Below are 57,671 nucleotides of genomic sequence, written 5' to 3' on the forward strand. Positions count from 1 at the left end.
GAATCAATCAGGAGGTTTGTGTTAGCTTAGTCATATATGAGCTACAATTTGTTTATAACTTTCTTCAACTTGCTGATAAACAACAGAAACATGTGGCGATAATGCGAAGCGCACACTAGACATAGACTAGGATACTGTTTATCTTTCGTTACAGTTAAAACCAGATGGGTCATTTTGAATGAGAGACTACAACTCGCTCCAAGTTTTTCTCGTGTTAATGCAGACACATTCCACCCAATCGGCGGCGCGTAAACTTGGGCGCTCTCAATCGTATGTGTCGAAAGTGTTGGCGCAGCTGCGTGAAGACCTCGATGACCCTCTGTTTATTCGCAGTGCAGAAGGCCTCACCCCCACTTCCTATGCAATGAGCATTGAACCCAAATTGCGCAACGCCTTTGCGCAAGTTAAGCAGGCACTCAACCCAGAAGAGTTTGACCCCAAAAACGTGCAGAAAGTGGTCATCCACATGGTGGAGCCTTATGTGGTGCAAGCGGGCAAAGAGATCATTATGGCGATTCGAGAACAAACCGACGCCATCATCGAATTACGCGTTTGGAATAAACTCAGCGAATCCATGATCGAAGAGGGTGAAGTCGATATTGGTCTGCACATGCTCAATGACAAACCCCAAGTGTTCTATCAAAAGCGTATTCAGAGTGTGACGGGCGAATTTTCAGGCAATGTCGCTGGCGAATACGTCAAGTTTTTGGTCTCTGGCATCAACGACTACCACAACTACTTTCAGCGCCTTGACCCAAGCATCGAAGCGAGCATTTTTGTCGACAACTATGATTTAATGAATCAATTGATGGATCGTTGCTACACGGTTCGCTATCGACCTGTAAGACCTGATGACGGCCACGCCAAAGTGACGTTGGAAGCGGCGTTGATCACCAAATCATCACGTCGCAATTCGGCTAAAACCAAATGGTTGATGAACATCATTGAGCCCATCATTCTTAATCAAGCGTTGAACTGGCAGCAGTAACGTGTCAATCAAATAGAAAGCAATAAAAAAAGCGCGCTGTGATTCACAGCGCGCTTTTTTACGTCAAGAAATCATTACAAAGCAGAGAGGTAAGCTTTGTATGCTTTCAAACGTACGGTTGCACCACCAATGATGTCCATGAAACCGAGCATCTGGTGCGGCTTTTTCGCCGATACCCAACCTGAACCGGTTGCACCGATTGGGATGTTGTAACCTTCTGGTTCTACAAATTCGATGACAATGGTACGGCCGTGTGAGCCCATATTGTTACCGACGTGCTGACGAACATGTTGGGAACCGTTGAAGACAGACACTTGCGCTTCACCGGTACCGGTTGTGATGCTGTGTACGCGGCCACGGAAGATTTCACCTGGGTAAGCATCGACGTAAAACTCAGCAAACTGACCAATTTCGATGCCGCTGTATGTTTGATCGGCGATACGCATTTCAACAAACTTTTTGCTGGTATCGTACAGGTGCATGTTACCAATGCGTGTACCTTGAACGATGTTGGTGATGCCTAGCTGACCATCAAACGGCGCGCGGATTTCACGGCGATCGTTTTGCCAATCAGCGGTGGCGATCTGTGCTTCAATATTAAGGATTTGCGCATTCACCGAGGCGATCTTCGCTTCCGTGGTCTCAATGCGAGTACGGGTGTCGTCGCGCTGGGCTTCGTTAGCAAAATCTTTCAGTTTATTGAGACGGTCGAGCGTTTTACGATCGTTGTCCATCTGGCGCACCAGTGCGAGAATTTCCGCTTCCGCCGCTGATTTTTGCGCGTTTAGGCTTTTCATTTGAGACACGGTATCTTCGGTTCTCAGCGTGTAAATCAAGTCGCCTTTTTTCACGTGTTGGTTGTGCGTGACATACACTTGATCGATCTCTTGACCAAGCAGTGGGCTAAGTACCGCGTGCGGCGCTTTAACTGTGGTACTGTCAGTCAGGTCCGCAGGCGACCAAAAGCGGTGAGCGGTAAACAGCGCTATCGCGATGAAAAAGCCTGTCCCGATCATGATAGCCGCGTTGCGTAGTGTCCATTGCACCACACCCGCCTTCACCAAGATCCAACAGATCAGAACGTAAGGTAGCATAATTTCTTTCATGGATTAGTCCTCGACGCGTGCTTGGCTTTCAGGCTTGCGGCCATTGCGAATAATGTTAGAGATTTCGTTGGCTAACACGTCCCAACGAGCGAATGCGATGATGATGGCAAGAACCCACCATGTTTTGTCGATGAACAGGCCACAAAGAGACAATGCAAAAACGATTTGAGTGTGCGCGCTCGACATCTCCGCCGCTTTGTGAACCGCGACTTCGTGAAGTTGCCAAAGTAGGTAGGCGACATAGACGATCAACGCGACGGTAACAAAGAAAACGAAGCCCATGAAGATTTCAGAATCGAGTAGGCGCAAAATGGTGGGATAACCGCCAGAAAAGTACTCTTCAGGGAGTGATTTACCGTGAATGCGACCCAGCTTTGAGAGAGCAAGCGAGGAGCCAACAAGGACGGAAATGGCGACCACAGCTTTGATAATGAACAAAGCTATGTACTTGACGATCCTAATGAATTTTGCACCCGCTCCTTGATTGGATGCTTCGCTTTTTGATGGATTCATGAGCTATATTGCCTTGGTAATTATTCCATCAGCGATAATACAAGAATCTTATGTGCGATTCGGAATAACGGATATTCTGAATCTATATCACAGAATAACACATTGTTTTCACCTCACATACACAGCGATATTTATGAAATACATCTCTATTGGTTATGTTTTAGCGCACAGCAGTATGGTCAAAATGGTCATGGCGAATGAAATGATCGATTTGCTGGGTCACAAAGCGGCTGAATATTAAACTGGTGTGACTGTAATCTTTGGCAATGTGATCAGTCATACCATCGATTTTGGTCTCTTCGAGCGTCACCGTACCATCGGAGGCGACGCTATTGTCCATCATCAACAAGGGGCGTGCGCCGACGGGCAAGGTACCGGCGATGCTGCCTAGTTTTTGTGGTACTCGCCAGACACTCTCCTCATGTTGAGTGAGCCCAAATTCAGGTGCGTTGCCTAAAATGGCGCCGATACCGAGCTTCTGTATTCGCGTTGCGATAGAGGCGCCTTGAAGCGGCGAGCCAATGGCGACAACGTGTGAGATCTCATCTGTGCTCGGTTGGGTCGATTCTAGGTAGTGTTTGACAATCAATCCTCCTAAGCTGTGACCGACCAACACATTGGGTTGATGGCGGCTAAGCGCTGAACTAATGTCAGAAAACACAACTTGCTCATTGATTGCCACACTGTTGTAGCTGACCGTCTTTGTGTCATAGCCAAGGTCTCGTAACCGCTGACTGAGTGGCAGCATTGCCAGGCCATGCATATAGAGTCCATGTAATATCACGATGTTCACAACTGCCTCCCAAGAGAAATCCGCGAAATAAAATGAAGAGTAAAAAGTGGGCGGAAAACAAAATGATGGCCAAGGACTATGATGACGCGCCCGGCCGCCAGAGACAAGAGGGGCTGGCAATGAATGTGTTGCGTGATTAACTAGCGGATGGTTTGCTTGATGGTCATATCGTTACGCTTACTTGATCCAATCAAAAAGCCCCTTGCGAAGCAAGGGGCGGAAGCGGTTATTTGGCGGCTTTTTTAGCTTGCTCAACCCAAGAGTCAAACAGCGAGCGGTTGGCTTTTATCCAACCTTCAACGTGGGCCTCTATGTCCGCTGAGCTGTTTTTACCTTTGCTCATCATCATATTTTGTGCACTGATATGATTGATATCGAGTTTCATGATTTCAAACAGCTTGGCCGCAGCAGGATTTTGATTGGCGAACGTCTTGTTGGCGACGATTTTCATCGAGTTCATCTCGAACCCGTAGTTTTTGCCATTCGGCAGTGAGGTGTCGACGTCTTTGCGCTCGCCGGGTAAGGCAGAGAAAGGGACTTCCAGCCAAACGACATCTTTGCCTGGGACCAGAACGCCACTTACCCAATACGGTGTCCAAGTGTAATATAGGATTGGCTCACCTTTGTTATAGCGTGAGATGGTGTCGGCAATAATGGCAGCGTAGTTACCTTGGTTGTGCGTCACCGTATCACGGAGTTTATAGGCGTCGAGTTGCGCTTCGACCACCATTTCACAGCCCCAACCTGGGTTACAGCCAGTAAGATCAGCCTTGCCGTCACCATTAGCATCAAACAGCTTAGCAATTTTCGGGTCTTGCAGCTGGCCGATGTTGGAGATATTGAACTGTTCCGCGGTCTTTTTATCAATCAAATAACCTTGAGCCGCACCACTGACGTATTCGCCTTGGCGGTAGAATACGTCATCGCCGCCCGCCATGGTGTATTTATCGGCATGCAGAGGGAACCAACCGACGGCAAGAAATGTGGCATCGCCTTTCGCTACTGAGGTGTAAGCGACGTTGTAATCCACCTCTTTTGGCTCAGCCACGTCGTAGCCAAGTTCTTCGAGTGCACGACTGACGACCAGTGTTTGGAAGGTCTCTTCGGCGACGGTAGATTGCACCGGTTGTACCGCGATCCCTTCGCCCGGTAGCGATGCAGCAAAAGCAGCACCTGATAATACCAAGGCCGAGGCCGATGTCAGTTTGAATGTCTGTTTCCATAGATTATTCATTGTTGTTTCTCCCTAAGTGAAGTTCCTTGTTTTTGACTGCGTGGGCTGAGTGACTGCCTCGTGCAAGCTTGATCACTGCGCCAACAGGACCAGTGTGATACCAACGGCGCTTGGTATTGCCTGCGTTTTCGCCCAGTGCTTGGGTAATGCGATCAAGCAGTATGGCAAGAATGACGATGCCCAATCCGCCTACGGCGGCTAAGCCCATATCTAAGCGACCTATGCCGCGCAGTACCATTTGACCCAGACCACCGACCGCGATCATCGATGCAATCACCACCATAGAGAGTGACAGCATTAAGGTTTGGTTTACGCCGGCCATAATCGTAGGCAGCGCTAGCGGCAGTTGGATGCGATACAGCATTTGCTTCTTGTTGGCACCAAAGGCGTGCCCTGCTTCAATCAAGTCTTTGGGCACTTGAACGATGCCGAGTATGGTGAGCCTGACCACAGGTGGCAGCGCGAATATGATCGTCACCACAACGCCGGGCACATTACCTATACCAAAGAGCATGACAATCGGCACCAAGTAGACAAAGGCTGGGGTGGTTTGCATCGCGTCGAGCAGTGGCCTGACGACTTTCGCGGCAGTTGGGTTACGAGCCAATGCGATGCCTAAAGGTAACCCTATGAGCAAACAGAAAAAGACTGAAGTGAGTACCAAGGCCAAGGTGGTCATCGCTTGGCTCCACGCACCAATCAGACCGATAGTGAGCAGCGAAACCAAGGTCGCTACGCCCAGACGCCAATTTGAAAACTGCCATGCCAAAAGAAACAAGGCGAGTATCATGAATGGGGCAGGAGTGGAGACAAGCGCCAGTTCGAATGAGCTCAGGATCAAGTCGATGGGAACGCGGATCGCTTGGAAAAGCGGGCGACCGTGTTCGACCAGCCAGTTTAGGCCCGTCTCAACCCACGCATCGACGGGCAAGAGCGCCTCGTTGAAGGGGTGCATTAAATCGAGCGCTTGAGTTTGCGTCACTTCGGATGTAAGCCAGTCTGCGCCCTCGTCGGATGTCGCCGTTGCCCAAGGATCCGATGGTGTTGTGTTGTCTGCCGTGGTTTGCGACCACGGGTCCGTTTGAGAAGTTTCTTCTGACACCGCGTTACTCCTTATCTAGCGTCTGTAATAGGCGAGATTTGGTGATGACTCCATAGTAGTGGCCGTCTTCTCCAATGACCGGTACGGCATATGGTGAATCGGCAACGATACCAAGAATGTCATTGATGGATTGCTCGGGTGACAATGTCACCTCGTCATCTATTTGAGCACTGGTTAAAGATCGCTTCTCTTTGTGCGCTTGGCGCAGCGAGTCGAGAGAGACGATGCCGGAGTAGCGGCTAGCACGATCGACCACAATGCCAAATTCGCGGTCGTGATTCATCAGCATTTGCAGCGCTGAGCCGGGACCATCGTGCTCAGATTTTTTAAACACGGCGGTCGGCTGTTTTCGGGCGATGTCTTTCGCTGTGAGGACGCTGGCCACATTGACGCCTTTGAAGAAGGCTTCAACGTAATCATTGGCAGGGTTGTTGAGAATATCATCTGGTGTGCCGACTTGGACCACTTGTCCGTCTTGCATGATGGCAATGCGATCTCCAATTCGCATCGCTTCATCAAGATCGTGCGATATAAATACGATGGTGCGTTTATCATCGTTTTGAAGACGAATCAGTTCGTCTTGCATTTCGCTACGGATCAGCGGGTCAAGGGCGGAGAAGGCTTCGTCCATCAACAGAATATCAGGGTCACAGGCTAGCGCCCGAGCCAGTCCGACACGCTGCTGCATACCGCCAGAGAGCTCATCGGGGAAGGAATCCGCATAGCTTTCTAAGCCGACGCGCTCTAGTGCCGATAGAGCACAGCGATTTCGCTCTTCCAAACTAATACCAGCGAGTTCTAGGCCAAAAGCGGCGTTCTCAACCACAGTCATGTGAGGCATTAGGGCGAAGTTTTGAAACACCATGGAGATGTTGTGGCGACGGACTTCTCGCAGTGCCTGCTCTGAAATCGAAGCAATGTCATTGCCTTTAAACAGAACACTGCCACGTGTTGGCTCAATCAATCGATTGAGCAGTCGCACTAAGGTGGACTTGCCAGAGCCCGATAGACCCATGATGACGAAGATCTCGCCTTCATTGATCGAGAGTGAGACATCATTGACCCCGACAGTGAGGCCAGTTTTGTCGAAGATAGTGTCTTTATCCAACCCTTTTTCCAACAGGTCGAATGCGTGATTGGGTTCATCACCAAACACTTTGTACAGTCCCTTTACTTCCAGTATGGGATCCATCAAAGATTTCCTTTTTTGCTCAAAAACGTTAGTACACTAAACAATATTTAATGGAATTTCAAATCGGAGGTGATAAAAATCACATAACCAAATCGGTCTGTTAATGAGTTTTTTGTCACTATATGTCGGTTTCTTTGCTTTTTTTGTGATGATTGATAGGTTGTGAATAGGGCCGTACGCTAGTGTTGAATAGCGATGTACAACCCTTGAGAAGCGGTTTTTATTTGAGGTGTAATCAATCTTCTTGGGCAGCGTAAAACGCAGCAACATCGCGCAAGTCTTGTTCGTTGAGTTTGGAAAGTTGCGCTTTCATCATCTGCGCGAGTGGGCCAGTTCGCTCATCTCGTTGATAGGCACGCATCGCGTTGAACAGGTAAGTGGCATCTTGACCGTTGAGATTAGGGTAATTGGGATTGGCGCTTTGGCCGGTGCTGCCGTGACAAAAAACGCAACTGGGTGATTTGACTTGTCCAAGCTGCGCGTCGCCGAAAGGTTTCGCATGTGCCCCGCTAGCGAGTGTTAACGCGGTGCTAGTGGCCAGCAGGCATACGTGGCGTATCCATCGATTCATTTGTACTCTCAATGTCGGTGTGTGTGGACTGAGAATAACGCTTCCCCTAGGGGGAAGCTCAATGGGCGAGATCAAAGCACACGTTGAATGTGCGCGCAGAGTGTGGAAATGTCGTCTTGGGTCACATCTTTGTGAGTAACAAAGCGGATGGGATTGGATGGTGTGATGAGAATATTCTCTTTGGCCAACGCTTCTGCGATGGCCTCTATATCAAGGTGTTTCTCTAGTTTGGCAAAGACGATATTGGTTTGCACGAATTCTGGATTGACTGAAAAACCGGGCAATGTATTTAGGGTATGCGCGAGCTGTTTGGCGTTGGCGTGGTCAATAGAAAGCTGAGCTACCTGCTCAGTCAGCGCTAATTTACCTGCAGCGGCCAATATGCCGGCTTGACGCATGCCGCCACCGAGCATTTTTCGGATGCGTCGTGCTTTGGCAATGTAGGCGTGACTGCCGAGCAGCAATGAGCCCACAGGCGCTGCAAGACCTTTAGAAAGACATACGGTCATGGAGTCGAAGTGACGTGCGATCTCAGTGACATCAACATCCAACGCGACGGCGGCGTTGTATACGCGAGCCCCGTCTAAATGCAGGCTTAAGCCGTGTCGGTCGACAAATTCTCGCGCTTGTGCCAGGTAATCGAGTGGCAGAACTTTACCATTAATGGTGTTTTCCAAGCTCAGTAAACGGGTTTTAGCAAAGTGACAATCATCGGGCTTGATGGCGGCTCGAAGTTTGTCGAAATCGAGAGTGCCATCCGGGTTGTTTTCAATCGGCTGGGGCTGAATTGAGCCAAGCACCGCAGCGCCACCTGCCTCATAGCGATAGTTGTGCGCTTGTTGTCCACATAAGTACTCGTCGCCACGTTCACAGTGTGCCATCAACGCTAGTAGGTTGGCTTGCGTGCCAGATGTGGTAAAAAGTGCCGCCTCAAACCCATGACGCTTGGCCGCGAAGGACTCAAGTTCGTTGACGGTCGGGTCATCGCCGTATACATCATCACCAACAGCGGCGTGGGCCATCGCTTCGCGCATGGCTGGAGTGGGTTGAGTCACGGTGTCAGAGCGAAAATCCATAACCTATCCTTATTAATGAGGGAAAACGAAATTCAAGAGAGATAGCCGCACAGTTTCGCTTTGCTGATGCATGCGATGGTTTTGGCGTCGGTGATCTCACCAGAAATGATGCGTTGTTCGATGTCGCGCAGCGATAAAGTCAGTACCTCAATCACTTCATCATCATCGCACGTTAAGTGTTTAGAAGCTGTGAGACCTTTGGCCACAAAAAGGTATTGAATCTCATCACAAAAACCTGCGAGCGGTGTGACTTGCCCTAAAGAAATCCACTCTGAGGCGCGATAGCCCGTTTCTTCTTCCAATTCACGTGAAGCGCAGTCGACAATGGCTTCGTTCGCTTCTAGTGTGCCTGCTGGGAGTTCAAGTAGCCACTTTTTAAGCGACGGCCGATATTGGTTCAGCATGACGATATCACCATTGTCATCGATAGGCAGCATAACCGCCGCGCCCGGGTGAGATATCGTGGTATGGGTAATCTGTTGACCATTGGGTAAGGTCACGGGTTCTTCAATAAGAGCAATCCGTTTCCAGGTGTGAATCGTGGTTTGTTTGTCCATTGGGTATGTGGTGTCCCTAGCATGTTGACCCTACCTTACCCATTTCGGCACCCGATGAAAAGTAATGAAGAGCGATGCGTTGGAATGGATTAATAACTCGGTGTGATGAATCGCGCAAATATGCAAACATTGATTACAGAAAATTAAGTAAAAAGCGAATCTGATATAACAAAGGGCTGATTATAATAAACTATACTTGTAACAAAGTAATAACAAATGTATAAAGCACGTTATACATTACGCTCGCTTAGCGCCCCGAGGATCGCCCAATAATGTTCAGTCAAAATAGAGTCCCCCACTCGCAGAAAGCGTTACTGTCGGAACGAATCAATAAGTTGGCTCACGCCCTATCTGACGGTGTCTACGAACGTGAAGATACCATCAAAATGTGTTTACTTGCGGCCCTGGCCGGTGAAAGCGTTTTTCTACTGGGCCCTCCAGGCATAGCAAAAAGTTTGATTGCTAAGCGCTTGATTCAAGCGTTTGATAACTCGTCCTATTTTGAATATTTGATGACACGTTTTTCTACACCAGAAGAGGTGTTTGGCCCGCTAAGCATACAAGAGCTGAAAGACAATGGCCGCTACGTGCGTCTGACCAATGGATATTTACCTACCGCGCAAGTCGTCTTTCTCGATGAGATATGGAAAGCCGGCCCCGCCATTCTCAATACACTCTTGACCGTGGTGAACGAGAAAACATTTAAAAATGGCAGTGATATTGAGAAAGTGCCCATGCGTCTTTTAGTGTCGGCATCAAACGAATTGCCCGATGAGGACAGTGGTCTAGAGGCACTCTATGATCGCATGCTGGTGCGTTTGTTTGTTAATCGAATTCAAAATAAGCAAAACTTCAAATCCATGCTCACCGTTGGCACGAAGCAAGAAGCCAAAATTCCAGAAGGCTTGGCGATTACCGATGAAGAATACCACCTCTGGCAGCAAGAGCTTGATACGCTTGAGCTGAGCGATGATGTGTTTGAAAAGCTGTTTGAACTCAAAAGCTTACTTGAGAAAGAGACTGGCGAAGTGCCCGGTTCGAGCGTGGATAAGGACATGTATGTGTCTGATAGACGCTGGAAAAAAGCCGTTAAGCTGTTGAAAGCCAGCGCCTACTTTAATGGCCGCGATGCGATCAACGCATTGGATCTGTTGCTGCTACAAGATTGCTTATGGAACAGCCCTGAATCTCGTGATGTTGTGCGCCGCGTCATTCGTCAGTTTGCGCTCAATTACGCGTTTGATCAGCAAAAGGTAGAGCAGCAAATTACCCTCTGCCGTGAAACGCTGCAAGACGTTCAAGAAGAACTCGAAGAGACGTTTGCTATTCAACTCTCTCTTGAATCTTCAACGGGATTACTGAAGAAGCAGGTTCAGTCGTACGATTTCTCCGATGCACGTTTATATAAAGTGGGTGTGACTCCGGGGCTTATCAAGTTGGTCCTTCTTCAGGCCAATATGTCGGTGTCTGAATCCGAAAAAGGCGACAGTCGTTGTGTGTTCGTCAGTAAACCTGATCTCGAGAAACTGGTTCGTGATGGCCACGGCGAAGTGAGCGGTTATGTCAATCAATCTACCGCGATTTGTCGTCTCCGTTTTGATGTGGATGCAGCCAATAACTTAGTCATTAAAGACATTGCGAATCGCGCAGTATTGTTGACCCCTGTCACGAGTGAAGGGCTAGACCAAGACCGCTTCCAAACTTGGTTAACGCGTTCAGAGGAGGCGTTGAAATCGTTAGAAGAAGCAGAGCATCGCTTGCGTAAAGCGCGCTCCAGTTTCCACGCTGCACTGCCACACAACTTTATCGACGAGGCGATCCCTCGTGAGATGGAAGCTGGGCTACAAGGTTTAACCCAAGCATTGGAAGCGGCCAAATCAGAGAGCGAAAAAGCGCTTTATCGATTGCAAACTTTGCCACCGGTTTTTGAGTAAGGGGAAACGTTGTGCTGGGTGCAGATGGACTTAATTTAGCATTAATGATCGCCGATTCGGGCATCGTTGAAAGCGCGATGAACGATATTGTTGCGCGCTCACAAGTGATGATCATGGCTGAGAACCGAGGAATGAAATCCTCGGTGAAAAATCATCTGTTGAAATGGCGCGGCAGTGTCAAAAAGCGCATCACTAAGGTGTGTGAAACGGAACGTTTTCAACAAGAGCTCGCGCTGTATCAAGAAGTCATTTATTGGGACGAAGCGAGGTTTCACGCTCAATTGCCTGAGGTCATTAAAAAGTTGGAATGGCACTCAGCGTTTTACATGCAGGCGAGGCGTCTTGTAGAGAAGAATAAAGGGGTTAAGAACCCGATGTTCGCCCACTATTTCTGCGATCAATGGTACAAAAGCTTGGTAGATGCGATAAAAGCTGCCCAGTTGAGTGAGCTAGAAGCGAGCAAAGAAAAAGCCCTCAAAGATCTCTATCAACGCATGGAAACCATGAAAAACATGGATAACGTTGCGAAAGAGGGAGACGAAGCGAGTATTGGGCGTCTGTGGGATATGGCTGCGGCGAAGCTGAGTAAAACTGATCTCGGCACCATGAAAAAACACGCGGAGTTTTTGAAAAAGAACAGCGGACTACAAAAAATTGCAGAGCAACTCGGCCGCATGGCGGGGCAAGTCAATGATCCTGATTTAAACCAAGCACCAGTGGAAGCGATTGAGGTCGTGGAAGAGAAAACCGACGAAGCGACAGATGACATTGTCGGTATCCACGAAAGTGATGATCTCAACAAGCTACTGCCCAACGAGACGATGTTTTTGGCATACCCAGAGCTTGAGGTGGTTTTTTACAAGCACCTAGCGGATAAGCGTTTGATGAATTATCGCGTGCAAGGGAAAAATCGCACGTTGCGAAAAGTGACGGCTCAACAGCCTGACAGTAAAAGTATTGAGATTGAAAAAGGACCTTTTATCGTCTGTGTGGATGCCTCTGGCTCTATGAAAGGGGCGCCAGAGCAATGTGCCAAAGCGATGGCCTACGCCTTAATGCAAATCGCACTGGCGGATGATCGCGATTGCTTTGTTATTCTGTTTTCTACGGAGCAGATTACCTACGAACTGACACGTCAAGATGGTTTGCGTGAAGCGAGTGATTTCTTGTCGTACAGCTTTCACGGCGGCACGGATCTCGAGCCTGTGATTCTTAAATCGATTGATTTGATGAGCAGTGAAAAGTACAAAAACGCCGATATGGTGGTGATTTCGGACTTTATTGCCCCGAAACAGTCACAAGAGGTACTGGATAAGGTCGCGGGCTTAAAAGAGAACAAAAACCGCTTCCACGCCTTGAGCGTGTCAAAGTATGGAAACCCAGAGCTGATGAGCATGTTTGATCATTGTTGGTCTTACCATCCAAATCTAGTCGGTAGATTGATGAAGAAATGGTAACGCCATAGTCTGCCCCAGATCATTATCCAAGTTGATTGAACAATGCCTCGCTTTCGCGGGGCATTGTCGTTTTATGACTTGCTAATTTATATGTGTATGGAAAATTCCGCGCGGCGATCCATTTGTGATATAAATCAATTTATGTGCAATTTAGCGGACTACTTCTCGCCAACGCAATGATAAGTTTGTATATTTATCAGATAATTATTCGCTGAATGTCACATTTTTTTGCCTTTTTATGCTACCAAGGGGAAATGAGACCACTCAGTACGTTTGACGTATTTTCCTTGCGTGGTTTTTCACATGGACAGTAAAGAAAAAAAAGTAGTTAGACATTACCTGTTCTTCTTTTTAGCCAGTTTATCGTTTGCGCTTGTGACTTTTGCCATCATTCGCTCACCGCTAAATCAAGCCTCTTTCCAGGTACTAGGCCACGCAAATATTGCGCCGCTTACCGCAGGAAACAATGACGCGGGTGCTAAGTTACTCAATGTCTCTGAACGAGGTGTGTCGATACGTTGTAGTGATGCACCTCAAGCAGAGCTTGACATGTGCGGCATCGTATTCCCATTACCTCATGACGTACAAAATGGCCATTTTTTGTCCCTCAGTACAAAAGCAACACTGAATGTGGAGGTTGAGTCGCTTTGGTCGGGTAGCACAGAGCAGCCGGGGGTCACGATCTTTGCTAAATCCTTATTAACTAAGGAGAAGTCCGAGCATTACGCTGTCAAAGATACCAAATATCAAGCTGTACGGTTTGAACCTAAAAGCACCCAGTCTATCCCTTTGAGTCGATTTCGGGTCGAAACGTGGTGGGAGGAGCTGTTTGATATCCCTTATGAGCAAGCCGATTTAGATTTTAGCCGACTCGTTGCACTTGAGTTCTACACTGGAGGTGTTCCTGTAAAAGCGGACGGAGAGTGGGGGATGACGATTAAAAGCCTCTCGTTTAGTTGGCAAATCCACAATGAATCAACGTTTGTTAAAGTGATGTTTTTTTATTGGCCGCTTCTTCTCGTGGGCTGTTTGGCACATTACCTTTTTTATACTAAGTCACTCCTGATCCTTGCCAAGGATAATGTTTATAGAGACAAGAAAACAGGCTTTTACACGGTAGAGCACTTTGTCAAAAATTATTCAGCTCTAGCCCAATACAATGAACCCGTGAGACTGTACTTGGTCAAGATCAGCAACTATCACGCCTTAAACCACCATTTTGGTAATCCTGCGGTCATCAAAGTTATGGAACGAATGTGGCAAAAAATGGTGCGAGAATTATCTAATCATAAGCTGACGATTTATCGGGTGACAGAAGATGAATTGTTGATCGAGTGTGTGGGTGAGAATTTAACTTCTCAGCAGTCTCAGTATTTACTTGATTTGAATGATTTAGGTGTCAATCTTGATGGGATTGGTCATCTAATGCTGGAAATCGTCATTGGCTACCTATCCAGTGACTTTTTACCTGAAACGGGCGTGAAAGCATTAGAGCGAGCGCGATTTGCTGTCAATATTGCCAAGCGAAATGAGCAGCGATCCGCCGAATTCAACTTCGATACTATGATGGCTCATGAAGAAGAGTATCAAATTGCAGACAGTGTGCGTATGGCGCTACAGAGTGAGCAGTTCTACTTGCTGTTTATGCCGATATACGATGCCGAGAGAGAGCAAATTGTTGGCGCGGAAGCACTGTTGAGGTGCCATTCGGAGAGTTTACGTCAACTCTCACCTGAGGTGTATATTACGGTCGCAGAACAATATGGATTGATTCGTGACATTGATCTTTGGGTTGTCGAAGCGTGCTTTAAAACATATCAAACCTATCGTGATAAATTGCCGGATGATTTTCGGTTGTCTATCAACATTTCATCACGAGAACTTCTTGATAAACAATTTATCAACGATTTTAAACGCCTACTTCGCCAGTATCGTGTACCAGAGCGTTTAGTTTGTTTAGAAATCACGGAAACCTTCTTTGTTCAGATGAAAGATTTCCATCTCAAAAGTATTGAGATTCTGCGTGAAATTGGCTGCCATGTTTCTCTGGATGATTTTGGTACCGGTTACACCTCTTACAACCATCTGGTTAATATCCCAGTTGATGAAATTAAAATTGATCGTAGTTTTGTCAATCAAATGGACACTGTCCAAGGTAAGGCCATTATCGAATCCATGATAAAGATAGCAGACTCGTTCAAATATGATGCTGTTGCGGAAGGTATTGAAACACAGAAACAATTTACTGAACTTCGAGCCATGGGATGTCGTTACTATCAAGGTTACTGGTTCTCGAAGCCGATCTCGATTGACGCGCTATGTTGTTTTGTAGATAAACCGGTTCACCTCACTTCTTAAATGGCCTGTACCCATAATTTTTAGATGGTTAATAGATATGTAATTCATTGAATTAACGAATGAAAAAACTACTATGCATTTAGTTTTATAGTCTAAACTAAAGCATGAGTTGGCTATGGAAGCAAAGCAATGAGAATTACAGATAAATCCTTGGTTGAGCAACAACAGATCTCAGAATCTGAGCTCAAACAACGGCTTCAGTTATTTCGCCTAACGTCGAGTGAGCTAGTGGAGCTACGTTCACTGAAAGGCGTGATAGTTCGCCAGTTAGATTCAATCGTTGCGGGCTTTTATGAGCACCAGACGAACACCCCTGATGTAGAGACTTTAATTGGTGATGCTGGTACTTTGCAACGCTTGATGAGCGCTCTGCGTCAGTATGTGATTGATTTGTTTTCTAAAGAGGTCGATCTCGACTACGTTGAGCATAGATTGAGAATCGGGTTGGTACACAAACGAATTGGCGTTGATCCAAAACTCTACTTGTCTGCCGTCAGTTACCTCAAAGAAGTGCTTTCATCGACGATCCGCTCGAATATTTCTGATATCACCATAGCCAATTATCAATGCGAAATTTTAAGCCGTTTGATGGATTTTGATGTCTCTTATATCTTTGATACTTATATAAAAAGCATGATGAATGAAATCGAGATGGAGCGGAATAAATCCTACCAATACGTCAATGAATTGGAGGAGATGGTCAGGGAAAGGACCAAGCACATTGAACTGATGGCAAGCCAAGATCCTCTCACCAATTTATACAATAAACGCGCATTTGAAGAAGTGGCAGAAAAGCTCTTCACAGAGTGTCATGAGCACGGAGATGGTATCACCGTGCTCTATATGGATATCGATAATTTTAAGGCGTTTAACGATAACTTTGGTCATGAGGAGGGGGATAGCGTTTTGATTGCGGTGGCGGATGCCATTCGAGGGATTTCTAGGGGCATTGACAAAAGCTTTCGCTTTGGCGGCGATGAGTTCGTTGTGTTGATGCCAAGCTGTAAAAAGCAAGATGCGCAGAAGACCTATGTGCCACGTCTGATTGAACGTCTGGCGGAAATCCGCGATGACGTCTCGATCAGTATTGGTGTCTCTGAATCAACGGCGAACCACCCATTGTCGATGCGAGACGCGGTCAGACTCGCCGATCAACAGATGTATCGTGATAAAAAAAGCACAGTGAGGCAGCCAAATCGCAGGTCATCACCAGTATTGTCAGTAAGCAAAAGTCGACATAACAGCGGCGTTCACTGAATGGCGAGTCCCGCTATTTCACAAACGACATATCAAACTCGGTTGATCGGTTTCGTCCGGATTCTTTGGAATAGTAGAGCGCTTTGTCTGCATGTTGTAACCAGGTTAGGTGGTTGGGTTGTTGTTCGGTCAACTCGCACACCCCGAGGCTGATGGTGTAGCGAACAGAGTACCCTTCGCACTCGACAATCGACTGTTCGATACGTTTTCTAAGGCGCTCGGTAAAATAGAGCGCTTGCTCAGAGCACGTACCTGGTAAGATAACCGTAAACTCTTCACCGCCGTAGCGGCCACAAATATCACTGCCACGAGAGGCTTTGATGAGCTCTTTTGCCGTGTGGCGGATCACCATGTCCCCGACAGTATGACCATAGTTATCATTAACTCGCTTGAAGTGATCAATATCGAAAATAACCAGTGACGCTGGTTTCCCGGTCACTTTAGCGTGATCAAACTCTTGCTGAAGACAATTTTCCCAGTAGGCACGATTGTAGAGTTGAGTTAAGCCGTCTGTGCGACTGAGATCCGACAGTTTTTGATTGGAATCGATGAGGTGGGTTTTGTTTTTCGCTACGTCCGTGACGTCATTGATGATAAGACTGACGTGAGAGACTTCGCCGTTCACTGACGTTAAAGGGGAGAAGGTGATGTTTTGGCGCATCTCAGGTAAGCCGTTGGAGATTGGGCTGAAGTTTTTGAATTTGAACAGGTAAGGGCGGTCTTCCCAGCAAGAGAATCCGCGGCTGTTCAAACGAAACGAGGTGTCGACTTTATTACGCAGCCAAGTTTCAGGTAAGTCTTGCATAACGTCAAACAACACTTTGCCAATGATTGCTTCGGCGCGAATGCCACTGTACGACTGCATAAACGAATTCCACGCCAAGACTCGGTAGTGCTTATCCAAGACGATAAGCCCTGCATCCAGTTCGCCGATGATCTGCATCGCCCAGTGAAAATCCCCCATATCATGCTTGATCACATTACACACTCCAATACGGATTCGATGGACTTCATTGAGTCATTGTCCATAAGGAAAATCACGTCACAGGCGACATCGAGATTTTCGGCGTGATAAACAAACTCAATGGTAAAAATCTCTTGCTCGTAGCCGTTTAAAAACTGAGAGCAGCTTAGCGCTCGTTGTAGCGGCTCTTTTTCCAGCACGATGGGCTGGCGCAAAGAGATAGCAATGTCGAGCTGCTTACTAAATGACACCAAAAACGAGGAGACTAATAAGTTAGCAATATCCAGGATCGCTTCGTTGGTTTCGGCATGAAAGTTGTCAACCGTGACAGCCGAAAATTGATCAATGCCTTGTCCATGTAAGCAGACGAGCGCCTCACCATTGATGCCATTGCCAACAAAGCGCTGTGAGACGGCGCGATATTCTGCATTGTTGACGATGTCTTGAATCGTCATTTTGAGTTCTGATTGATGCAAGGAGGCAACGTTGGGCAAAGGCATTTCAATAAATCGCCCGGTTTGTTCTGCAATGAGCGAGGCACTGGCACCGAGAGCGATATTGCTGATCTCTTTGATGTTATTGAGTAGCTCGTGAGCGGAGAGCTGCCGTGTGGGCTGTGTGTGTACCGAAGGGCACACTGGGATCCCATAGCGTTCAAATACCGCGTGAAGATCCATCGCGCTGAACGGCTTCTCAATGAAGTCGTGGGCGCCGAGTTCCCGGCAGCGCTGTTTTGCCTGATTTTGAATATCCCCTGATACCACGATAATCTGGGTCGGGTGCGCATGGACAGGTAGCGAGGCAAGCACTTCGAAACCATCCATGACAGGCATGGTCAAATCGAGGAACAGGACGTCGATAGGCTCAGATGCAAGGCGCTCTAAAGCGCTCTTTCCATTTTCTGCTTGGTAAAGAGTGATTGCCTGTGTATCAATGTTCGATAAAATCGCTTTGCGCGCGATTTTAGAGTCATCACAAACCAGAATCTTCATAAGATGATGGTTGACCCAGTCGTCGTTGCCATAAAATCAAACCCTCTCGGCTTGCATTGGTATCAATAATGAGACATTGCTTCAAAATTGCTGCGGGTTAGTAAACTCTTTTGCTATTGATTTTTCGAGTTATTTTTTTCTATCAGTAAAAGAAATTAGACTTTACGCACATATTACACTTGTATAAGTGTTTGGTTGGTTATGGTTTTTGTGTGTTTGATGTGCCACATGAATCGTGTCTACATTGAAATACTGAGTGATTGGTTCATCTTCTCCTTTTGCCATCGAGGACGATCCCGTAGACTTGGCCCTTTATGACATAAGGAGCTTAACCAAATGGAACTCACCAACTTCATCCACACCCTTGAACACTCTCCGGAGACGATAGAGTTTGATCAGACCATGGCAATCATTGAGCGTTACTACACGTTTACGCCTACCGCGTTCACCAATGGTGACACCTTTAATGAGGTGAATCAGAACAATGGGTCTTGCAAGATTTTTGCGTTTGGCCAAAAGAATCAACTGTCAGAGTCACAAACCCTCGCTTGCTTTGGGCGTTATTATCGTGAAGATGTCCTCAATCATCCGGCAGGGGATGATCACGCGAACATCCGCAATTTTATGCAAACCGGTTGGCAAGGTGTGAATTTTGAAGGTCAAGCATTAGCAGATAAGGGGTAAGCGTCGTCAAAGACAGGCGAGAGGTGGACGACTATATTGGATGACCATTTCGAACAATGTCTGCTCCAATTGGCGCATTTGTCAGCGAACACGCCTAAAATAGGGATTTTTGTTTGACTCCTCGTGCTGAATACGTAAAGTAAGCGCCGAACACAGCACTGAGACTCAGTGCTGTTCTAAAAAGGCGCGTTGGCAGAGTGGCTATGCAGCGGATTGCAAATCCGTGGACCTCGGTTCGACTCCGGGACGCGCCTCCATTCTTTCTCTATCTTGTTATTCCATCAACTCAGACAATAGCTGATAAGAACGCAGTTTTTCGCTCTGATCATACACCATTGCGTTGACCATAATCTCATCGGCACCAGTCCGTTCAACCAGTGATTCAATAGCGTGTTTAACATGAGCTTTGTCACCATGAATCGACTCTCGCAACTGGGTTTCAACGTGCAGTTTTTCTTGCGCCGACCAAAGCGGTGCCATGCTGTGTACCGGAGCGGGCAGCTTTTCACGACGGCCGCGTACCATTTTCAAAAACTTCTGTTTTTCTGTCGTCGCCAAATACTCTGCGTGCGATTGGCTCTCTGCAACAATGACGTTAGCACCAATCATCACGTAAGGTTTTGCTAAGTGCTGCGACGGAACAAACTCATCACGATAATAAGCTAACGCTCGAGACATCGCGTCTGGTGCGAAGTGTGCGGCGAACGCAAAGGGCAGTCCTTTCTGCGCGGCCAAACGAGCGCTGTACGTACTCGATCCCAGCAACCAAATCGGTATTGACGTGTTGTTACCAGGATAAGCCGCAACGGGTTGGTTTTGGGATACGGGACCGAGAAAAAATGTCAACTCTTCTAGCAGCTCAGCGAAGTCGGGATCCATACGCTCTGGATCGCGCCTTAGCGCATGCATTGTCGGATAGTCGGTGCCAGGCGCTCGTCCCAGCCCAAGATCGATCCGCCCTGGGTAGAGCGCGTCCAATGTGCCAAATTGCTCTGCAATAACAAGGGGCGCATGGTTGGGCAACATAACGCCACCGGAGCCTAAACGGATCGAGTGAGTGTGAGCGCCGATATGGCTGAGCAACACACTGGTGGCGGCACTGGCAATATCAGGCATATTATGGTGTTCCGCCATCCAAAAACGGTGATAGCCCCAAGATTCGACGGCTTGCGCCAATTCAACTGAACGTTGAAAAGTCTGAGAGAAGTCTGTGCCGTCAGAAACGGGCGCCAAATCAAGAACGGATAAGCGTGGGAAAGACATAGATGAGTATGGCCTGTTGATGAATGTTATCTAACACATGGTGTCGAGTACGTAGGTTTAAAAGGGCAAATTTGCCCTTTCACTGTGGACAAATTTGTCCTTAATCTCCGCTTAGATGAGACGCGTGATCGCTGCTGCGGCAATACCTGCTGCGATTGCTGGCAACGGTTTTTTGGTGGTAAAGCTCACGATGGCAGTCACCAAAAGTGCAACGCGAGCCCCTATGTCACCTTCCACCGCTAAGGGGGCCAACAGCGCGATTAACACCGACCCCGACATAGCGGTGATAAATTGCTGCACTCGGTAGCTAATTGGTACAAACGACATGACGAACACGCCACCCCAGCGTGTGAGCAGGGTGATCAGTGCCATGGCGATAATAATGATTAACGTGCCTTGCCAATCGGTTGAGATCATCATGCTTGTTTCTCCGTCCAAAAGGCGCCGAGCAACCCTCCTGCGAGCGCGCCAACCACAACATGGCTATTGTCGGGCAAATAATAATAGGCCAGCAAGGATGCGCATGCGGCCACGCCCCAAATAACGAACATACGCAGGCTCTTAGGTCCAATTGCTACCATAGAGAGTAAAAAGCAGCCCATGACCATATCGAGGCCTAAACTGATTGGGTCACTGATCAAGTTGCCAAACGCATAGCCAAGCCAGGTGCCTAGCATCCAAAAAGACCACAACGCCACACCGCCACCGAGCAGAAGGCCGAGTCCTCTCTGATGGCGGCCAAACGCATTCATCGACATAGCCCAGTTGGCGTCTGAGGCAAATAACATAACGCCATAGCGTTTGCTGGCCGGAAGGTGGCGTAGCCAAGGGTAAAGGGTCGCCCCCATTAACAAATGACGCGCATTAATGGCAAAGACGGTCACTAAAACGGGAATCAACGCGACCTCTTGTCCCCACATCTCTAACGTCGCGAACTGTGACGCCCCTGCGAAGACTAATCCACTCATCAGCATAATGGATAACGGTTCCAAGCCGACTTGGACCGCAGCGACACCAAACGCAATACCGAAGATAATCACAAAGAATGACAGCGGAACCAGCTCTCGAAAACCGTTCCAAACATCATGACGAGTAAAATGGTGCAGCTCAGTGCTGTCCACTTGTTGAGTTTGAGTAATCATGACTTTTCCTAGCCCAGTGTGCAGTGAAGTGATTTGCCACTGATTTATTATAAGAGCGTCTATCAGTACCATGAATATGTGCTAGACGCAAAAGGGTTGTGACGATGAATATTTGCACGGATTGATGGCTTTTTATCTAAACGGTTCAGCGAGTTACAGTTTTTTGTTGACCGCTTCTCTCAATTCGTTAAAGTACACCTCGTTCTCACGGCAATCGCCGAAGAGAAATGGTGTAACCTTCGCATCTATTGCGTTGCCCTGGTGGTGGAATTGGTAGACACAAGGGATTTAAAATCCCTCGGCGTTCGCGCTGTGCCGGTTCAAGTCCGGCCCGGGGCACCATTAACTCAAGTAGAGCAGGCTTATCAAGTTGTAGATACAAAGGCGCGTTGGCAGAGTGGCTATGCAGCGGATTGCAAATCCGTGGACCTCGGTTCGACTCCGGGACGCGCCTCCATTCTTTCTCTATCAGAAACTCTCTTCTAAAGTTGGCGCAAAAATCGGCTTGTTGCGACTCTATTTTCCAATATTTTTCTTTGTGATTGATTTTTGAGTGACATACTCTTATCGAGCGACGTGTTAATCGTAACGTTCTCTCAAACAGATAAATGGAAAAAGCGCCGAGAGTATCGGCGCTTTTGTCTTATTCTCAGTAATCTAAAGGCTGCTGATGCGCACCTTATACTAGTGAGGTCAGCATCTCTTCACTGTACGGAGTGAGCGCTTGGCCCGATTTCACTTTTTCAACGTAATCTGGGTTGGCAATCAGAGGACGGCCAATCGCAAGTAAATCAAACTTGCCTGCTTCAATCGCCTCATTGCCGGTTTGAGCATCAAAACCACCCACGCCGATCAAGGTTTTCGAGTATTGAGCGCGCATGTATTGCGAGGCGGTACCGCCTAGGTGCTCAAATGCCATAGCGTCATCGAAAATGCCCACATGTAAGTAGGCCAAATCACGTACTTCGAGTTGCTTTAGCAAGTAATCGAATACGTCACGATCACGTGGGTCGGCCTCGACGTTAAAGTAAGCGCCAGGGGAGAGACGCAGACCAACGCGATCCGCGCCGATCGCTTCCACGACAGCGTCCATCACTTCTAGCGCAAAACGAGACATATTTTCCGCTGTTTGGCCATACTCATCATCACGTTGGTTGCTGCTGTAGTGAAGGAATTGGTCGATGAGATAGCCGTTTGCACCGTGGATCTCGACACCATCAAAGCCTGCTTCGATGGCGTTTTGAGAGGCCTTGGCAAAATCGGCGACTAAGCGCTGAATCTCTTCTTTGCTGGCTGGGGTTGGCGTTAGATAGGTGAGGTGGCGCATGCGTGGCACGGTGCCTTCGACACCAATCGCAGAAGGGGCAATCACTTTATCGCCACCAAAAAACGACGGGTGCGCAACGCGGCCGGTGTGCCATAGCTGAGCGAAGATCTTTCCGCCATTTTGATGCACACGCTGAGTGACTTTTTTCCAGCCCTCAATCTGCTTATCAGTAAAGAGCCCAGGGGTGTTAGGGTAGCCTTGACCGTCAGCACTGATCAAGGTCGCTTCGGTAATGATTAAGCCTGTGTCGGCGCGGCGGCCATAGTATTCCACCATTGCATCCGTTGGCACCAGATCCTCGTCAGACATGCAGCGAGTTAGGGGAGCCATCACAATGCGGTTGTTGAGCGTTAGCGTCTCATTGAGCTTGAACGGTTGAAATAGGGTATTCATCGACGTGTCCTTCGAGAGTATTTGAATGCCTATTCAAGTTAGAATATTTTGAATGCTCATTCAAGTATTTTTTGAATGCACATTCAACATCAGTTACTATGTGGGTATTCCAACCTTAAGAGTGATGTTATGCGCAGCGCAGAATTTGACCGTCAAGTGGTATTAAGGCAAGCAATGGCGAAGTTTGTCGAGAAAGGCTATGGCAAAACCAGTATGCAAGATCTTAAGTTGGCAACCGGGCTACATCCCGGGTCGATTTATTGTGCGTTTGACAACAAGCGTGGTCTACTGATCGCCGCATTGGAGCAGTATCAACTCGATAGACACCAAGCGATGGAAGCGCTGTTTGCGTCTTACCCAACGGTGTTTGAAGGGATTGAAGCCTACATGGAGTCGGTGCTCGAAGAGTGCGAGCAAGAGCAGATTAAAGATTGCTTGCTGCAAAAAGCGCTGAGCGAGCTGGCTCATCAAGATGAACAAGTTGAGGCTTTGATCAGCGACATGTTGCGCCGTTGGCAGCAATGGCTGGTGGATAAGATAGCCGTTATGATGGAGCTTGGGGAAATTGCCAATCATCGCTCGCCTGAGCTGGTGGCACAGTTTTTAGTGATGGGGATTTATGGCATGCGTACCTTGTCTCACACTCAGCCCGATTCTGGTGTACTTCGCGCACTGAACGACGAGCTATTGCGCTACATCAAGGGCTAGTTGCTAAACAAACCCGCACAACATTAATACGCGCGGCGTCTCGGCCGCGCAATGGTTAAATGTCGAAGACGTCAGTCAGTTTACTCAAACAGACTCTTTTCAATCTTGATCACGACTTTACGCACCGGCGCTGGCTGGTTGTTGACAGCAACCAATGGACGGTGAGGTTGGCCCGGGTAGAACACCACAAATTCACCGGCTTTAATGGTGACAAATTGCTCTTGTTGTAGCTGTTCACTGAACGCCAAATCTTTATCCGCTAGGTAATCTTCATCCAACCCAGTATACGGCAGTAGGCTGTAGCCAAACGTCTCTTCACCTTCGAGCAGCAATTGCACGTCAAGGTAGCGTTGGTGGCACTCTGACTTACGCTGTTCAAGTGGTTGAGTGTTGTCATCCATCACCAAGAAAAAGGCGCTGTCACCTTCCAGATCATGACGGCCATTTTCGATAGGTTGAGCAGTTTGTTCCATTACGCGTTCAATCAGCTCGATGAGTTTAGGCTGTAAGAAGCGGGCAAAGGAGAGCTCTGCAGTGCTAGCAGTAAACATAGTGAACCCTTAATATTTGTATGACAATAACACCTGAAATATAAAATAGCTTTTCAAAAACAACAATCACTATTTATGAGAGTGTGATTGAGTGCGCGTTCGTCAACCGTTCAGTGAGCGAAGTAGAGACGCGCACTGTGAGGATCCTGCTCCGCACATAATTGGTGCAATTTAGGGTGTTGAAAATATTTAATCGTCTGATTTTATTAATTTTTCTATTTGGCATCTTCATTGCTTTACCCTAAGTGACCTAAGTAAATTCGTGCTCAGTCACACAATACAATAACAACGTCAACGGCAAAGGAGCCTCTTCCCAACAGGAAGAGGCTTTGTTGTTTTTAGAGGAAGGAATCATGGCAAAGGAATGTATCAAATCGGCCTGTCCGTACTGCGGCGTCGGCTGCGGAGTCGAAATTGGCCCACTCGGTATTGTTGGAGACAAAGCCCACCCAGCCAACCAAGGCGCACTGTGCGTTAAAGGCGCCGCGCTTGCAGAGAGCATGAAAATGCCGTCGCGCCTGCTCTACCCCAAATTTCAGGGCAAGGAAGTGAGCTGGGATGAAGCGGCAGAGCGCATTGCCGGTGCGATGGCGGAGGCGATCCACACGCAAGGCGCGGATTCGGTCGCCATGTACGTTTCAGGGCAACTGTTGACAGAAGATTATTACGTTGCCAATAAGCTGATGAAAGGCTTTGTTGGCAGTGCCAACATCGATACTAATTCACGTTTGTGCATGTCTTCGGCGGTGGTGGCACACAATCGCGCGTTTGGAGAAGATGTAGTGCCGGTCAATTATGATGACCTTAATCATGCCAATCTGATTGTCATTTGTGGAGCGAATACGGCGTGGACACACCCTGTGCTGTTTCGTCGAATCCAACAAGCACGCGATAAGAATCCAGAGATGAAATTGGTCGTGATTGATCCACGCGAAACCGTCACCGCGAGCCAAGCAGACTTGCATATTCCTATTGCCAATGACGGCGATGTGGCGCTGTTTCACGGACTGATTCGCTATCTACATCAACATGACGCGTTGGACCATGACTTTATTACCAACCACACAGAAGGCTTTGAGGCATTGTTGACTGAAGTGAACGCTAGCCAATATCAGTTGGATGCGATTGCGGAACGTATCAACGTCGAGTCGGCGAAAATTGCGACCTTCTATGGCTGGTTTGCGCAAGAGCGCAAGGCGATCACGCTGTTTTGCCAAGGCGTTAACCAATCGCAAAGTGGTGCAGACAAAGGTAATGCCATCATCAACGCGCATTTAGCTAAAGGGGCGATCGGTTATCAGGGCGCAGGGCCGTTTTCTATCACCGGGCAACCGAATGCGATGGGCGGACGCGAAGTCGGCGGGCTCGCCAATCAGTTGGCTGTGCATCGCGGCTTCGATGATGACTCCATCGCACTGGTCGAAGACTTTTGGCAAGCGCCTAATATCGCCAGAAAGCCTGGTTTAAAAGCGATCGAGATGTTTGAAGCGGTTGAGCGCAACGAGATCAAAGTGATTTGGATCATGGCAACCAATCCGGTGGTCTCGATGCCAGATAACCACTATGTGCGCCGCGCACTTGAAGCCTGTCCTTTGGTTATCGTGTCAGACATCACCGCCGATTCAGACATCGCTCAATACGCAGATCTGCTGTTACCCGCCGCAGGTTGGGGAGAAAAGCAGGGCATGGTGACCAACTCAGAGCGCACCATGTCGCGCCAAAGACAGTTCACGCCACCACCGGGGCAGGCTTTACCCGATTGGCGTGCGATTAGCGTTGTTGGCGCGCTTTTGTGTGAAAAACTCGGTGTGAGCAACGGATTTGATTTTCAAAGCGAAGCGGACGTGTTTCGTGAGTATGCAGCCATGACGGGCATCAATGCAACGTCTCCACGTTTACTGGATATCAGCCAATATGCTGAGCTAACGGATGAGAAGTATCGTCAATGGCAACCTAAACAATGGGGCGGGGAGAGACCTTACGCCGAGCTGCGTTTTAGTTTCGCCGACGGTAAAGCGCGTTTCATTGCCGCGAAAGAGGGCGCATTGCAACGAGGCTGGTGGCTCAATACCGGCCGTCAGCGCGATCAATGGCACACCATGACGCGCACAGGGCATGTGGTTCATCTTGCCGCCTCAGAAACGGAGCCGACGGTGTACATGAACGCGCTATCGGCAAGCCATTTGGGTATTGAGGCCGGCCAACTTATACGTATCTCACCTGTCAAACTTGCATCGGCGCAAGGGCCGCACACCACTATTGTGGCGAAAGTGGGCTTGGATGAGACCTTGAGTTACAAACAGCTCTTTATGTCGATGCACTGGGCGGCGGCGTATGGCGGAAAGTCACAAGTGAACGCCGTCGTGAGTCGAGATGCCGACCCACACTCTGGTCAGCCCGCGTTTAAGTCAAGCGAGGTCGAACTTCTGCCAGTATCGGTTAAGACCTATGGCCTCTACATTGGCAGCCAATTTGACCCTGACGATTGCCTATATCACTCCTTTCAAGTGGAGAATCGTGTCGGAATTTGGCGCTTTGCCCATGATAAGCCCGCAGATAAGCAGACGTTGTGTGTGGGTGACAGACCTAGCCGCCTCAACCATATCAAAACCCGCCGAGTTGTCCTTGATACCTCTTCTGGATGGTTAGCGGTGGATTTTGATGAGGTTGGAGATGAGCGCATTGTCCGCTCTTTATTGGTCACATCAGAGCAACCTATTCACTCCGATTACACAAAATTAGTGGAGTTGGTTGGCAAGGCGCTCAATTTCAGCCGTCTTATTTCTCTTGCAGCGCAAGAAGGGCAGAGCGAGCTTATTTGCAGTTGCTTTAGAGTGACCGATGAGCAGATTTTGCAATCGCTCAGCGAAGGGGAGTGTTCGAGCGTAGCGCAGTTGCAAACCAGATTGAAGTGCGGCACCAACTGCGGCTCTTGTTTACCACAAGTCGCACGTTTGGTGGAAGAGTTCGAGCAAACGCGGGTTTCGCCTGGCACAACGACACAAAGCATCACAGTAGTAGATACGTCGCCGAACGCGACAATGAGGTAAGTGCTATGGATAAGTTACAGCATCAACACAATGACACATACCGACTTCGAGAAGGGGCTGGCAAAAGCCTATCCAGCGCTGGATTTATCGACCACGATGCCCAGCGTGGCGCATCGCTGAAATTGGCGACCCCAAAACCCGGCACGGGTCGCGTCTTTTTGACGGGCGCAGGGCCCAATGATCCGGAATTGCTGACCGTCAAAGCGATGAAGGCTATTCAGAATGCAGACGCGATCGTCTACGACCGATTAGTGAACGTCGATATCTTAGATTTGGCTAAACCGAGCGCGACACTCATCTACGTGGGAAAACGCTGTGGAAAACCGAGTCTAAAACAGGAAGAGATCAGTCAAATCTTAGTGGATTTGGCGATGCAGGGATTAGAGGTTGTGCGCTTGAAAGGGGGAGACCCTTTTATCTTCGGCCGTGGCGGTGAAGAAGGGTTGCGACTTGCCGAGCAAGGCATTGAGTATGAGGTGATCCCAGGCATCACCGCCGCCATTGGTTGCGCAGCGAGCAGTTTTATTCCCCTCACGCACCGAGAGGTCGCGCGCAGTGTAACCTTCGTGACGGGGCAAGTGGTGTCGGGCGCACTGCCGACCTGGGCACATTTGGTCGGACAGGGGCAGACATTAGTGTTTTATATGGGGCTTGAGAAATCCGCCGACATACAACAAGGGCTGATGGCCAATGGGTTGGCGGCAGATTTCCCGCTTGCGATCGTGACGCACGGTTGCAGTCGTCAGCAGCAAGTCCATATCTCAACACTCGGGGCGCTGTGCGAGATGGCTCAAGCGTTAAAAGGCGTGAGTCCAACGTTGATTATCTTAGGTGAAGTGGTCAAACTACGAGAACAATTAACGAAGACCATAGCGTCTGTGGCTTATGAGGCTGTATGAGCACAATAAAGGAATGTATTCGCACGGTTGGGCGTGGGGAGAGGGGGCGCAAACCTCTGAGTTTTGAGCAAGCCTATCAGGTAATGGATGAATATCTCGATGGGCAGGGCGCGGACGATCAAATGGCCATGCTGCTGATGCTGATTCGCGTGCAAAATGAGACCAAGCAAGAGATTGCCGGTTTCGTCAAAGCGTTTCAGTCACGCATGCCACAGCTTGGTGCCGACATCGATTGGCCTTGTTACGCCGGTAAACGCCCAGCCAGTGGTAAGCCGTGGCATGGACTAGCGGCCAAAATTCTTGCCAACGCTGGGCACAAGGTGCTGCTGCATGGCTATCATGACCTTGCCGCGGGGCGAGAGCATGTTGAGGATTATTTGACCGTGCTTGGTATCGAGATAGCGCAAACGCCAGAACACGCCAAAACAATGCTCGAGCAGCATGGTATCGCTTACTTGCCACTGCGCCATTTTGCGCCCAAAGCGCAAGAGATGATCGGTTGGAAAAATCGCTATGGGCTCAGAACGCCGATCAACACGGTGGTTCGCGCCCTGAACCCAAGTGGCGCAGCGATTGGTATTCGTGGCAGTTTCCACCCAGGTTTTCAGCAGTTGCATGCAGAGGTAGAGCATGAAATTGGCTTGACCAAACATGCGGTGGTCTCTTTCAAAGGCCAATCGGGAGAATCAGAATATAACCCCAAGGTAAGCCAAACGGTCTGGATGAGCTCAGAAAACGGCGTGACCTCCCACTACCAGGCAGAGCAGCTGCTCACCGATGTGCCACTACCGAAGGCGTGCCCTTTAGAGACGCCGCAAAGTGATTGGAACATGATGGCGAACACCATTATCGCGACCATGGCGACTGTGTTGTTCCCGCGGCACAACGATTACAGTCAAGCGTTTGCGTCGGCCTATCAGCTTTGGGAGGACTACTGCGCCACTGCTTGAACCTGAAGCATCTAAAAAAATCGAATCTATTCAAATAGATAGGGTCTCATTTCTTTCTGTCTGACAACCTTGGCACATTCCTTGTTTTGAAAAGCTTAGCTGGAGCAATAAAACAAGGAATGTCTATGTACCAAGCCATGTCGAAAATTCCGATCATCGTCTGTTGCGATTCACTCAAAGAGCAAAGCCGAATCAGTGCAATACTCGCCCAAGATTTTGATGCAATTTTAGGCTGCCAACTGGCGCAATTTGACGCGCTCATCACGCAGCACCCCAACTCATTTGTGGTGGTCGGATGGCGACAACCGTGCGCTGAGCTCACCTTGCTGATCGAACGTTGCCGCGAGAAAAAATTGCCACTACTGGTGATTGTTCAGTCATTGAGTTCTATGGATATCAATCGCTTACCTAAAAAAATGGATTATGTGCTACTCCCAAGCGATAGTGGTTGTTCGCTGGCGCCTTGGGCACTGCACGCCGCTTCCGTTCGCCAGTCGATGTTAGATATGGAACAGGAAATGGCCGAACTTGCCAGCAAATTGGAAGAGCGGAAATGGATAGAAAAAGCCAAAGGGTTATTGATGAAGCACCACGGTGTGGACGAGTCTGCCGCCTATAAAGCGATGCGCCAATCGGCGATGCAATCGAGTCAATCTATGGTTCAAGTCGCGAAAAACGTACTGATCACCTTAGAGACGTTAAAAGGTTAGGCTACCACTTTGGGGTTACAAGAAAAATTCCAACTCGGTGCGAAGTGCACTAAGGCAAAGCAGAACCAATAGGAATAGTCAGTGATATTGGGTTAAGCCATTGAATTTTAAGTATTAAATAAGTTGGCATGCTACTTGGAATAGGAATAACTAAGGTTAGAAGCGTGATTCATTACGACTTTGCGCAACCACACAATTTGTTCAATTGTACTTAAGGTTTATCAACGGCGGTAAATCGTTAAGTCAGCATCGGCGCTACTGCTCATCACGAGCAGTAGCGCTTTTTTATTGGAGAAAGAGTATGAAATGGAAATCAACCCTGAACACCGCTGGATTGCTTAAAAGCACGGCGTTAGCTGTCACGCTATCACTGTCTGCCTACGTGCCAATGAGTGCTGCCGAGGTCGGTGAGCCTGAACTGGAAGATCTCAAGTTCGGTTTCATCAAACTGACCGATATGGCACCGCTCGCGATTGCGTATGAAAAAGGCTTTTTTGAAGACGAAGGCTTATACGTCACGCTTGAGGCGCAGGCCAACTGGAAAGTGCTTCTCGACCGAGTGATAGATGGTGAGTTAGATGGCGCGCACATGCTATCAGGTCAGCCGCTCGGTGCCACCATTGGTATAGGTACACAGGCGGAAGTGATCACCGCATTCAGTATGGATCTCAATGGCAACGCGATTACTGTCTCCAACGATACATGGGCAGAGATGAAACAGTACGTGCCTAAGCAAGAGGATGGCCTCCCTGTTCACCCGATCAAGGCGGATGCGCTCAAGCCTGTGGTTGAGGGTTACCTTGACCAAGGCAAGCCATTCAATATGGGCATGGTATTCCCTGTGTCCACTCACAACTATGAACTGCGCTATTGGCTTGCCGCAGGGGGCATTCACCCTGGCTATTACGCGCCAGAAGCAGGAGATAACAGTGGCCAGCAAAGCGCGGATGTGTTGTTGAGCGTGACTCCGCCACCGCAAATGCCCGCCACAATGGAAGCCGGCACGATCAAAGGTTATTGCGTCGGCGAACCGTGGAACCAACAAGCGGTGTTTAAAGGGATCGGCGTGCCTGTGGTCACCGATTACGAAATCTGGAAAAACAACCCAGAAAAAGTATTTGGCGTCTCAAAAGAGTGGGCAGAGAAGTACCCGAATACGCACATTCGTGTGGTGAAAGCGCTGATTCGCGCGGCCCATTGGCTTGATGAGAACAACAACGCCAACCGTGAGGAAGCGGTTAAGTTGCTGGCGAAAAGTGAATACGTCGGTGCTGACTACGAAGTGATCGCCAACTCCATGACTGGCACATTCGAGTATGAAAAGGGTGACAAACGTGAAGTGCCTGATTTCAACGTTTTCTTCCGCTACAACGCGACTTACCCCTACTACAGTGATGCGATCTGGTATTTAACCCAGATGCGCCGCTGGGGACAAATCGCCGAAGGCAAGTCAGACGACTGGTACATGGACGTAGCGAAGAAAGTCTACCGCCCTGATATCTACCAACAAGCGGCACAAGCCCTCGTCGAAGATGGTGTTCTGACGCAAGGTGACTTCCCTGACTTTGGTCAAGAAGATGGTTTCCGTGCGCCGCAGACGCATTTCATCGATGACATCGTTTACGACGGTCGCCAGCCTAATGCCTACCTAGAAAAATTCAATATTGGTCTAAAAGGCAGCGACAAAGTGTAACGCCCAAGATTGGGTCAAATCGGGGGGAGGTGACTCCCCCACATTAGGAAAGCCCGATTGAGCGCTGCGCTCAATCACACAGTCAACAAGACGTAACAAGGATGTAATAGGAGTGCTTATGTCGAGTAATGTCATTTCCCTCATACCGAGTAAATCGGTGGTAGCGAACAAAAGCAAAATCGTTCTGCTACCGCTTATCGGCATATTGATGTTTTTGATGATGTGGCATTTAAGTGCACGTCAGGTCGAAACGTCATTAGGCACCTTGCCTGGCCCGGTGCAAACGTTCGAGCAATTTAGCAATTTAGTGGACGATCATTGGAATGAGCGCCAAAAAGAACAAGCCTTCATTGAACGCCAAGAAAAGCGTAATGCCAAGAAGCTCGCCAAAGATCCCAACGCCGAGGTCAAAATTCGCCCCTACACAGGCAAACCGACATTTTTTGATCAGATTGTCACCAGCCTAGTGACGGTGGCGAGTGGCTTTATTCTCGCCACGGTGATCGCCGTACCTCTGGGCATTGTCCTTGGGCTAAACCACGGTCTGTATCAAGCCTTTAACCCGATTATTCAACTGCTTAAGCCCGTTTCGCCCCTTGCTTGGTTGCCTATTGTGACCATGGTGGTGAGTGCAACCTACGTCAGTGATGACCCGCTTTTTGCTAAATCTTTTGTCAACTCACTGCTTACCGTTGCGCTATGTAGCTTGTGGCCCACCTTAATCAACACGGCGGTTGGCGTGACAAGTGTGGACAAAGACCTGATTAACGTCAGTAAAGTGCTGCAGCTTTCTTGGTGGCAACACATTCGCATTATTGTCCTGCCGTCGGCGATCCCGATGATCTTTACAGGGCTTCGTTTGTCACTCGGTATTGCGTGGATGGTCCTGATTGCCGCTGAAATGCTGGCGCAAAACCCCGGACTTGGCAAGTTCGTTTGGGATGAGTTTCAAAACGGCAGTTCCGCCTCACTTGGGCGCATTATGGTCGCCGTTATTGCCATCGGTTTTATTGGTTTGTTGCTCGATCGCGGCATGTTGCAGCTACAGAAGTGGCTCTCATGGAACAAACAGCAAGCATTGCGTTAATAGGAGTTCATCATGTCTAAACCGTTACTCGATCTTACTCAACTTGGCATGCGATTTCCGACGCCCAACGGCGAATTTATCGCGCTCAAGAATGTTAACTTACAAATCCAACGTGGCGAGTTTATCTCCCTGATTGGTCACTCGGGCTGTGGTAAATCGACCGTGCTCAATTTGGTTGCGGGTTTGCACATGCCCACCGATGGCGGCGTGATTGTCGATGGGCGCGAAGTCAGTGGCCCAGGCCCCGAGCGCGCTGTGGTGTTCCAAAATCACTCGTTGCTGCCTTGGCTAACCGTGCACGAAAACGTGGAAATTGCCGTCAAACAGGTGGCCGCAGGGCAGAGCAAAGCATGGATCAAACAGCAAACCGAGCACTATTTGGAGTTGATTCACATGTCTCACGCGGCAGACAAAAAGCCAGATGAAATCTCCGGCGGCATGAAGCAGCGTGTCGGTATTGCGAGGGCGTTGGCGTTGCAACCTAAAGTGCTGTTGATGGATGAGCCGTTCGGCGCACTCGATGCGTTAACCCGCGCGCACTTGCAAGACTCCTTGATGGAAATCCAAGCTGACTTGAACAACACCGTCATCATGATCACGCACGATGTGGACGAAGCGGTGTTGCTCTCAGACAAAATCGTCATGATGACTAACGGACCGGCGGCCAAGATCGGCGAAGTGCTTGAGATTGATTTGCCAAGACCCCGTGACCGAGTGGCGTTGGCGGATAACCCGCAGTATCAAAAATATCGCCAGTCAGTGTTGAGATTCCTCTATGAAAAGCAGGCCAAACCTGAGCCTACGGCATCAAAAACCAAGACAGCGTTAAGAGCAAGCGCGAGCTCGTCCACCCAAGACGATGCGAAATCAGCGGCAAAGACCGCCTAAGGAAGTGAACATGGAACGGATAGTAATTGTTGGCAATGGCATGGTCGGACACCATCTGGTGGCTCAATTGGTCGAGCGCGGCGCGCATCTCGAAAAACGCATTACCGTGATTGGCGAAGAGCGCTTTATCGCTTATGACCGAGTTCAGCTCTCGGCACTGTTTTCGGGCAAATCCCATCAAGATCTGATGCTGAGCAGCGAAGAGTGGTATCAAAAACATGGCATCGAGTTGGTGCTCGGTGCACAGGTGACTGCCCTGATGCCAGAGCTCAAACGCATAGAGCTCGATGGTGAAACCGTGATGGGGTATGACCAATTAGTCCTCGCCACCGGTTCTTACCCATTTGTGCCGCCGATTGAGGGGCATGATCGTGAGCAAATTTTTGTCTATCGCACCCTTGATGATCTCTCTGAAATCAAAACCGCCTGCCAAGGGGCGAAAACCGGCGCGGTGATCGGCGGTGGTCTGCTCGGGCTTGAAGCCGCGAACGCCTTGCGTTTGCTCGGGGTGGAAACTCACGTAGTCGAATTCGCCCCAAGGCTCATGCCAGTGCAGCTCGATGACGGCGCAGGCACCGTACTGAAAGAGAAAATAGAACAGCTTGGCTTATCGGTGCATACCTCGACGGCAACGGAGCGCATTTGTGATGGCGAGAGCGCAAAACATCGCATGGTCTTCAAAGATGAGGATCCGCTTGAAGTAGACGTGATCGTCTTTTCCGCGGGGATACGTCCACAAGATGCCTTAGCGCGCGGTGCCGGGCTGACTATTGGCGAGCGCGGCGGGATTGTGATTGATGATCGCTGCGTGACCAGTGACGACTCCATTTTTGCCATTGGTGAATGTGCCCTTTGGCAAGAACGCATTTTTGGCCTGGTTGCGCCTGGCTATACGATGGCGCGTGTCGTTGCTGACGTTCTGACCCATCGTGACACCCAAGGGTTCACTGGTGCAGACATGAGCACCAAACTGAAACTGCTTGGTGTGGATGTCGCATCAATCGGTGATGCGCACAAAGCGACCCCGGGCGCGCAAGAGATGGTTTTGCAAGACGCGGTCACAGGCGTCTACAAAAAGCTGGTGGTCGATGCGACGGGCACCCAACTGCTTGGCGCTATTTTGGTCGGTGACAATAGTGACTACGACGCCTTACTGCAATGTTACTTAAACCAAACCATGCTGCCCGATCACGCTGCAAATCTCCTGTTTGACACCAGTATGCTCGATGGTGAAATGAACGACACCGCGGTGATTTGTTCCTGTCACAATGTCACCAAAGGCGATTTGGTGGCGGCGATTCAAGCGGGCGCGCAAGATTTGGACTCTCTTAAAGCGCAGACGAAAGCGGGTACTGGCTGTGGTGGTTGTAGCAACATGGTCAAATCGGTGCTCGATGCTGAATTGGTAGCGATGGGCGTTGAAGTCAACAACCATGTCTGTGAACACTTTGCGCTGTCACGCCAAGAGTTGTTCCATATTTGCCAAGTCGAAGCGATCAAGGATTTTGACACCTTAATCGCTCGTCACGGCCAAGGGTTGGGGTGCGATCTGTGTAAACCGACCGCCAGTTCGATCTTCGCCTCGCTGTGGAATGAACACATCATGGAGCCTCAACACAGCCGTTTACAAGATTCCAATGATGCCTTTATGGCGAATCTGCAAAAAGATGGCTCTTATTCGGTCGTACCTCGTGTTGCCGGCGGCGAGATCACACCAGACAAGCTGATTGTCTTAGGAGAAGTGGCCAAGAAATACGATCTCTACACCAAAATTACGGGTGGGCAGCGAGTCGATCTGTTTGGCGCACAAGTTGAGCAGTTACCGGATATCTGGCGCACGCTGATCGACGCGGGCTTTGAAACCGGCCATGCTTACGGAAAATCGGTCCGAACAGTGAAATCTTGCGTGGGCTCAACCTGGTGCCGCTACGGTGTTGATGATTCGGTTGGCCTCGCCATCGAACTTGAAAACCGCTACAAAGGGCTACGTTCGCCACACAAACTGAAGTTTGCGGTGTCAGGCTGTACCCGAGAGTGCGCTGAAGCGCAAAGTAAAGACATCGGCGTCATTGCCACGGAAAACGGCTGGAACCTCTACGTGTGTGGTAACGGTGGCATGCGCCCGCGTCACGCGGATCTGTTTGCCTCCGATCTCAGCAAACATGAATTGATCACTCTGATTGACCGCGTGTTGATGTTCTACGTTCGCACCGCAGACAAATTGCAACGCACCTCAGTGTGGATGGATAACCTGGAAGGTGGGTTGGCGTACCTAAAACAAGTGGTTATAGAGGACTCTCTCGCCCTTTGCGAGTCATTGGAGACGCAAATGCAGCACGTGGTGGATACCTACCAGTGTGAATGGAAGAGCACGTTGGATAACCCTGCCAAGCTCACTAAGTTCCGTCCATTCATTAATTCAGGTGAATCCAGTCGAGCATTGCCTTACCAACGCATTCGTGGCCAACGTATTCCAGTCAAGGAGGAGAATTGATGGACGTACTCGAGAAAATCAAGGTGTGCGACTTAAGCGCACTGTGCGCCTACGAAGGGCGAGTCGCCTTGGTGGAAGGCCAACAAGTTGCGCTGTTTCTCATCCCTAATCAAGGTGTGTTTGCGGTGCAGAACTGGGATCCTATCGGCAAAGCTTTTGTGCTTAGCCGCGGCATTGTCGGAGATGTTAAGGGCAAGTTGTGTGTCGCTTCCCCTTTGTACAAACAGCATTTTTGCCTGCGCTCAGGCGAGTGCTTAGAAAACAGCGACGTGCGTTTAGCTCATTGGCCCGTGTTGCTGGAAAACGATGAAGTGTTTCTTGAATGGCACGCGAAGGCGTAACAAGGTTTTCGCGAGTGACTCGTGTTTCACCCTAGCCCTATCCTTCCAGGGGGCAAATACCAACCTGTTGATCAGGTTGGTATTTTTTTGTGCGATGTTTTAATTAACGCGGTACTAATTTATTCACCGATCGCGGCTTTGCGTTTACCCCGTATCGAGGCAAGCAACATATAGATGCTAGTAGCAAGCAGCGCCGCGAACAAATAGCCCATCAATCCTTGAGGGCCAGAAAGAAACCCATCTGCTACCACAGGTCCCACTACAGAACCGACACTGTAACTGAACAGCATCACTTGTGTTGCGCAGACGATGTATTGGGCGTTCAAGCCATCACAGCCTAAGTTGATCGCAATGGGGTAGAGTGCGAAGGTCGCCATACCAAGTACAAATAGCCCGGCACCCAGAGCTCGCAGACCCGGCACCATAGAGGTAAAGGCAATCGCAGCCACGCCCACCAAGCACAAGAGTGCCATTAGAGGTGTGCGACCGAACACTTTCGCCAATGCTGGCACTAATGGCTGAATCGCCATACCGCCCAAAACGAACAGCGCCATTAAGCCGCCAATGTCATCATGGGCAATGCCACGTTGACTCAATTCGACAGGCATCAGGCCGTACACTGCGCCGAGGGTGAGACCAGACACAACACAGCCAATGATTGCGGCATGGCTTAATTTGCTCATCTGCTTAAAAGAGAGTGAGGTACTCTCTCCGTGCTCGGGTTGATCAGAGTCACCAAACATCAGCACGATAATGGCGAGCAATAAAAGGGTAGTGATAGTAATAAAAGGCACACCACCCGATACGCCAATGACACCAATACCCAATTGGCCTAGCGCCGCGCCGCCATACAGCGCGCCCATGTAAAGACCAAGGCGTTTAGCGCGTGACTGTTCGTCACCGTGCAGCAACCAAGATTCGACCACAACAAACACCCCTGCAACTGCCGCGCCTGCGACAAAGCGTGCGATCAACCAGCTACTTGCATACGGCATTAATGGCAAGGCCACAATCGTGAGTAGAAATAGCGCTAAACACCAGACAAACGCGGCTTTGTGCCCTAATCGGCGCACCAAAGGCTCTACACCCATCGCGCCAATCAATAGACCTGCGTAAAATACGCTCGCAAGCCAACTGGCGAGTGAGGTATCCAGATCGTAGTGAGGCAGCATCAGCGGAATCAAACTCATCAAATAGCCCGATGCAACGGCGTATAGCGCCAATGCAATCACAGGAACCGTGACACGGATAGTGCGGGTAGGAGTAAGAGTGTTGTCCAACGTCGTCGCCTCAAAACGGACAATCCTTGGCCATAAGGAACCAAGGATTGAGAAATTAACCAGTGAGTTTTCGCGCGAATATGGACTGAATAGTTTTGTGGGTAAAACGAAAAGAATTAATCGACTCGACAAGAGATTTTTGTCGAGTCGTTAGTGGGAACTCAAGGTTAATTATTGATGGCTTGAGTTAGCCATTGGCTAAATTGCGAGCGAGGAAGCGCACCGTTAATCACATCCACGCGCTGGCCGTTTTTGAATACCATCACAGTCGGAATACTACGGATCTGAAACTGAGCGGCCAACGCTTGCTCAACTTCGGTGTTGATTTTGACAAATCGTACTTCGCCCTGTCTGGCGGCGGCTTCGTCTTCAAAGACAGGTGCAAAGCCCACACAAGGGTTGCACCAAGGCGCCCAAAAATCGACCACCACAGGTTGGCTGCTTTGCAACAGGGCATTAAAGTTCAGCGACGTGCCTTCTATCGGTTGGCCATCGAGCAACGCCGATTGGCATTTACCACATTTAGAGCTTTCCGATACGCGCTCGAGCGGCACGCGGTTGACACCAGAACATGATGGGCATCGTGTATTGAAGGTAGACATGACTTTTCTCTTTATTAATTATTTCAACTCAATGACACACTAGTTATACTCTGAAAACGCCAAGTGACTCAAATAAGAATGTAAAAAGGCACATAATGACCAGCTATTACGCAGAAATTACCGGTTGGGGTAAATGCCTACCGCCAGCCACGCTCTCCAACGATGACCTCAGCACTTTTCTAGATACTTCCGATGAATGGATTAAAACGCGCACCGGTATAGAGCAGCGCCGCATCAGCCATGTGAATACGTCAGATCTTGCAACCGTTGCCGCCAAACACGCACTCGCGTGTGCCAATGTCGGTGTTGATGAGGTGGATCTCATTATTGTTGCGACCTGCTCACCTGACTCGCTGATTCCCAATACCGCGTCTAAAGTCGCCCAAAACCTCGGCGTTCAAGCCGCCGCAGCGTTTGACTTGAACGCAGCGTGTACAGGCTTTGTTTACGGATTAGAAACGGCGACTCGTCTTATTCAATCAGGCAATTACCGCCATGCAATCGTGATCGGAGCAGAGCGCCTCTCTTTCTTTATCGATTGGACCCAGCGTGATACGGCGGTGTTATTTGGTGATGGCGCAGGCGCAGCGGTGTTGAGCTGCACAACGGAAAAAGTGGGCTTGCAACAGGCGCAGCTTGGCTGTGATTCGGCTGGGCGTGATATTTTGGCGGTGCCCAAGTTTGGTACCTCAATGGATCGTTTCGCTGCGGACAACGGCTACTGGGCGTTTGATTTTGTCGGCAAAGAGATCTTTAAGCGTGCGGTGAAAGGCATGGGCGCAGCTGCTCAATCGGTGCTGGCGCGCAGCGAACTGTCGACTGACGATGTTGATGTGGTGATCCCGCACCAAGCTAACATCCGCATCATTCAAACCTTGTGTGATCTTTCCGGGATTGCTCAAGACAAAGCGTTTGTTAACATCCAGAACTATGGCAACACCTCTGCGGCCACTGTGCCGATTGCCTTGTGTGAAGCGCTGGAACAAGGCTTTATTAAGCCTGGCGACAACCTACTGCTCGCCGCCTTTGGCGCAGGTTTAACTTGGGGCGCAGGCCACATAAAATGGGGTGAGCGAGTTACGCCACTAGGCCAAAGTGATGCCACACTTCCTCCAGTAGAGGCGTCTGCGCTTGAGTTATTGGAACAAGCGATCGCGTTTTGTAAAACACACGCAGAGTAAACAGGCCTAAATTTACAAGGCAATGCAGCCTCAACAAATACGATTAGGCCAATACAATGAGAAGTCGCGAATTGTCGCGACTTTTTTCATGATGGTCGATGACTGGCTGGCAGTATCACATAAGGACAACGACGTAAGATGAAATTTCTTCACACCTCGGATTGGCATTTAGGACGACAGTTTCACAATGTGTCGCTGATTGACGATCAGCGTGTGGTGCTCGACCAGATGGTGGAGTACATGGCGCAGCATCCCGTCGATGCACTGGTGATCGCTGGTGACATTTATGATCGCTCGGTGCCGCCGACCGCGGCGATTGAACTGCTTAATGAAACGCTAAATCGTGTTTGCCAGGAGTTAAATACGCCCGTCATTTTGATTCCGGGTAATCACGATGGCGCGCAGCGCCTCGGGTTTGGCTCTGCACACATGAAAGGCGCAGGGCTGCACATTATCAGCGATTTTCAGCAGATGCTCGAACCGGTTGTGTTGTGCAGTGACCAAGCCGGAGAAGTGGCATTTTATGGCATGCCGTTTAACGATCCAGAGACAGTGCGCCACTACTTGAATCACACCTCTCAACAGCAAGACGAAGCAACGCCTGAGGCGCAAAAGCCGATTGCCACTCACGATGACGCTCATGCTGCGTTGGTTGATTTGATCACGCCTCATCTTAATTCGTCACAACGTCATGTGTTGATCAGCCACTGTTTTGTTGATGGTGCGATCAGCTCAGAGTCGGAGCGTCCACTCTCGATTGGTGGCTCCGAATGTGTCAGTCATGAGCATTTCGTCCATTTTGACTATGTCGCCCTTGGCCATCTTCACCAGCCGCAATACAAAGGCGAAGCCCATATTCGCTACAGTGGCTCATTGATGAAATACAGCTTTTCAGAGCAGCACCATAAAAAAGGCATGACCTTAGTAGAGCTTGATCGCAGCGGTTTGGTTGCGACAACGCATATTCCGCTGCAAGCGCCACATGAAATTCGAATCATCGAAGGGGAGCTGGAAGCGATCCTCGCGGCGGGTAAAACCGATCCTCGCGCCCACGACTATTTGTTGGTGCGATTAACCGACCAACACGCCATTCTCAATCCGATGGAGAAGCTGCGCACTGTCTATCCAAATGTGTTGCATTTGGAAAAGCCCGGCATGTTAGTGGGGGTAGAGCAGTCGATGGCGCAAGCGACGCTATCGCGCAGCGAAGTCGATATGTTCCGCGACTTTTTCAAAGAAGCGCAAGGCAATGAGCTGACTCAAGCGCAAGAGAGCGCGGTTTCGGCGATTATCAAACAACTGAGCCAGCAGTAAGGGGCGCTCATGAAACCCATCACCTTAGTTATGCAGGCCTTTGGGCCGTTTTCGGGCACCGAATCGATTGATTTTCGTCAACTGGGCAGCAACCCACTGTTTCTGATCAATGGCCCAACGGGTTCAGGAAAAACGACGCTGCTAGATGCGATCTGTTTTGCGCTTTATGGTGAAACCACCAGTAATGAGCGACTCGGCGCCCAGATGCGCAGTGATAGCGCTAAGTTGGATGTGCCGACAGAGGTGACGTTCGAATTCCGCTTGCACGACAAACGCTTTCGCGTAACGCGTTCCCCAGAGCAAGAAGCGCCAAAAGCGCGCGGGGAAGGCACAACGACACGCAAACACAGCGCTGCGCTCTATCAGTTGGGTGACGAAGAGGTGCTTTTGACCAGCAAAACGGCGCAGGTCAAAACGTTGGTCACCGAATTGATTGGTCTCAATGAGACCCAATTTCGTCAAGTCATGGTACTGCCACAGGGTAAGTTTCGTGAATTGCTACTCGCTAGTTCGAAAGAGCGCGAAGAGATTTTCGGCCAACTGTTCCAAACCGATATCTACAAAAAAATTGAGTACGCGCTAAAAGACAAAGCCGCCTCGATCAGCAAAAGCAAAGATGAGTTTGACAACCAAATTCGCGGCGCGCTTGAGGTGGGCAATGTCGCTAGCATCGAAGAGCTTAATACCCGCTACGACTCCGCGTGTGTCGCTCTTGAACAGCGAAAACAGGAAGAAGCCGCAGCGCAAGCAGCGCTTAGTGCATCGACCTTAGCGCTTCAGCAAGGGCAGAAAATACGCGATGATTTCGCCAAGTTGTCTCAGGCCAAGCAATCTTTCACGCAGCATCAAGCGGCAAAGTCTCAGATTGCGGAGACTCAAGTCCGTTTGCAGCGTGCAAAGCAGGCGGCGAGTATTGAACTGCCTTATCAAAATCAATGGCAGAGCGCACAAGACGTCACTCGTTTTGAAACCAAGTTGACCGAACTGCAGCAGAGCAAACAGGCGCTAGATAACGACTTAGCAGCAGCGAAAATCGCGCATGAAGAGGCAGAAAAAGCAGCGGCACAGCTACCGGCACTCAATGATGAGCGTTACAAGCTCGAGGCCATCAAACAAAAATGGTTGGAAAGACAAGCGCTCATCTCACGCCAGAAAGAGGAGCAGCAGCACAGTGCGGTACTTGACGAGAAGCTCGCTCAGTACCTCTCTCATAAAGAGAAACTCCAGCGTGATTTAACGCGTGCGAAAAACGATCACAAGCAAGCCAGTGAGCAGCGACTAGAGCAATCTAAGCTTCTGCAACAAAAGTCGGAATTGACGCGCGCGGTAAGCGATCTGCGCAAACTGACCCAATTGGAGCAAGACGCGGTCAAACAGGCCGAAGAGCTTAAATCGGCAGAGGCGGCATTAGTCAACGTCACTCAAGCGTTTGAACAACAACAGCAGGCGGCGAACCGCGTCGAACTACGCTGGCACCAAGCGCAAGCGGCCATTTTGGCGCAAACACTCGTAGAGGGGGAGCCTTGTCCGGTTTGTGGCAGCGAGGCGCACCCGAATATTGCGCAAATTGACGGCGAGTCGGTCAGTAAAGAGCAGGTGACTCAGGCGCGCAGTGAAGAGACGCAGGCGCACTCACAGTGGGTGAAAGCTCAGGCGCACGTTTCACATCTTAAGCAGGCGTTAAACCAAAGCCAGCAAGCGGTGGAAGCGTTTAAAGCCGAGTTAGGTGAGATCGCCGTTCAGGGGCTGTCGGCAATACAGGCAAGTCTAAGTGAGGTTGAGGATCGCTTAAAGGCGCTGATGTCATTGGATGTGACGGCGCTTGAAGCGCAGGTGAATGAACTGACGCAGCGCTGTGAAACCGGCGAGCAAAAAATCAATGAGATCAAACAGCAGATAGCGGCCAATCACAATACCGTCAGTTCCCTCGCGGCGAGCATCGAAGAGATGACGCAACAACTTGGTGGCGCAACACAAGATATCGAAGAAATAGAGGCCGCGCGCTCTGCGCTATTAAGTCAAATCGAAGCGATAGAGAAAGAGCAGCAGCGGGCAAACCAGCACTATCAAGCTAGTACGCTCAAGCAGTCTCAATGCGCTTCTGAAGTCGGCACCCACCAATCGTTGTTGCAAGAGGCCAAAGTGCGATCCGAGCAAGCGAACGCACAGTGGCAACAGGCCTTAGAGCAAAGTGAACTGGCAACGCTTGACGCCTTTATTAGCGCGAAAGCCACAGCCGAGCAAATGGCGAAGTGGCAAAGTGAATTGGACGACTATAACCAAGCAACGATTCGTCTTGAGCAAACCATTCAAGACATCACCACCGCGTTGGAAGGGCAGTCTACGCCGGATCTTGAAGCGCTGCAAAACGAACTCAATCACCATCAGCAACATCATGCGCAGGTGAGAGAGCAACTTGATGGCGAGCGAGCGACAGTTGAAACGTTGCAGAACGTGCAGCGCAAGATCGAGCGTCTAAAAGAGAAAAATGCCGAATTGGAAAAAGAGTATCAGGTGTTCGGCACCTTGTACGATGTTGCCAGCGGTAAAACCGGCAGCCGCGTGAGTTTGCATCGCTTTGTGCTCGGCGTCTTGCTTGATGATGTCCTGATTCAAGCGTCACAACGTCTGGCACTGATGAGTAAAGGGCGTTACATACTGACGCGTAAAACGCACGGCTTTCGCGGCGCAGCCGGTAGAGGCTTGGATTTGATGGTTGAAGATGGCTACACAGGCAAAGCGCGCGATGTCGCGACCTTATCCGGCGGGGAATCTTTTATGGCTGCGCTCTCGTTGGCGCTTGGTCTATCTGATGTAGTGCAGTCTTACAGTGGTGGGATTCGACTCGACACCTTATTTATTGATGAAGGCTTTGGCAGCCTTGATCCTGAATCGTTGGATTTGGCGGTGCAAACGTTAATCGACTTGCAACAAACGGGTCGCACAGTGGGGGTCATTTCACACGTCAGTGAGTTAAAAGAGCAAATGTCTCACAGAATAGACGTGGTCAGTGCAAAAACGGGGAGCACGATTCGCGTTGTTGGCCCAATGTTGAGCTAAACTTAAGTTGTGCAATTGGTTTCTTCTTTCACTGTAGTAGGATGTTTTGTATGATCATTGTACTCGTTGATGGTTTCATAGTGACCAATTGAGTAAGTAGCACGATAGTGAAGAGTGAAGACAACACGACATTGGATGTGACGACACGATATGGATGCGGTTAAAAAGGTCTACCAGTATGCAGAGCCCAATCTCTCCCTTGTTGGGTGGATGGGGGCGATTGGTTTTCCTCTCTACTATCTGATTTGGCAATACATTTATCCTCAGCCTTATGAAGACCTGTTGCTGAGAAGTGTCTGCTCCGTGATGCTGCTCGTACTCGCTTTGCGCGAGTTTCTTCCGGCCACATTGCAGCGCTATATGCCCTATTACTATTTAGGCTGTGTGGCGGTCTGTTTACCGTTTTTCTTCTCCTACATGCTGTTTAAGAACCACTGGTCAACGGTGTGGGCGATGTCGTTTATGGCCTCGATCTTTTTGCATGTCTTACTGGTGCACGAAACAAGGGTCATGTTGGCGCAAGCGTTTGTCGCTGTCGGCTTTGCCTATTTGTTCGCCGGTGACTTGAACATGGTCAACTACAACCCCGCACCGGATGTGGTTTGGCCATACATTCCCATCTTTTTGTTCACTTACGTCTTTGGCAACCTGTTCTATTTTCGCAATCAGGTTGAACATGAAGCGAAAGTGGCGATTGCGAAGTCGTTTGGCGCCGGGATTGCTCATGAGATGCGCAATCCGCTCAGTGCGCTGAAAGCCTCCGTGGATGTGGTGAACTCCTCTTTACCGGATGTTAGCCATCAAGATGAAGAGGTCAAGATGTCAAAACAGAATGTTCAAGTTATCAAAGAGATCCTGAACAACGCTGACGTCATCATCAATAACGGCAATGAAGCGATCGATCTGTTGCTCACCTCCATTGATCAAAATCGTGTCTCTCGCTCTACCTTTGTGCGCCATAGCGCCGCTGAAGTAGTAGAGGACACACTGGAGAGTTTCTCTTACCCCGGTGTGCACTCCAAGAATCTCGTCTCGCTCCATATTGAGCACGATTTTGACTACTTTGGTAGTGACGTTTTGCTCAAGTATGCCTTGTATAACCTATTGAAAAACGCCTTTTACTATCAAAATAGCGAAGATTTTTCGATCACCGTGACGCTCGCCGTTCATCACGATGTCAACACCATTACTGTGAGAGATACCGGGGTCGGGATAGAGCCGAAGAAGCTTCAGCATATTTTTAAAGATTTTTACACCTCAGGGAAGAGCTCCAGTCATGGGCTAGGCTTGCCGTTTTGTAAACGGGTAATGCACTCATTTGGAGGCAGCATCAGTTGCCAATCCGAGTATGGCGAATGGACTGAATTCACGCTGTTTTTCCCAAACTACGTCTCTGAGCAAGTCAGTCATATCAAACACGATCTGATGAAAGACAAAGCGATTGTCTACATTGGCGAAGACGCCAAAATCATGCGCAAACTGAACGAGGACGCTTTCTACTCCGGTTTCAAAATGATCCGATGGTCGTACAGCGAAGCCAGCGCGCGTGAAGAGTTCGAGTTTGAGTACGATCTGATTTTCGTCGATCTGGATGGTTTAAACGAAGCGCAGTTTAAGCACTTGGAATCCAAGTTGCACTTTACCGAAGCCAAACTGGTGTATCTGTTTGAACCTAATCGCGTCTATCATGACGCGTTTAATCGCTACCTCACTTTTTATCCTCTGGAAAAGCAGCGGGTGATCTCAGAGGGCATCGCGCTCATCGATGAAGTGATTTTTGATTCAAGAGAAGGGAATCGCAACCTCATTCCTCGCAAGCGACCTACGGCAGCGAAGCGGATTATGATTGCTGATGACAACAGTTCGCTACGCTCGCTCACCGCGATTTTGTTGAGCAAACAAGGTTATCAAGTCATTGAAGCGCAAGACGGTAATGATGTGTTGGAGAAACTCGACCAAGAGCCGGTTGATTTGGTCATCATGGATATTGAAATGCCCAAGTTAGATGGCTTTGATACCACGCAGAAGATTCGTCACTCTCAGCAGTCTTACGCCAATGTGCCGATCGTCGGCCATACCGGTGATAATCGTAAAGAAACCATGGCGCGCATAAAAGAGGTGGGTATGAATGACTACCTCATTAAACCGGCCGATAAAGAACACTTATTTGATAAAATATCTGAGTACCTATAAGAATAAAAATAGGGCGAATTTATCGCCCTATTTTTTATCCGAAATGACACCTTTCCTTGTTTAATTTGAATAAATACTGTTTAGATAAAACGTAAATTTTTATCGTGAAATGCCGATTCAGCCACTAACGCAATTTTGTGCAACTCCTCTGCTGTTAATGCACTGTGCAGCGACAGGCGCAAAATATTTTTATTGTCGGGCGTTGCTGGCGTACAGAATACCGATCCGAACACGCCACGTTGCTCAAAATAATCACGAACTTTGCGGGTATTGGTCTTATCTCCGGTTTCTAAGCCGATGATCTGTGATTCGCTACGAATATCAAATCCGACATCTGCCAGCGCTCGGCGCATCCAGGCCGCATTTTGATGCAACTGTTTACGCGCTGGATCACTTGCCTTGATCACCGCGAGGGTTGCATCGATTCTGTCGAGTTCACACGCCATCATCGCCGAACTAAATATCGATGGGAACGAGACATAGGGCATCACTTCGCCCGTGTTGTTGTTACACCAAACGGCTCCAGCGCGGTAGGCAAAGGTTTTGGCAAGGCTGGCAGTGAGAAAGTCAACCTGCTGCGTTAAACCGAGTGAAGCCACCAACCCTGCGCCTTTCGGGCCATGTGTACCCAATGAATGGGATTCATCGACAACAATGGCACAACCCATACTTTTCGCGGTCTCAACCAGTTCTGTAAGTGGGGCAATAGTGCCAAGGGTGCTGTAAATGGAGTCTATCAGGACGATGCCTGGACCGTGTCGTTTGATCAAGCGCTTAAGGTGTCTCACATTGTTGTGCATGAAAGGATGGATATCAGCACCGGCGATTCTCGCGCCCTCCCAAAGCGACATATGGGCGAAAAAGTCGATATAGACCTTGGTATCTGAATCACATAGGGTCTGTAATAGACCGATATTCGCGATCCAGCCAGAAGGGGCGATGGTGCAGTGTTCAAAACCGGTATAATCCGCCATTCTCTGCTGCACCGTTTTGTCGAGGGCATCACTATGAAGAAAGACGTTCGACATAAACGCACTCTCTTGCCCTTGTCTGAGAGAATTGATTTGCGCGTCAATAATCTTAGGGTGATTGGCGAGTGATAAATAATCGTTGGATTGGAGAAGAATATCTCCTTGTTTAGGCTTCTTACCCAGCACCAAATTACGACCATTATCTTTTGTTTTAATTAGGTCATCAACATAGTGCGAAATACGTTCATTAACGAACGTCGGAAGTGGCGAACACTTATCAAGTGTAAACATAATCATATCCTTTTCTCAAAACAAGTGAATGGCCAGCTGACAAGGATATGTATGAACCTAATAGATTATTCCGTCTAGTAAAATAGTTTGTTTTTTGAGCGTATTAGCAAACAAAAAAAGTGTGTAATGACTATTAATTAATATTTATTACCCTTTTGGGGTCTAACTCATGCAAAATCATCAAACGTTAGCGTATCTCAGTCTCTATATTTAGGTGACGCTTGAGGGTAAATTCAAGATGGTGAGGTGTGATTGCGATCCAGTTCTGGCCAATACATCTTGATGTAGCCGATGCAAACCCAAATCACCAATACGGTCGCAATGGTGAGCTCAAACAGACCAAAGTTATGCAGCCAGTGCCAGTGTGGGTGAGCCTGTTCAAAGAATGACGTTAAGCGGTGCATAGCGATGGCGCTGATGACCGACGGAAAAGTCACCGCAGCAATGGATGGTTGGAACTTGAGCCTGAGTAAACGGATGTAGCACAGGTAGATAAGCAGGGTCATGGTGATGGCAATCCCCGCTAGCGCGCCGGTTAGGATCGGATCTGGCTCGCTGAAATTGACCAAATACGTGGCTAAGGTGAGGTTGATAGGCGCAGCCATAATTGCCAAGGTAGGCCTGGCTCGGCGCGGTAACATCCCCTCGAACACTAGGCGATAGAGTACGAGCGGCAGCATAAAAAAGTAGATGGTGATACAGATGGCAACAATGGTTTCAGAAAACAGCGTTAAACCAAATTGGGAACCTGCGAGCGAGCTGCTGATCACGCCAACAGGATAGAGAAACCAACTCGGCACAATGTTGGACATTTTAAAGTTGCGCAGTTGAAAGCCAAAGAACAGCACCATCATGGTTAAGTGCAGCATTAACGCCGCAAACCAAAGCGGGTAGGCGATAATAGGCGAGATGATCGCCAGATAGTCACACAAGATCAGTAAAGCCATACTCATCGGTGCCATCAGACTGCCACTGAGAGGGTGGCGAATGTCATTCATGAAGGTATGGTAGTTCGAATACTTGATCAGAACGGGGGTCAGCAGCAGTGCGCCGGCAAACGCAAAATAGGGCCTAAGTACGTCACCAACGTCGGGCATATAGAGTGCCCATGCTTGCCCAAGGCCTATCATGCCAAGTGCCAAAGAAGACTGAGAAGGGGGGACGTTGTGAAATTGTGTTAGGCGTTTCCAGTTCACCGGATTTCCGTTTCTATTGTGCGTGAGTATTGCGGATTGATTGAGGGCGAATGGTATCAAGCCAAACGGTTGCCAAGCAAGTGTTGACGAACGTTAGCGTGATTTCGCCGCACAAGTGGTCATTATACCTGTGGTTAGCGTTAGCCCAATCGATAATCGTGCAAAGTTGAATTGCACTTTTGTGAGAAAAGTTCAACTTTTAATCGATAAGCGAGAAAATAGTGCCGCATAAAACTTGCGAACTGGCCGAAATCGACCATAGTTAAAGTGTAAGGCAAATGACCCGACCCGCATGGAGGAAAATACCGCCTTACCTACAGTTTGGATGGATTCAACAAGTCAATTCAGTAGCCTCGTTTTTAGATCTCGAAGCAGACATAGACTTCAAGATTCGCAGACTCACGATTGAGTAACGAGGGATAGGGCGCACAACCAAGTGCGCCTTTTGTCGTTTAGGAACCCATTAAACGAATGTTCTCGTCAATAGCGATATGGTAACGCTAGTGCGCCAATTTGTGACCACTGTGCTTGTGTAACCCTCCCCAAAAAAACTGGTCATTATCTTTTTTCACTAAATGTACTCTATTGCGAATCATTTTTTAATCCGCGTATACAAACGGGGCTTTTTAGTTACTTTGGGTTTTGGCGGCAGTTTAAGGACGCCTTTTTGCAAAATCAGGTTGTTGGGGTAGGTGATGATGTGGCCCTTTTCGTGTTTGATGTGGACATGAAAAGTGGTGATGTCGACAATCACTCCGGTGACGTCCTCATCTTTATCGATCACTTTGACCAAATCGCCGACGCGGTATGGGAAGACAAAGAAAATCAAAAAGCTGGCAGTGACGTTACTGAGTATCGACCACTGAGCAAACAAGGCGACGCCGAGCACAGCGAAAATCGACGAGAGAAACAGCGAGACATCGCCATATCCAATCCCTGAGGCAATCAAAAACAGCGAAATAAACACAAAGTAGAGGGCAATGTTCAAGCCGCGAATGATAAAAAAGGTGCGATTATTTTTCGCCTGCTTTTTACGCGCCATGGCGTGAATGGTTTTCACTAGGATGTGTTTGATGAGCTTTAAGGCGATGAATAGAAGGAAGGCGAACAGAAGTTTACCAAGAAGCGATTCAGAGACGTTGAAGCCGAAAATTTGCATAGTGTCAGTAATGTCGTTGGGTTAAGCCGTGAGCACAGTGGAGCCATGATGTGGCAATCCGGTCTCCTTGTCTAGCGATACTGGTTTGGCTCACAAACGCCGAATAAATAGAGCAGAACGGATGTTCAAGGTTGCTATCACTGAGCGCGGAGGAGGCATGCGCTCAGTGATGGGCAAAAGAGGTGATTCTTAGCGAAATATCACGACTCGTTGTCGGGTTTAATGAATGTGCCGTAAATATCACTGCGGCGATGTTTGAGGTTGGTGACTGAACCTTCGGTGTTGAGCTGCTTGAGCTTGGTCAAATCGACATCGGCGAAGATGATCATCTCGGTGTTGGCGCTCGCTTCGGTTAAGGTCGCGTCGTGAGGGAAATAGATGTCGGACGGCGAGAAGACCGCAGACTGAGCATATTGAATATCGACATTATCGACTCTTGGCAAGTTGCCGACACTGCCGCCAATGGCGACATAACATTCATTTTCAATCGCTCGAGCTTGAGAGCAGATCCGCACTCGCTGGTAGCCGTTTTTGGTGTCGGTCCAGAAAGGCACAAAGATGATTTGCACGCCTTGTTCGGCCATCATTCGGCCCAGCTCTGGGAATTCACTGTCATAGCAGATCAAAATGCCGACTCGACCAGCATCGGTGTCGAACACTTTCACATTGTCGCCACCATCAATCACCCAGTCTTTTTGCTCGTGCGGGGTGATGTGAATTTTGTATTGCGCGTCAATGTCGCCATCACGGTGCAGCAGATAGGAGACATTGTAGAGCTGATCGTCTTCCACCACTGGCACACTGCCGGCAATGATATTGATGTTGTACGTGACGGCCATTTGTGAGAAGCGGTTTTTGATCTCTTCACTGAAACTGGCGAGAAAACGAATCGCTTCGACGGAGTTTTGGCCAGTCTGCAAGCCCATTAACGGGGCATTAAAAAACTCTGGGAACAGCGCGAAGTCCGCTTTGTAGTTAGAGAGAGAGCTGACAAAGTATTCGGCCTGGTCCATCAAATCGTCGAGATCGCGCATGGCGCGCATTTGCCACTGAATCACGCCGATGCGGACTAAGGTTTTTTCAATGTCGTGAACAGAGATGATGTCCTCTTCATAGAAGAAGTTGTCCCACTCAAGCAGGGTAGCGTAGCCTTTCGATGCGTCATCCTCAGGCAGATAATTACGCATCAAGCGCTTTACATCAAAATCGTTGGCCAGCTGGAACGAGAGAATCGGGTCGTGCAGTTTGCGACGTTTGACCTGATCGATGTACTCGGGCACGGTCATTTTGTCGGCGTATTTGTGATAGTTGGGGATACGTCCCCCCGCCAAAATCGCCTTGAAATTCTTGTTTCGGCACAGTTCTTTGCGCGCGTCATAGAGGCGGCGTCCTAAACGTAGGCCGCGATAATCTGGGTGGACAAATACATCCAGCCCGTACATGGCATCACCCGAGGACTGGTTTTGAATCACGTTTTGCTCGGTAATGATGTCTGTGTAGGTGTGCGGCAGAGAGAAGCGATTGTAATCGACTTTGATCGTCAGCGCAGCGCCAACAATTTTATCGTTATCGACAATACAGATTTGCCCATCAGGAAATTGGTGAATCAGGTCCATGATGGTCATTCGTGGCCATGCGCCACCCACATCGGGAAAGACGAGGTCCATCAGCTCTGCAAGCTGAGGATAATCACCCGATTCAATTGTACGTAAAGAGAGTCTTGGAGTAGTGCTATCCATTTAATCATGTCCTTGTTACCACAACGAAATCAGCATGCCACAAGCGCGAGTTAACATAAACATAACTGATGCAAAAAGTCCCTTTAACGTTTTGAAATAAGTCACATAAAAAATGTGGTTATTGCGGCATGCTGAATCGGTATCCCAGTTGAAGTCCCGATGTATTTGCCCTTAGGTGGTCCTATGCAGAGCGTTATTCGAAAACTCACATGGAAGACGATTCGGCGGTAATCCCGCCCACACTCCCACGCCGATGACCCCACTTTTGGGTATATGACCACGTACAGAAGCTAGGAGGCGTTATGCCACTTAATAAGATACGCAATATTGCATTTGTCGGTCAGGCAGGTAGCGGTAAAACCACGCTGATCGAAAAACTGCTCTTCACCTGCGATGCCACCACACATCTTGGCAGCGTTGAAAAAGGCGATACTGTCACTGATTTCGACGCTCAATCGATCCAATATCAACACAGCATTGAAGCGACCCCTGTTACCCTCAGTTGGCAGCAGCACAGACTCAATATTATCGACACCCCAGGACAAGCAGAGCTGCTTGGGCGCACATTCAGTGTCTACCCTGCGGTTGAAACCACGGCGCTAGTGATTGACCCGCAGATGCCCATCAACCAAACCGCTGACCGTCTCTACGCCTTTGCTAAGGCGCAGAAAAAATGTCAGATGATCATCATCAACAAGCTGGATAATCATGGTGATAGGCTTGAGCAAGTGATGGAGATGATAATAGAACATTTCGGTGATTACTGTTTGCCGATTAACCTGCCTTCCCGTGATGGTAAGACAGTCGTCGATTGCTATTTTGAGCCCAACTATGAACAATCAACACTGCTTACCGATGTCGAAGCGGCGCACGAAACCTTGATTGATCAAGTGATCGAAGTCGATGAAGAGCTGATGGAACTCTACCTTGAGCAAGGTTCAGAGTTGACGGCGGGTCAACTGCATGACCCTTTTGAAGAGGCATTGCGTACCGGGCACGTTATCCCGATCTGTTTTGTTTCTGCTCAAAACGGAGCTGGTGTGGAATTGCTGCTGCGTACGCTCAGTGAAATTATGCCCATGCCAAACGAAGGTAACCCGCCGCTGCTCGTCAAACAAGGTAAACAAGTGCGCGTCGATTGTGAGACCTTGTCGCACAGCGTGGCACACGTCTACAAAGTGAGCGTTGACCCTTATATGGGCAAACTGGCCTATTTACGAGTGTTCCAAGGTGAAATTAATGCTGGGAGCCAACTCTTTATAGGCGATGGTAATAAACCGTTCAAAGTTGGGCATCTCTATCAGTTGCAAGGAAAAGAGCGGCGCGAGATTTCAAAAGCGTTAGCAGGGGATTTCTGCGTGCTCGCGAAAGTCGATGAGCTGGAGTTTGATGCGATTGTCCATGATTCACACGACGAAGATGGCGTGAGCCTAAAAACGCTCGATTTCCCTGACTCTATGTACTCACTGTGCCTAAAACCGACCAAGCGTGGCGACGAGCAGAAACTGGGTGATGTACTGAGCAAAATCGCCTGTGAAGATCCCTCGCTGCGGATTGAGCACCGCGCGCGCACCAATGAGACCATCATCAGTGGTCAAGGCGAGTTCCACCTTAAAGTTGCGCTGGAGAAAATGGAGAGCGTCTACAAGTTAAAAGTGGAAACCAGTCAACCTAGCGTTGAGTACTTTGAAACCATCACCAAGCCAGCGCAAGGCCATTACCGCCACAAAAAACAGAGTGGCGGCGCGGGGCAATTTGGTGAGGTGAGTTTGTCGGTTCGACCGCTGCCGCGCGGCGCAGGTTTTACCTTTGTCAATAAAGTGGTTGGCGGCGCGATCCCCACCTCGCTGATCCCTGCGGTTGAAAAGGGTATCCGCCAAGCGCTAGAAGAGGGTGCGATTTCAGGCAATCCTATTCGTGATATCGAAGTGACTGTGCACGATGGAAAATATCACTCGGTGGACTCCAAAGAGATCGCGTTTGTCATCGCAGGGAAAAAGGCGTTTCTTGATGCGGTCAATCAAGCGGATCCGATTGTGCTTGAGCCTATCGTCCAGATGGAGTTGCAAATTCCTACTCAAAACGTCGGCGATGTGTCGGGCGACCTGTCGTGTAATCGCGGTTTGATTGAGGGGACGGTGCCAATTGACGGTAACTTCACGCGCTTGCAAGCCAAGTCACCGGTTAATGAGCTGCAAGATTACGCGCGCCGTCTCCGCGCCCTCACCGGAGGCGAAGGCAGCTTTAGCATGACGCTCAGCCACTACGAGCCAGCGCCGGTTCAAGTGCAGCAGCAGGTATGCCAATCGTCGAACGCCTAAATGGGTGGAGTTTAAGTTGAAACGAGCGCCAACCTGAGTTGGCGCTTTTTTTGATTCTGAAGTGAATGCGGTTACCGACAAGCCCTTGGGTTGGCTAGGCGTGATTACTCACACGGCACATCGAAAATCAGCGCTTCCACGCTGGTGGGGTGGAGTATGTCTTGTGGATCCACATGGAACTTACGCGACATCATGGTATTGAACATGCGCCAGTGATTGAGTAAACACTGCTGATAATCACTGGTTTCATCTGCCCAAGTTTCTTTCATAAATGGGGTCAGGCTAGCGGCGCCGTGGGCAAACATCATCATCAGCCACTTCATTTCCAAAATCTTAATGGGTGCCTCAGGGTGCGCTTGGTTGTACTCGGTTTCGAGCGATTTGACGATGTTCTCAATTTCACCACTGTTATCGATAAAGTAATCAAACAGCGCATCTTCTTGGCGCACGGCGTCTGCGATCAGTTGGATCGGTTGCTTGAAGTGCAACATATTTGCCAACAAGTGGACCGCAAAACGATAGAGCTGCACATTCGGCGGTGCCCCTTCGGGCATGTTGTCCAAGATGGCACGCATGTACTTTTCCATGTAACGGTGCAGGCCGTCGCTGATGGCGTACCAAATTTGTTCTTTGCTGCCGAAATGATGGCGGATCAGGCTATGAGACACGCCCGCTTTTTCACTGATATTACGTAGCGACACGCGTTCGTACCCCAGCTCGCAAAACAGCTCAGTGGCGATGTTCATGATTTCACATTTGGTTTGCTCAGCGTCTTGTGCGCTGCGTCTACCTTGTTTTCTTTCTGTCATCGTTTTCTTTCATACATCTGCAACACTGCAGTTTTACCAGATCTTAGTTCAACTTTCATTAAGCGGGGTGACAAACCTAGACACTATAACAAATTTTATATTGTACGTCTGGAAAATAAACATTGATCCCGCCAATAAAACTCATATACTGCACGGGTGTGTAATAAATCGTGATGTGATAATAATGGATACATCGATACAGTCTATGCCTACCTTGGCAAAGCTCGCGCTTGTCGCTGCGGTGAGTTCGTGGATAGCCGGGTGCAATCCCGCTAATTCAGAGGTCACCAACCCCGTGGTCAAACCCGTCAAACTGTTGGAAGTGCCTGATTTGGACAAAAAGCGTTTTGACTCGTTTATTGCCAATATTGATGCCACTGACCGCGCAGAGTTGTCCTTTCAAGTGGCCGGTGAAATTGACACCTTGGCAGTACGCATGGGCAGTGAAGTGAAAAAAGGTCAGGTATTGGCCGAGCTTGATGACACCGATTACCAATTGGCCTACGACGCGAAACTGGCCCAATACCAGTTGGCGAAAACCGCTTACTTGCGCGCCAAACAATTGCACGAGAAGAAACTCATCAGTGTGGATACGTTTGATCAAAGTGAGACAGAATACAAAGCCGCCTCCGCCGCCCTAGAGCAGGCAAAGACAGATCTTCAATACACGAAGATCGTCGCCCCTTTTGATGGGGTGGTGTCCCTTACGTTCAGCAAAGAGAATCAAGTGGTTGCGGCGAACCAAGTGGTCCTCAATGTCATCAATAACGATGTGCTGGATGTGGTGTTCACCATTCCTGTGAGCTACGCCGAGCGCTATGGTTTGTCTCATATTGGTTCTTCTGACTTTGCGTTAGTGATGGATAGTCACCGTGACGTGATGATTCCTGCCCAATTCAAAGAGATTTCGACCGAGCCAGACAACGACACCAACAGTTACCGCGCAAGCCTGACATTCACTCGCCCTGAAACGCTTAATTTGCTGCCGGGGATGACAGGTCAGGTGAAACTTCACAATGCGCAGTTGCAAGGTCAGTTTGCCATTGATGACAGTGCCTGGGTGAGCCGTGATCAGCATCATGGTGAGTTATATCGTTTTGATGACCAAACCCAAACGCTGGAAATCGTGCAAGTGATGGTGGATGCGCAAGGCCATATTACCTCGGGTCTTAACCAAGGAGACTTGATTGTGCAAGCCGGAGTGGAACGCTTGATGCCCGGCCAACAAGTCAAAGCGTGGACCAAAGAGGGAGGTATCTGATGAAGTTTTCTCATCTTTCATTGGTAGTGATGGCGGCCAGTCTGACGGCAGCATGCACGCCAGACAATGCGCATCGTCCGCGCCATGATCTGTTGGTTGAAACATACGAAGTGAACCACTCCGTCGAGAGTCAATTTCGCAATTTCAATGGCCAAGTGATGCCCGCAGAACTGACACCACTCTCCTTTCGTTTAGATGGCGAAATCAGCGCCATGTTGGTGAAAGAGGGTGACAGTGTCACTAAAGGTCAAGTGGTCGCGCTGCTCGATGATTCGAAAGCGAAACAAGCCTTGATTGATGCTCAAGTTCGCTACGAATTGGCGCTTAAACAGCAAAAACGCGGTGAAAATCTGCGCCAAGAGAACATGATTTCGAGCGCGGAGCTTGATCAACTGAGCGCCAACTTACAACTGGCGCAGGCAAACTTGGGCTTGGCAAAGGCACAAATGCACTATACACGCTTGAAAGCGCCGTTTGATGGTGTGATTGCGTCGGTTGAGAAGAAGAAATTTGAAAATGCCACACCGGGCGAGTCGGTGGTGTCACTGTATCAGTCGGATAATGTCTACGTGAAAATCGAAGTGTCCGATTCTGTGCTCGCCATGCTAAATCCGACCGTGAACGCTAAGCAATATCAACCTGTCGCGACCTTTTCTGGCTTAAGTGGCAGTTATCCGATGCGTTATCTTGAGCACACCAGTGAGCTTCACCCGCAAACACAAACTTACCAATTATGGCTGAGCATGCCCGCGTTGGATCAGCGGTTACTTCCGGGCACCAGCGCCAAAATTTCCGTCGATTTGGTCAAAGCGGGTTTGAGTCAAATCAACGCGTACCAAGTACCGATGACGGCCATTGATGCCGGGCGCGATCAGCAAGCCTTTTATGTCTGGAAACTGGAAGATGGCAAGGCGCATCGCTACGCCATCAATGTGGACCAAATTACAGGACAAGGCGCGCTGGTGGCCAGTGGTATTGAGCAAGGCGATGTATTAATCAACTCCAACCTACGCAAATTACGAGAAGGCATGGACATTTCAGGAGCGCAGCTGTGAGTATTGCCGAATATTCAATCAAGAACAAAGTGATCAGTTGGTTGTTCCTGATCATCTTAGCCGTGGGTGGCTACACCTCTTTCATGGATTTAGGCCGCTTGGAAGACCCGGCTTTTACGATCAAAGACGCCATGATTATCTCCACCTATCCGGGCGCGACCTCACAAGAAGTCGAAGAGGAGCTGACGTATCCGCTGGAGAAAGAGATTCGTCAACTGCCGTATATCGATAAAATCACCTCGACGTCGTCCAATGGTATGTCACAAATCACCGTGAGCATGGAAATGGAATACGGACCGGATGAATTACCGCAAATCTGGGATGAAATGCGTCGCAAGATCAATGATTTAAAACCCAATCTGCCCAGTGGCGTCACTTCTGTTCAGATCATTGATGATTTTGGTGATGTCTACGGCGTCATGTTGATGTTGACCGGTCAGGATTACGACTACATCGAACTGAAACGTTACGCCGATTATTTACGTCGCGAACTGGAGTTGGTGCCTGGGGTGGGCAGAGTCGCGATCAGTGGTGATCAGCAAGAGCAACTGTTTGTTGAGATCTCTTTGGAGCGATTGGCGGCATTGAATCTTGATTTGAACTCCGTGGTGAGCTTGCTCGATCAGCAAAACAGCGTGCAATCGGCGGGCGAAATCATGGTCAATGGTCAAGTGCTGACCATTCGACCGAACGGTTCATTGACCTCTGAACAAGAACTGCAAGATTTGATCATTCATGGCCGAGATACGGGGAATCTAATCCGTCTCAAGGATGTCGCGACCATCAGTCGTGGCATTGAGGAGAAACCGACCAATGTGCTGACCTTCAATGGTGAGCCAGCGATCAACTTAGCCATCTCTTTTGGCGCGGGCGTCAATGTTGTCGAAGTAGGCAAAGCCTTGCAGGCGGAGTTGTCAGCGCTTGAAACCATCAAACCTGCGGGTGTGGATATCCACTATTTCTAC

47 protein-coding genes and 3 tRNA genes (1 of these 50 only partly in view) are annotated in these 57,671 nt (G+C 49.2%); 27 read left to right on the top strand and 23 right to left on the bottom strand.

Going from position 1 to position 57,671, the window contains the following annotated elements; translation table 11 throughout:
- Window positions 1-178: 178 nt before the first annotated feature.
- Window positions 179-988, top strand: a complete 810-nt coding sequence (locus AC6R1A_RS14510; RefSeq protein WP_500633660.1) for a LysR family transcriptional regulator — start codon at window positions 179-181, stop codon at window positions 986-988.
- A 74-nt stretch (window positions 989-1,062) separates the two neighbouring features.
- Here the strand turns inward: AC6R1A_RS14510 and AC6R1A_RS14515 are convergent, their stop codons facing one another.
- The 9 genes from AC6R1A_RS14515 to AC6R1A_RS14555 all read right to left on the bottom strand — a co-directional run bounded on the left by AC6R1A_RS14515 (window position 1,063) and on the right by AC6R1A_RS14555 (window position 9,132).
- Window positions 1,063-2,094, bottom strand: a complete 1,032-nt coding sequence (locus AC6R1A_RS14515; RefSeq protein WP_487902282.1) for an HlyD family secretion protein — start codon at window positions 2,092-2,094, stop codon at window positions 1,063-1,065.
- A 3-nt stretch (window positions 2,095-2,097) separates the two neighbouring features.
- Window positions 2,098-2,607 (bottom strand): magnesium transporter, encoded by a 510-nt coding sequence (locus AC6R1A_RS14520; RefSeq protein WP_334552032.1) that lies wholly within the window; start codon window positions 2,605-2,607, stop codon window positions 2,098-2,100.
- 160 nt (window positions 2,608-2,767) lie between these two features.
- Window positions 2,768-3,400, bottom strand: coding sequence for an esterase/lipase family protein (locus tag AC6R1A_RS14525; RefSeq protein WP_500626676.1), 633 nt, complete (start codon window positions 3,398-3,400; stop codon window positions 2,768-2,770).
- 226 nt (window positions 3,401-3,626) lie between these two features.
- Entirely contained in the window at window positions 3,627-4,634 is a 1,008-nt protein-coding gene (gene proX, locus AC6R1A_RS14530; protein WP_500633661.1) for a glycine betaine/L-proline ABC transporter substrate-binding protein ProX, read from the bottom strand.
- Window positions 4,627-5,736, bottom strand: coding sequence for a glycine betaine/L-proline ABC transporter permease ProW (gene proW, locus AC6R1A_RS14535; RefSeq protein WP_500629509.1), 1,110 nt, complete (start codon window positions 5,734-5,736; stop codon window positions 4,627-4,629). Before proW ends, proX begins: the two co-directional genes overlap by 8 nt.
- Before the next feature lie 4 nt (window positions 5,737-5,740).
- Window positions 5,741-6,928, bottom strand: a complete 1,188-nt coding sequence (gene proV / locus AC6R1A_RS14540) for a glycine betaine/L-proline ABC transporter ATP-binding protein ProV (RefSeq protein ID WP_500630756.1) — start codon at window positions 6,926-6,928, stop codon at window positions 5,741-5,743.
- Between the two features lie 235 nt (window positions 6,929-7,163).
- Complete coding sequence (locus AC6R1A_RS14545; RefSeq protein ID WP_500630757.1) at window positions 7,164-7,499, bottom strand: c-type cytochrome; 336 nt, start codon at window positions 7,497-7,499, stop codon at window positions 7,164-7,166.
- Between the two features lie 71 nt (window positions 7,500-7,570).
- Window positions 7,571-8,575, bottom strand: coding sequence for a low-specificity L-threonine aldolase (ltaE, locus tag AC6R1A_RS14550; RefSeq protein ID WP_500633662.1), 1,005 nt, complete (start codon window positions 8,573-8,575; stop codon window positions 7,571-7,573).
- Window positions 8,576-8,607: 32 nt separating this feature from the next.
- A complete protein-coding gene (locus AC6R1A_RS14555; RefSeq protein WP_500629506.1) occupies window positions 8,608-9,132 on the bottom strand; it encodes an NUDIX hydrolase in 525 nt (174 codons plus the stop codon).
- Window positions 9,133-9,404: 272 nt separating this feature from the next.
- Between AC6R1A_RS14555 and AC6R1A_RS14560 the strand changes: the two genes are divergently transcribed.
- From AC6R1A_RS14560 to AC6R1A_RS14575, 4 genes are all read left to right on the top strand, one after another.
- Window positions 9,405-11,066: an ATPase RavA domain-containing protein gene (locus AC6R1A_RS14560; RefSeq protein ID WP_500633663.1), complete on the top strand. Its 1,662-nt coding sequence runs from the start codon at window positions 9,405-9,407 to the stop codon at window positions 11,064-11,066.
- Window positions 11,067-11,077: 11 nt separating this feature from the next.
- Entirely contained in the window at window positions 11,078-12,523 is a 1,446-nt protein-coding gene (gene viaA, locus AC6R1A_RS14565) for an ATPase RavA stimulator ViaA (protein ID WP_500633664.1), read from the top strand.
- A 303-nt stretch (window positions 12,524-12,826) separates the two neighbouring features.
- Window positions 12,827-14,881: an EAL domain-containing protein gene (locus tag AC6R1A_RS14570; RefSeq protein WP_500633665.1), complete on the top strand. Its 2,055-nt coding sequence runs from the start codon at window positions 12,827-12,829 to the stop codon at window positions 14,879-14,881.
- A gap of 129 nt (window positions 14,882-15,010) precedes the next feature.
- Entirely contained in the window at window positions 15,011-16,138 is a 1,128-nt protein-coding gene (locus AC6R1A_RS14575; protein WP_500638801.1) for a GGDEF domain-containing protein, read from the top strand.
- 13 nt (window positions 16,139-16,151) lie between these two features.
- Here the strand turns inward: AC6R1A_RS14575 and AC6R1A_RS14580 are convergent, their stop codons facing one another.
- Window positions 16,152-17,102: a sensor domain-containing diguanylate cyclase gene (locus tag AC6R1A_RS14580; RefSeq protein ID WP_500633004.1), complete on the bottom strand. Its 951-nt coding sequence runs from the start codon at window positions 17,100-17,102 to the stop codon at window positions 16,152-16,154.
- 11 nt (window positions 17,103-17,113) lie between these two features.
- Window positions 17,114-18,094, bottom strand: coding sequence for a response regulator (locus AC6R1A_RS14585; protein WP_500632977.1), 981 nt, complete (start codon window positions 18,092-18,094; stop codon window positions 17,114-17,116).
- 336 nt (window positions 18,095-18,430) lie between these two features.
- Between AC6R1A_RS14585 and AC6R1A_RS14590 the strand changes: the two genes are divergently transcribed.
- Together AC6R1A_RS14590 and AC6R1A_RS14595 are read left to right on the top strand one after the other, a co-directional pair.
- Window positions 18,431-18,778, top strand: a complete 348-nt coding sequence (locus tag AC6R1A_RS14590; protein ID WP_500632978.1) for a HopJ type III effector protein — start codon at window positions 18,431-18,433, stop codon at window positions 18,776-18,778.
- A 183-nt stretch (window positions 18,779-18,961) separates the two neighbouring features.
- Window positions 18,962-19,035 (top strand) — tRNA-Cys (locus AC6R1A_RS14595).
- Window positions 19,036-19,051: 16 nt separating this feature from the next.
- Here AC6R1A_RS14595 and AC6R1A_RS14600 read toward each other — a convergent pair.
- From AC6R1A_RS14600 to AC6R1A_RS14610, 3 genes are all read right to left on the bottom strand, one after another.
- Complete coding sequence (locus tag AC6R1A_RS14600) at window positions 19,052-20,041, bottom strand: LLM class flavin-dependent oxidoreductase (protein WP_500629499.1); 990 nt, start codon at window positions 20,039-20,041, stop codon at window positions 19,052-19,054.
- Between the two features lie 111 nt (window positions 20,042-20,152).
- Window positions 20,153-20,461 carry an AzlD family protein gene (locus AC6R1A_RS14605; RefSeq protein WP_500630766.1) on the bottom strand — a complete coding sequence of 103 codons (309 nt, stop codon included), beginning with the start codon at window positions 20,459-20,461 and terminating at the stop codon, window positions 20,153-20,155.
- The gene (locus tag AC6R1A_RS14610) at window positions 20,458-21,183 is read right to left on the bottom strand and encodes an AzlC family ABC transporter permease (RefSeq protein WP_500632979.1); all 726 of its coding nucleotides are present in this window, start codon (window positions 21,181-21,183) and stop codon (window positions 20,458-20,460) included. Before AC6R1A_RS14610 ends, AC6R1A_RS14605 begins: the two co-directional genes overlap by 4 nt.
- Before the next feature lie 255 nt (window positions 21,184-21,438).
- On the opposite strand from AC6R1A_RS14610, the gene AC6R1A_RS14615 reads away from it, so the two are divergent.
- A tRNA-Leu gene (locus AC6R1A_RS14615) sits at window positions 21,439-21,525 on the top strand.
- A 41-nt stretch (window positions 21,526-21,566) separates the two neighbouring features.
- Window positions 21,567-21,640 (top strand) — tRNA-Cys (locus AC6R1A_RS14620).
- A 222-nt stretch (window positions 21,641-21,862) separates the two neighbouring features.
- Here AC6R1A_RS14620 and AC6R1A_RS14625 read toward each other — a convergent pair.
- Complete coding sequence (locus AC6R1A_RS14625; protein ID WP_500630768.1) at window positions 21,863-22,903, bottom strand: alkene reductase; 1,041 nt, start codon at window positions 22,901-22,903, stop codon at window positions 21,863-21,865.
- Between the two features lie 129 nt (window positions 22,904-23,032).
- Here AC6R1A_RS14625 and AC6R1A_RS14630 point away from each other — a divergent pair, with 129 nt between their 5' ends.
- The gene (locus AC6R1A_RS14630) at window positions 23,033-23,611 is read left to right on the top strand and encodes a TetR/AcrR family transcriptional regulator (RefSeq protein WP_500630769.1); all 579 of its coding nucleotides are present in this window, start codon (window positions 23,033-23,035) and stop codon (window positions 23,609-23,611) included.
- Window positions 23,612-23,691: 80 nt separating this feature from the next.
- Here AC6R1A_RS14630 and AC6R1A_RS14635 read toward each other — a convergent pair whose 3' ends face one another.
- Window positions 23,692-24,162: a NanQ anomerase/TabA/YiaL family protein gene (locus tag AC6R1A_RS14635; RefSeq protein WP_334552009.1), complete on the bottom strand. Its 471-nt coding sequence runs from the start codon at window positions 24,160-24,162 to the stop codon at window positions 23,692-23,694.
- Window positions 24,163-24,515: 353 nt separating this feature from the next.
- Here AC6R1A_RS14635 and AC6R1A_RS14640 point away from each other — a divergent pair, with 353 nt between their 5' ends.
- The 9 genes from AC6R1A_RS14640 (at window position 24,516) to nirD (ending at window position 36,274) form a co-directional block, all read left to right on the top strand.
- Window positions 24,516-27,212 (top strand): nitrate reductase, encoded by a 2,697-nt coding sequence (locus AC6R1A_RS14640; RefSeq protein ID WP_500632980.1) that lies wholly within the window; start codon window positions 24,516-24,518, stop codon window positions 27,210-27,212.
- A 5-nt stretch (window positions 27,213-27,217) separates the two neighbouring features.
- Window positions 27,218-28,111: a uroporphyrinogen-III C-methyltransferase gene (gene cobA / locus AC6R1A_RS14645; RefSeq protein ID WP_500630771.1), complete on the top strand. Its 894-nt coding sequence runs from the start codon at window positions 27,218-27,220 to the stop codon at window positions 28,109-28,111.
- Complete coding sequence (locus AC6R1A_RS14650; protein WP_500630772.1) at window positions 28,108-29,061, top strand: glycosyl transferase family protein; 954 nt, start codon at window positions 28,108-28,110, stop codon at window positions 29,059-29,061. Before cobA ends, AC6R1A_RS14650 begins: the two co-directional genes overlap by 4 nt.
- Window positions 29,062-29,186: 125 nt before the next feature.
- Window positions 29,187-29,771 (top strand): ANTAR domain-containing response regulator, encoded by a 585-nt coding sequence (locus AC6R1A_RS14655; protein WP_500627273.1) that lies wholly within the window; start codon window positions 29,187-29,189, stop codon window positions 29,769-29,771.
- A 301-nt stretch (window positions 29,772-30,072) separates the two neighbouring features.
- Window positions 30,073-31,464: a CmpA/NrtA family ABC transporter substrate-binding protein gene (locus AC6R1A_RS14660; RefSeq protein WP_500630773.1), complete on the top strand. Its 1,392-nt coding sequence runs from the start codon at window positions 30,073-30,075 to the stop codon at window positions 31,462-31,464.
- Between the two features lie 118 nt (window positions 31,465-31,582).
- Complete coding sequence (locus AC6R1A_RS14665; RefSeq protein ID WP_334552004.1) at window positions 31,583-32,551, top strand: ABC transporter permease; 969 nt, start codon at window positions 31,583-31,585, stop codon at window positions 32,549-32,551.
- Between the two features lie 12 nt (window positions 32,552-32,563).
- Window positions 32,564-33,439, top strand: coding sequence for an ABC transporter ATP-binding protein (locus AC6R1A_RS14670; RefSeq protein ID WP_500632981.1), 876 nt, complete (start codon window positions 32,564-32,566; stop codon window positions 33,437-33,439).
- A gap of 10 nt (window positions 33,440-33,449) precedes the next feature.
- Window positions 33,450-35,933 carry a nitrite reductase large subunit NirB gene (gene nirB / locus AC6R1A_RS14675; protein WP_500632982.1) on the top strand — a complete coding sequence of 828 codons (2,484 nt, stop codon included), beginning with the start codon at window positions 33,450-33,452 and terminating at the stop codon, window positions 35,931-35,933.
- Complete coding sequence (gene nirD / locus AC6R1A_RS14680; RefSeq protein ID WP_500627269.1) at window positions 35,933-36,274, top strand: nitrite reductase small subunit NirD; 342 nt, start codon at window positions 35,933-35,935, stop codon at window positions 36,272-36,274. Before nirB ends, nirD begins: the two co-directional genes overlap by 1 nt.
- Window positions 36,275-36,393: 119 nt before the next feature.
- On the opposite strand, the gene AC6R1A_RS14685 is transcribed toward nirD, so the two are convergent.
- Both AC6R1A_RS14685 and trxC read right to left on the bottom strand, forming a co-directional pair.
- The gene (locus tag AC6R1A_RS14685; RefSeq protein ID WP_500632983.1) at window positions 36,394-37,554 is read right to left on the bottom strand and encodes an MFS transporter; all 1,161 of its coding nucleotides are present in this window, start codon (window positions 37,552-37,554) and stop codon (window positions 36,394-36,396) included.
- Window positions 37,555-37,721: 167 nt separating this feature from the next.
- Window positions 37,722-38,156 carry a thioredoxin TrxC gene (trxC, locus tag AC6R1A_RS14690; RefSeq protein WP_500632984.1) on the bottom strand — a complete coding sequence of 145 codons (435 nt, stop codon included), beginning with the start codon at window positions 38,154-38,156 and terminating at the stop codon, window positions 37,722-37,724.
- A gap of 95 nt (window positions 38,157-38,251) precedes the next feature.
- On the opposite strand from trxC, the gene AC6R1A_RS14695 reads away from it, so the two are divergent.
- The 4 genes from AC6R1A_RS14695 to AC6R1A_RS14710 all read left to right on the top strand — a co-directional run bounded on the left by AC6R1A_RS14695 (window position 38,252) and on the right by AC6R1A_RS14710 (window position 45,904).
- Window positions 38,252-39,337 carry a ketoacyl-ACP synthase III gene (locus AC6R1A_RS14695; RefSeq protein WP_500632985.1) on the top strand — a complete coding sequence of 362 codons (1,086 nt, stop codon included), beginning with the start codon at window positions 38,252-38,254 and terminating at the stop codon, window positions 39,335-39,337.
- 138 nt (window positions 39,338-39,475) lie between these two features.
- On the top strand, window positions 39,476-40,651 hold the full coding sequence (locus tag AC6R1A_RS14700; RefSeq protein WP_500632986.1) for an exonuclease SbcCD subunit D: 1,176 nt from the start codon (window positions 39,476-39,478) through the stop codon (window positions 40,649-40,651).
- Between the two features lie 9 nt (window positions 40,652-40,660).
- Complete coding sequence (locus AC6R1A_RS14705) at window positions 40,661-43,711, top strand: AAA family ATPase (RefSeq protein ID WP_500632987.1); 3,051 nt, start codon at window positions 40,661-40,663, stop codon at window positions 43,709-43,711.
- A 150-nt stretch (window positions 43,712-43,861) separates the two neighbouring features.
- A complete protein-coding gene (locus AC6R1A_RS14710) occupies window positions 43,862-45,904 on the top strand; it encodes an ATP-binding response regulator (protein ID WP_334551995.1) in 2,043 nt (680 codons plus the stop codon).
- 80 nt (window positions 45,905-45,984) lie between these two features.
- Here AC6R1A_RS14710 and cqsA read toward each other — a convergent pair whose 3' ends face one another.
- From cqsA to AC6R1A_RS14730, 4 genes are all read right to left on the bottom strand, one after another.
- Window positions 45,985-47,166, bottom strand: coding sequence for an alpha-hydroxyketone-type quorum-sensing autoinducer synthase (gene cqsA / locus AC6R1A_RS14715; protein WP_500632988.1), 1,182 nt, complete (start codon window positions 47,164-47,166; stop codon window positions 45,985-45,987).
- A 233-nt stretch (window positions 47,167-47,399) separates the two neighbouring features.
- Window positions 47,400-48,362, bottom strand: a complete 963-nt coding sequence (locus AC6R1A_RS14720; RefSeq protein ID WP_500632989.1) for a TDT family transporter — start codon at window positions 48,360-48,362, stop codon at window positions 47,400-47,402.
- 592 nt (window positions 48,363-48,954) lie between these two features.
- Window positions 48,955-49,521: a mechanosensitive ion channel domain-containing protein gene (locus AC6R1A_RS14725; protein WP_500629476.1), complete on the bottom strand. Its 567-nt coding sequence runs from the start codon at window positions 49,519-49,521 to the stop codon at window positions 48,955-48,957.
- A gap of 200 nt (window positions 49,522-49,721) precedes the next feature.
- Entirely contained in the window at window positions 49,722-51,260 is a 1,539-nt protein-coding gene (locus AC6R1A_RS14730; protein ID WP_487901412.1) for a GNAT family N-acetyltransferase, read from the bottom strand.
- Window positions 51,261-51,562: 302 nt separating this feature from the next.
- Between AC6R1A_RS14730 and fusA the strand changes: the two genes are divergently transcribed.
- Window positions 51,563-53,581: an elongation factor G gene (fusA, locus tag AC6R1A_RS14735; RefSeq protein WP_500632990.1), complete on the top strand. Its 2,019-nt coding sequence runs from the start codon at window positions 51,563-51,565 to the stop codon at window positions 53,579-53,581.
- A gap of 104 nt (window positions 53,582-53,685) precedes the next feature.
- Here the strand turns inward: fusA and AC6R1A_RS14740 are convergent, their stop codons facing one another.
- Window positions 53,686-54,390, bottom strand: a complete 705-nt coding sequence (locus tag AC6R1A_RS14740; protein ID WP_487901414.1) for a TetR/AcrR family transcriptional regulator — start codon at window positions 54,388-54,390, stop codon at window positions 53,686-53,688.
- Between the two features lie 184 nt (window positions 54,391-54,574).
- Between AC6R1A_RS14740 and AC6R1A_RS14745 the strand changes: the two genes are divergently transcribed.
- The 3 genes in view from AC6R1A_RS14745 to AC6R1A_RS14755 are tightly spaced (each overlapping or abutting the next) and all read left to right on the top strand, a layout consistent with a single transcriptional unit that may run on beyond the window.
- On the top strand, window positions 54,575-55,651 hold the full coding sequence (locus tag AC6R1A_RS14745) for an efflux RND transporter periplasmic adaptor subunit (RefSeq protein WP_500632991.1): 1,077 nt from the start codon (window positions 54,575-54,577) through the stop codon (window positions 55,649-55,651).
- Window positions 55,651-56,706, top strand: a complete 1,056-nt coding sequence (locus AC6R1A_RS14750; protein WP_500630784.1) for an efflux RND transporter periplasmic adaptor subunit — start codon at window positions 55,651-55,653, stop codon at window positions 56,704-56,706. The genes AC6R1A_RS14745 and AC6R1A_RS14750 overlap by 1 nt, the downstream gene beginning before the upstream one ends.
- Window positions 56,703-57,671, top strand: partial view of an efflux RND transporter permease subunit gene (locus AC6R1A_RS14755; RefSeq protein ID WP_500632992.1) — the start only. The gene runs 2,091 nt beyond the window's last position; 969 of the gene's 3,060 nt are visible here — the first part of the coding sequence; it begins with the start codon at window positions 56,703-56,705; its stop codon lies off the right edge, out of view. Before AC6R1A_RS14750 ends, AC6R1A_RS14755 begins: the two co-directional genes overlap by 4 nt.

Source organism: Vibrio sp. R10-SG3-ISO3, from assembly GCF_059834225.1.

Coding starts and splice junctions, on each gene's coding strand:
- cobA (WP_500630771.1), top strand. CDS start 27,218: ATGGATAAGTTACAGCATCAACACAATGACACATACCGACTTCGAGAA.
- AC6R1A_RS14635 (WP_334552009.1), bottom strand. CDS start 24,162: ATGTTTACTGCTAGCACTGCAGAGCTCTCCTTTGCCCGCTTCTTACAG.
- cqsA (WP_500632988.1), bottom strand. CDS start 47,166: ATGTTTACACTTGATAAGTGTTCGCCACTTCCGACGTTCGTTAATGAA.
- AC6R1A_RS14700 (WP_500632986.1), top strand. CDS start 39,476: ATGAAATTTCTTCACACCTCGGATTGGCATTTAGGACGACAGTTTCAC.
- AC6R1A_RS14545 (WP_500630757.1), bottom strand. CDS start 7,499: ATGAATCGATGGATACGCCACGTATGCCTGCTGGCCACTAGCACCGCG.
- AC6R1A_RS14600 (WP_500629499.1), bottom strand. CDS start 20,041: ATGTCTTTCCCACGCTTATCCGTTCTTGATTTGGCGCCCGTTTCTGAC.
- nirB (WP_500632982.1), top strand. CDS start 33,450: ATGGAACGGATAGTAATTGTTGGCAATGGCATGGTCGGACACCATCTG.
- AC6R1A_RS14725 (WP_500629476.1), bottom strand. CDS start 49,521: ATGCAAATTTTCGGCTTCAACGTCTCTGAATCGCTTCTTGGTAAACTT.
- AC6R1A_RS14510 (WP_500633660.1), top strand. CDS start 179: ATGAGAGACTACAACTCGCTCCAAGTTTTTCTCGTGTTAATGCAGACA.
- proX (WP_500633661.1), bottom strand. CDS start 4,634: ATGAATAATCTATGGAAACAGACATTCAAACTGACATCGGCCTCGGCC.
- AC6R1A_RS14575 (WP_500638801.1), top strand. CDS start 15,011: ATGAGAATTACAGATAAATCCTTGGTTGAGCAACAACAGATCTCAGAA.
- AC6R1A_RS14590 (WP_500632978.1), top strand. CDS start 18,431: ATGGAACTCACCAACTTCATCCACACCCTTGAACACTCTCCGGAGACG.
- AC6R1A_RS14605 (WP_500630766.1), bottom strand. CDS start 20,461: ATGATGATCTCAACCGATTGGCAAGGCACGTTAATCATTATTATCGCC.
- AC6R1A_RS14750 (WP_500630784.1), top strand. CDS start 55,651: ATGAAGTTTTCTCATCTTTCATTGGTAGTGATGGCGGCCAGTCTGACG.
- AC6R1A_RS14695 (WP_500632985.1), top strand. CDS start 38,252: ATGACCAGCTATTACGCAGAAATTACCGGTTGGGGTAAATGCCTACCG.
- AC6R1A_RS14705 (WP_500632987.1), top strand. CDS start 40,661: ATGAAACCCATCACCTTAGTTATGCAGGCCTTTGGGCCGTTTTCGGGC.
- AC6R1A_RS14610 (WP_500632979.1), bottom strand. CDS start 21,183: ATGATTACTCAAACTCAACAAGTGGACAGCACTGAGCTGCACCATTTT.
- AC6R1A_RS14580 (WP_500633004.1), bottom strand. CDS start 17,102: ATGGGGGATTTTCACTGGGCGATGCAGATCATCGGCGAACTGGATGCA.
- AC6R1A_RS14660 (WP_500630773.1), top strand. CDS start 30,073: ATGAAATGGAAATCAACCCTGAACACCGCTGGATTGCTTAAAAGCACG.
- AC6R1A_RS14670 (WP_500632981.1), top strand. CDS start 32,564: ATGTCTAAACCGTTACTCGATCTTACTCAACTTGGCATGCGATTTCCG.
- AC6R1A_RS14640 (WP_500632980.1), top strand. CDS start 24,516: ATGGCAAAGGAATGTATCAAATCGGCCTGTCCGTACTGCGGCGTCGGC.
- AC6R1A_RS14555 (WP_500629506.1), bottom strand. CDS start 9,132: ATGGACAAACAAACCACGATTCACACCTGGAAACGGATTGCTCTTATT.
- AC6R1A_RS14560 (WP_500633663.1), top strand. CDS start 9,405: ATGTTCAGTCAAAATAGAGTCCCCCACTCGCAGAAAGCGTTACTGTCG.
- AC6R1A_RS14650 (WP_500630772.1), top strand. CDS start 28,108: ATGAGCACAATAAAGGAATGTATTCGCACGGTTGGGCGTGGGGAGAGG.
- AC6R1A_RS14625 (WP_500630768.1), bottom strand. CDS start 22,903: ATGAATACCCTATTTCAACCGTTCAAGCTCAATGAGACGCTAACGCTC.
- AC6R1A_RS14515 (WP_487902282.1), bottom strand. CDS start 2,094: ATGAAAGAAATTATGCTACCTTACGTTCTGATCTGTTGGATCTTGGTG.
- AC6R1A_RS14730 (WP_487901412.1), bottom strand. CDS start 51,260: ATGGATAGCACTACTCCAAGACTCTCTTTACGTACAATTGAATCGGGT.
- AC6R1A_RS14745 (WP_500632991.1), top strand. CDS start 54,575: ATGGATACATCGATACAGTCTATGCCTACCTTGGCAAAGCTCGCGCTT.
- AC6R1A_RS14570 (WP_500633665.1), top strand. CDS start 12,827: ATGGACAGTAAAGAAAAAAAAGTAGTTAGACATTACCTGTTCTTCTTT.
- AC6R1A_RS14520 (WP_334552032.1), bottom strand. CDS start 2,607: ATGAATCCATCAAAAAGCGAAGCATCCAATCAAGGAGCGGGTGCAAAA.
- AC6R1A_RS14630 (WP_500630769.1), top strand. CDS start 23,033: ATGCGCAGCGCAGAATTTGACCGTCAAGTGGTATTAAGGCAAGCAATG.
- AC6R1A_RS14710 (WP_334551995.1), top strand. CDS start 43,862: ATGGATGCGGTTAAAAAGGTCTACCAGTATGCAGAGCCCAATCTCTCC.
- AC6R1A_RS14740 (WP_487901414.1), bottom strand. CDS start 54,390: ATGACAGAAAGAAAACAAGGTAGACGCAGCGCACAAGACGCTGAGCAA.
- fusA (WP_500632990.1), top strand. CDS start 51,563: ATGCCACTTAATAAGATACGCAATATTGCATTTGTCGGTCAGGCAGGT.
- proV (WP_500630756.1), bottom strand. CDS start 6,928: ATGGATCCCATACTGGAAGTAAAGGGACTGTACAAAGTGTTTGGTGAT.
- nirD (WP_500627269.1), top strand. CDS start 35,933: ATGGACGTACTCGAGAAAATCAAGGTGTGCGACTTAAGCGCACTGTGC.
- AC6R1A_RS14665 (WP_334552004.1), top strand. CDS start 31,583: ATGTCGAGTAATGTCATTTCCCTCATACCGAGTAAATCGGTGGTAGCG.
- AC6R1A_RS14655 (WP_500627273.1), top strand. CDS start 29,187: ATGTACCAAGCCATGTCGAAAATTCCGATCATCGTCTGTTGCGATTCA.
- ltaE (WP_500633662.1), bottom strand. CDS start 8,575: ATGGATTTTCGCTCTGACACCGTGACTCAACCCACTCCAGCCATGCGC.
- trxC (WP_500632984.1), bottom strand. CDS start 38,156: ATGTCTACCTTCAATACACGATGCCCATCATGTTCTGGTGTCAACCGC.
- AC6R1A_RS14585 (WP_500632977.1), bottom strand. CDS start 18,094: ATGAAGATTCTGGTTTGTGATGACTCTAAAATCGCGCGCAAAGCGATT.